The 57671-nt window shown below is 47.1% G+C and carries 48 protein-coding genes and 3 tRNA genes (2 of these 51 only partly in view); 23 read left to right on the top strand and 28 right to left on the bottom strand.

From position 1 onward, the window contains the following. Together HYN48_RS11745 and HYN48_RS11740 are read left to right on the top strand one after the other, a co-directional pair. Positions 1 to 1242, top strand: partial view of a lipopolysaccharide biosynthesis protein gene (locus HYN48_RS11745; protein ID WP_108371943.1) — the 3' portion only. It extends 222 nt beyond the left edge of the window; 1242 of the gene's 1464 nt are visible here — the last part of the coding sequence; the start codon falls outside the window, past its left edge; the stop codon is at positions 1240 to 1242. A 130-nt stretch (positions 1243 to 1372) separates the two neighbouring features. After that, a complete protein-coding gene (locus tag HYN48_RS11740) occupies positions 1373 to 1852 on the top strand; it encodes a low affinity iron permease family protein (RefSeq protein WP_108371941.1) in 480 nt (159 codons plus the stop codon). Here HYN48_RS11740 and uvrA read toward each other — a convergent pair. Further along, positions 1849 to 4635 carry an excinuclease ABC subunit UvrA gene (uvrA, locus tag HYN48_RS11735; protein ID WP_108373605.1) on the bottom strand — a complete coding sequence of 929 codons (2787 nt, stop codon included), beginning with the start codon at positions 4633 to 4635 and terminating at the stop codon, positions 1849 to 1851. The two genes, HYN48_RS11740 and uvrA, sit on opposite strands and share 4 nt — an antisense overlap. Positions 4636 to 4959: 324 nt before the next feature. On the opposite strand from uvrA, the gene HYN48_RS11730 reads away from it, so the two are divergent. Then, complete coding sequence (locus tag HYN48_RS11730; RefSeq protein WP_108371939.1) at positions 4960 to 5544, top strand: sigma-70 family RNA polymerase sigma factor; 585 nt, start codon at positions 4960 to 4962, stop codon at positions 5542 to 5544. 425 nt (positions 5545 to 5969) lie between these two features. Here the strand turns inward: HYN48_RS11730 and HYN48_RS11725 are convergent, their stop codons facing one another. Further along, entirely contained in the window at positions 5970 to 6632 is a 663-nt protein-coding gene (locus tag HYN48_RS11725; RefSeq protein ID WP_108371937.1) for an endonuclease III domain-containing protein, read from the bottom strand. 127 nt (positions 6633 to 6759) lie between these two features. Here HYN48_RS11725 and bcp point away from each other — a divergent pair, with 127 nt between their 5' ends. After that, a complete protein-coding gene (gene bcp, locus HYN48_RS11720; protein WP_108371935.1) occupies positions 6760 to 7212 on the top strand; it encodes a thioredoxin-dependent thiol peroxidase in 453 nt (150 codons plus the stop codon). 101 nt (positions 7213 to 7313) lie between these two features. Here the strand turns inward: bcp and HYN48_RS11715 are convergent, their stop codons facing one another. After that, entirely contained in the window at positions 7314 to 8774 is a 1461-nt protein-coding gene (locus tag HYN48_RS11715; protein ID WP_108371933.1) for a nicotinate-nucleotide adenylyltransferase, read from the bottom strand. A gap of 88 nt (positions 8775 to 8862) precedes the next feature. Here HYN48_RS11715 and HYN48_RS11710 point away from each other — a divergent pair, with 88 nt between their 5' ends. Both HYN48_RS11710 and HYN48_RS11705 read left to right on the top strand, forming a co-directional pair. Then, entirely contained in the window at positions 8863 to 9624 is a 762-nt protein-coding gene (locus HYN48_RS11710; protein ID WP_108371931.1) for an MBL fold metallo-hydrolase, read from the top strand. 1 nt (position 9625) lies between these two features. After that, entirely contained in the window at positions 9626 to 10129 is a 504-nt protein-coding gene (locus HYN48_RS11705) for a hypothetical protein (RefSeq protein ID WP_108371929.1), read from the top strand. 26 nt (positions 10130 to 10155) lie between these two features. On the opposite strand, the gene HYN48_RS11700 is transcribed toward HYN48_RS11705, so the two are convergent. The 4 genes from HYN48_RS11700 to HYN48_RS11685 are packed head-to-tail and all read right to left on the bottom strand — an operon-like array spanning position 10156 to position 14307. Then, complete coding sequence (locus HYN48_RS11700) at positions 10156 to 10800, bottom strand: alpha/beta hydrolase (RefSeq protein ID WP_108371927.1); 645 nt, start codon at positions 10798 to 10800, stop codon at positions 10156 to 10158. Beyond that, entirely contained in the window at positions 10797 to 11129 is a 333-nt protein-coding gene (locus HYN48_RS11695) for a hypothetical protein (RefSeq protein ID WP_108371925.1), read from the bottom strand. The genes HYN48_RS11700 and HYN48_RS11695 overlap by 4 nt, the downstream gene beginning before the upstream one ends. Beyond that, the gene (locus tag HYN48_RS11690) at positions 11126 to 12373 is read right to left on the bottom strand and encodes a dihydroorotase (RefSeq protein ID WP_108371924.1); all 1248 of its coding nucleotides are present in this window, start codon (positions 12371 to 12373) and stop codon (positions 11126 to 11128) included. Before HYN48_RS11690 ends, HYN48_RS11695 begins: the two co-directional genes overlap by 4 nt. After that, the gene (locus HYN48_RS11685; RefSeq protein WP_108371922.1) at positions 12370 to 14307 is read right to left on the bottom strand and encodes a vWA domain-containing protein; all 1938 of its coding nucleotides are present in this window, start codon (positions 14305 to 14307) and stop codon (positions 12370 to 12372) included. Before HYN48_RS11685 ends, HYN48_RS11690 begins: the two co-directional genes overlap by 4 nt. Positions 14308 to 14465: 158 nt before the next feature. On the opposite strand from HYN48_RS11685, the gene HYN48_RS11680 reads away from it, so the two are divergent. Both HYN48_RS11680 and HYN48_RS11675 read left to right on the top strand, forming a co-directional pair. Beyond that, complete coding sequence (locus HYN48_RS11680) at positions 14466 to 15572, top strand: lactonase family protein (protein WP_342747845.1); 1107 nt, start codon at positions 14466 to 14468, stop codon at positions 15570 to 15572. Between the two features lie 32 nt (positions 15573 to 15604). After that, complete coding sequence (locus HYN48_RS11675) at positions 15605 to 16012, top strand: hypothetical protein (RefSeq protein WP_146171773.1); 408 nt, start codon at positions 15605 to 15607, stop codon at positions 16010 to 16012. 64 nt (positions 16013 to 16076) lie between these two features. On the opposite strand, the gene prfB is transcribed toward HYN48_RS11675, so the two are convergent. Then, positions 16077 to 17178, bottom strand: a protein-coding gene (gene prfB, locus HYN48_RS11670) for a peptide chain release factor 2 (RefSeq protein WP_146171772.1) whose coding sequence is annotated in 2 segments (ribosomal slippage) — positions 16077 to 17114 and positions 17116 to 17178 — 1101 coding nt in all. Because the reading frame shifts where the segments join, the coding sequence is not laid out codon by codon here. A gap of 47 nt (positions 17179 to 17225) precedes the next feature. On the opposite strand from prfB, the gene HYN48_RS11665 reads away from it, so the two are divergent. Then, the gene (locus tag HYN48_RS11665) at positions 17226 to 18254 is read left to right on the top strand and encodes a threonine aldolase family protein (RefSeq protein ID WP_108371916.1); all 1029 of its coding nucleotides are present in this window, start codon (positions 17226 to 17228) and stop codon (positions 18252 to 18254) included. A gap of 53 nt (positions 18255 to 18307) precedes the next feature. Here the strand turns inward: HYN48_RS11665 and HYN48_RS11660 are convergent, their stop codons facing one another. Further along, positions 18308 to 18622, bottom strand: coding sequence for a YbaB/EbfC family nucleoid-associated protein (locus HYN48_RS11660; RefSeq protein ID WP_108371914.1), 315 nt, complete (start codon positions 18620 to 18622; stop codon positions 18308 to 18310). Positions 18623 to 18688: 66 nt separating this feature from the next. On the opposite strand from HYN48_RS11660, the gene HYN48_RS11655 reads away from it, so the two are divergent. Together HYN48_RS11655 and capA are read left to right on the top strand one after the other, a co-directional pair. Continuing rightward, positions 18689 to 20824, top strand: a complete 2136-nt coding sequence (locus tag HYN48_RS11655; RefSeq protein ID WP_425433093.1) for a S9 family peptidase — start codon at positions 18689 to 18691, stop codon at positions 20822 to 20824. 76 nt (positions 20825 to 20900) lie between these two features. After that, complete coding sequence (capA, locus tag HYN48_RS11650) at positions 20901 to 21941, top strand: cysteate synthase (protein WP_108371909.1); 1041 nt, start codon at positions 20901 to 20903, stop codon at positions 21939 to 21941. Between the two features lie 140 nt (positions 21942 to 22081). Here capA and HYN48_RS11645 read toward each other — a convergent pair whose 3' ends face one another. The 8 genes from HYN48_RS11645 to gcvT form a co-directional block, all read right to left on the bottom strand. Continuing rightward, the gene (locus tag HYN48_RS11645; RefSeq protein ID WP_108371907.1) at positions 22082 to 22750 is read right to left on the bottom strand and encodes a head GIN domain-containing protein; all 669 of its coding nucleotides are present in this window, start codon (positions 22748 to 22750) and stop codon (positions 22082 to 22084) included. Positions 22751 to 22790: 40 nt separating this feature from the next. Beyond that, the gene (locus HYN48_RS11640) at positions 22791 to 23837 is read right to left on the bottom strand and encodes a hypothetical protein (protein ID WP_108371905.1); all 1047 of its coding nucleotides are present in this window, start codon (positions 23835 to 23837) and stop codon (positions 22791 to 22793) included. Continuing rightward, the gene (locus HYN48_RS11635; RefSeq protein WP_146171771.1) at positions 23834 to 24358 is read right to left on the bottom strand and encodes a DUF4179 domain-containing protein; all 525 of its coding nucleotides are present in this window, start codon (positions 24356 to 24358) and stop codon (positions 23834 to 23836) included. The genes HYN48_RS11640 and HYN48_RS11635 overlap by 4 nt, the downstream gene beginning before the upstream one ends. Next, positions 24355 to 24906, bottom strand: a complete 552-nt coding sequence (locus HYN48_RS11630; RefSeq protein ID WP_108371901.1) for an RNA polymerase sigma factor — start codon at positions 24904 to 24906, stop codon at positions 24355 to 24357. Before HYN48_RS11630 ends, HYN48_RS11635 begins: the two co-directional genes overlap by 4 nt. A 226-nt stretch (positions 24907 to 25132) precedes the next feature. Continuing rightward, positions 25133 to 25843: a YebC/PmpR family DNA-binding transcriptional regulator gene (locus HYN48_RS11625; RefSeq protein ID WP_108371900.1), complete on the bottom strand. Its 711-nt coding sequence runs from the start codon at positions 25841 to 25843 to the stop codon at positions 25133 to 25135. Positions 25844 to 25904: 61 nt separating this feature from the next. Next, complete coding sequence (locus tag HYN48_RS11620) at positions 25905 to 26939, bottom strand: LIC11966 family surface protein (RefSeq protein WP_108371898.1); 1035 nt, start codon at positions 26937 to 26939, stop codon at positions 25905 to 25907. Between the two features lie 16 nt (positions 26940 to 26955). Next, positions 26956 to 29004: a S41 family peptidase gene (locus tag HYN48_RS11615; RefSeq protein WP_108371896.1), complete on the bottom strand. Its 2049-nt coding sequence runs from the start codon at positions 29002 to 29004 to the stop codon at positions 26956 to 26958. 4 nt (positions 29005 to 29008) lie between these two features. Next, positions 29009 to 30091, bottom strand: a complete 1083-nt coding sequence (gene gcvT / locus HYN48_RS11610) for a glycine cleavage system aminomethyltransferase GcvT (RefSeq protein ID WP_108371894.1) — start codon at positions 30089 to 30091, stop codon at positions 29009 to 29011. 184 nt (positions 30092 to 30275) lie between these two features. Between gcvT and HYN48_RS11605 the strand changes: the two genes are divergently transcribed. Both HYN48_RS11605 and HYN48_RS11600 read left to right on the top strand, forming a co-directional pair. Then, complete coding sequence (locus tag HYN48_RS11605) at positions 30276 to 31121, top strand: NAD(P)H-hydrate dehydratase (protein ID WP_108371892.1); 846 nt, start codon at positions 30276 to 30278, stop codon at positions 31119 to 31121. A 241-nt stretch (positions 31122 to 31362) separates the two neighbouring features. After that, complete coding sequence (locus HYN48_RS11600; RefSeq protein WP_146171770.1) at positions 31363 to 31809, top strand: hypothetical protein; 447 nt, start codon at positions 31363 to 31365, stop codon at positions 31807 to 31809. Here the strand turns inward: HYN48_RS11600 and HYN48_RS11595 are convergent. The 3 genes from HYN48_RS11595 to HYN48_RS11585 all read right to left on the bottom strand — a co-directional run bounded on the left by HYN48_RS11595 (position 31806) and on the right by HYN48_RS11585 (position 36359). Beyond that, positions 31806 to 32321, bottom strand: a complete 516-nt coding sequence (locus HYN48_RS11595) for a DUF421 domain-containing protein (protein ID WP_108371888.1) — start codon at positions 32319 to 32321, stop codon at positions 31806 to 31808. The genes HYN48_RS11600 and HYN48_RS11595 overlap by 4 nt on opposite strands. Next, positions 32305 to 33711, bottom strand: a complete 1407-nt coding sequence (gene rimK, locus HYN48_RS11590; protein WP_108371886.1) for a 30S ribosomal protein S6--L-glutamate ligase — start codon at positions 33709 to 33711, stop codon at positions 32305 to 32307. Before rimK ends, HYN48_RS11595 begins: the two co-directional genes overlap by 17 nt. Before the next feature lie 101 nt (positions 33712 to 33812). Then, the gene (locus tag HYN48_RS11585) at positions 33813 to 36359 is read right to left on the bottom strand and encodes an ATP-dependent Clp protease ATP-binding subunit (RefSeq protein WP_108371884.1); all 2547 of its coding nucleotides are present in this window, start codon (positions 36357 to 36359) and stop codon (positions 33813 to 33815) included. A gap of 259 nt (positions 36360 to 36618) precedes the next feature. Here HYN48_RS11585 and gyrA point away from each other — a divergent pair, with 259 nt between their 5' ends. Continuing rightward, positions 36619 to 39198: a DNA gyrase subunit A gene (gyrA, locus tag HYN48_RS11580; protein ID WP_108371882.1), complete on the top strand. Its 2580-nt coding sequence runs from the start codon at positions 36619 to 36621 to the stop codon at positions 39196 to 39198. 18 nt (positions 39199 to 39216) lie between these two features. Beyond that, positions 39217 to 40488 carry a hypothetical protein gene (locus tag HYN48_RS11575; RefSeq protein WP_146171769.1) on the top strand — a complete coding sequence of 424 codons (1272 nt, stop codon included), beginning with the start codon at positions 39217 to 39219 and terminating at the stop codon, positions 40486 to 40488. A gap of 47 nt (positions 40489 to 40535) precedes the next feature. On the opposite strand, the gene HYN48_RS11570 is transcribed toward HYN48_RS11575, so the two are convergent. Both HYN48_RS11570 and HYN48_RS11565 read right to left on the bottom strand, forming a co-directional pair. Then, on the bottom strand, positions 40536 to 41297 hold the full coding sequence (locus HYN48_RS11570; protein ID WP_108373601.1) for a C40 family peptidase: 762 nt from the start codon (positions 41295 to 41297) through the stop codon (positions 40536 to 40538). Positions 41298 to 41512: 215 nt separating this feature from the next. Continuing rightward, positions 41513 to 42691, bottom strand: coding sequence for an acetyl-CoA C-acyltransferase (locus HYN48_RS11565; RefSeq protein ID WP_108371877.1), 1179 nt, complete (start codon positions 42689 to 42691; stop codon positions 41513 to 41515). 326 nt (positions 42692 to 43017) lie between these two features. Here HYN48_RS11565 and HYN48_RS11560 point away from each other — a divergent pair. The 4 genes from HYN48_RS11560 (at position 43018) to HYN48_RS11545 (ending at position 44148) form a co-directional block, all read left to right on the top strand. Continuing rightward, positions 43018 to 43101: transfer RNA gene (locus tag HYN48_RS11560), tRNA-Ser, on the top strand. 11 nt (positions 43102 to 43112) lie between these two features. Further along, positions 43113 to 43190, top strand: a tRNA-Pro gene (locus HYN48_RS11555). 228 nt (positions 43191 to 43418) lie between these two features. Further along, positions 43419 to 43492: transfer RNA gene (locus tag HYN48_RS11550), tRNA-Arg, on the top strand. Positions 43493 to 43536: 44 nt separating this feature from the next. Continuing rightward, positions 43537 to 44148 (top strand): M15 family metallopeptidase, encoded by a 612-nt coding sequence (locus HYN48_RS11545; protein ID WP_108371875.1) that lies wholly within the window; start codon positions 43537 to 43539, stop codon positions 44146 to 44148. Here the strand turns inward: HYN48_RS11545 and HYN48_RS11540 are convergent. Genes HYN48_RS11540 through tsaD form a run of 6 tightly spaced genes read right to left on the bottom strand, consistent with a single transcriptional unit; the run spans position 44145 to position 49366 of the window. Then, positions 44145 to 44714, bottom strand: a complete 570-nt coding sequence (locus HYN48_RS11540; RefSeq protein WP_108371872.1) for a hypothetical protein — start codon at positions 44712 to 44714, stop codon at positions 44145 to 44147. The two genes, HYN48_RS11545 and HYN48_RS11540, sit on opposite strands and share 4 nt — an antisense overlap. Then, positions 44711 to 45895 (bottom strand): THUMP-like domain-containing protein, encoded by a 1185-nt coding sequence (locus tag HYN48_RS11535; RefSeq protein WP_108371870.1) that lies wholly within the window; start codon positions 45893 to 45895, stop codon positions 44711 to 44713. Before HYN48_RS11535 ends, HYN48_RS11540 begins: the two co-directional genes overlap by 4 nt. 2 nt (positions 45896 to 45897) lie before the next feature. After that, positions 45898 to 46989, bottom strand: a complete 1092-nt coding sequence (locus tag HYN48_RS11530) for an AI-2E family transporter (RefSeq protein ID WP_108371868.1) — start codon at positions 46987 to 46989, stop codon at positions 45898 to 45900. 1 nt (position 46990) lies between these two features. Beyond that, positions 46991 to 47629 carry a DUF4159 domain-containing protein gene (locus tag HYN48_RS11525; protein WP_108373598.1) on the bottom strand — a complete coding sequence of 213 codons (639 nt, stop codon included), beginning with the start codon at positions 47627 to 47629 and terminating at the stop codon, positions 46991 to 46993. 4 nt (positions 47630 to 47633) lie between these two features. After that, positions 47634 to 48341 carry a 16S rRNA (uracil(1498)-N(3))-methyltransferase gene (locus tag HYN48_RS11520; RefSeq protein WP_108371866.1) on the bottom strand — a complete coding sequence of 236 codons (708 nt, stop codon included), beginning with the start codon at positions 48339 to 48341 and terminating at the stop codon, positions 47634 to 47636. A gap of 2 nt (positions 48342 to 48343) precedes the next feature. Next, on the bottom strand, positions 48344 to 49366 hold the full coding sequence (tsaD, locus tag HYN48_RS11515) for a tRNA (adenosine(37)-N6)-threonylcarbamoyltransferase complex transferase subunit TsaD (RefSeq protein ID WP_108371863.1): 1023 nt from the start codon (positions 49364 to 49366) through the stop codon (positions 48344 to 48346). A gap of 227 nt (positions 49367 to 49593) precedes the next feature. Between tsaD and HYN48_RS11510 the strand changes: the two genes are divergently transcribed. From HYN48_RS11510 to HYN48_RS11495, 4 genes are all read left to right on the top strand, one after another. Continuing rightward, positions 49594 to 54762, top strand: coding sequence for a translocation/assembly module TamB domain-containing protein (locus HYN48_RS11510; protein ID WP_245945952.1), 5169 nt, complete (start codon positions 49594 to 49596; stop codon positions 54760 to 54762). Between the two features lie 177 nt (positions 54763 to 54939). After that, the gene (gene pfkA, locus HYN48_RS11505; protein ID WP_108371861.1) at positions 54940 to 55926 is read left to right on the top strand and encodes a 6-phosphofructokinase; all 987 of its coding nucleotides are present in this window, start codon (positions 54940 to 54942) and stop codon (positions 55924 to 55926) included. A gap of 87 nt (positions 55927 to 56013) precedes the next feature. Further along, entirely contained in the window at positions 56014 to 57018 is a 1005-nt protein-coding gene (gap, locus tag HYN48_RS11500; protein ID WP_108371859.1) for a type I glyceraldehyde-3-phosphate dehydrogenase, read from the top strand. Between the two features lie 217 nt (positions 57019 to 57235). Continuing rightward, a protein-coding gene (locus HYN48_RS11495; protein WP_108371857.1) for a BadF/BadG/BcrA/BcrD ATPase family protein crosses the window boundary here: on the top strand, positions 57236 to 57671 show its 5' portion. It continues 416 nt past the right edge of the window; only the first 436 of its 852 coding nucleotides appear in the window; the start codon lies at positions 57236 to 57238; its stop codon lies off the right edge, out of view.

Below are 57671 nucleotides of genomic sequence, written 5' to 3'. Positions count from 1 at the left end.
GAGCAGCGCGAACGCTTCATGAGTTTTATGCTGTGGCTTCCGCTGTTGCTTATCATCCCGATTTGCTGCGTGGGCTATGTATTTTACGATGAGATTGCCTCCCTGCTGGCCAAAAAGCCCGAAGCGAGGCACTACATGTGGCTCATTGCCGTAATCGGCTTTTGTATGGCTTACTTTGAGATATTTTACGCCTGGGTGAAAGTGCACATGAAATCTGTTTTCGGGAATTTAATCAGTGAGGTTCTTGTCAGGATATTGGTCACGCTGATGCTTATCGCCGTGCATCTGGGTGTCATGCGGCAGGAAATGTTCATTTATTGCCTTGCTGCCGCTTATGCGCTCCAACTGCTCGCGATGATGGCCTATGCCTTTAAGATCCGTATGCCGAAGCTCACGTTGCTGTTGCCCGACAATGCGAAAGAGGTGCTCACGTACTCCATGTTTATCATCGTCTCAGGCAGCGTAGCGACCTTATTGCTGGATTTCGATAAGGTGATGATCCCGTTTTACACCAAATGGGACGACAACGCCGTATACTCGCTTGCGATTTTCATTGCGACCGTCATAGCGGTGCCCAGTCGCGCCATGTTGCAGATCATTTACCCGATTACCGCCCGACTGATGAGCGAGCAGAAGATGGATGAAGTCGATGATTTGTATAAGAAAAGTGCCATTACGCTCCAGGTATTCGGCGGATTGATCATGCTTGGGATTTTCCTGAACATCCACCAGATGTACCTTATCATTCCGGGCAATTACGCCGGAGGTACAATGGCGGTGTTCCTGATCGGGCTGTCAAAATTTTATGATGTGATTCTTGGCAACAACAACGCCATCATACTGAATACCAAATACTACCGTTGGGCATTGTTTTTAGGGGTACTGACCGTTTTTGTGATGATCGGACTGAATATGCTGCTGATACCTTTATATTACATTAACGGGTCGGCATTGGCGACGCTGATTACGGTTTTTATGTACAATTCGGTCAAACTGTATTTTGTGGTGAGAAAACTCGGACTGTATCCGTTTACAATCAATACGCTGAAGTCTTTTGGCATCATTTCCGTGACATTCCTTGCGTTTTATTTCTGGGAATTCCCGTTCCATCCCATATTGAACATTGCGCTAAAGTCAATATTGATTACGGTAGTCTATGTCTTCGCCAATTACAAGTTCTCCATTTCGTCGGAAATCAACGCGGTCATTGACCAGTCACTGTCAAAGCTCAAATTGAGATAAGATTTCATTGCAATTGGAATGACGTCATAATTTGAAATTGGTTGGCATTAGCGCGTCCTGCACTGATCCATGACTCCGAATTTTTGTACTTTAGGCAAAACTTGAAAACCTCCTTTTAAAAGCAATCCCCATGAAAAAAAAAGAAAATAAAAAGTTGTCCGTTTTTGAAAAATTTGCCTCCAAAGTCACTAAAGCCACCGGAAGCACACCCGCTTTCCTGGGCGCCTTTGCCATCGTATTGATCTGGGCAGTATTGGGACCTTTTTTTAATTATTCGGAAACCTGGCAATTGGTCATCAATACCGGGACCACAATCATAACGTTCCTGATGGTGTTCCTGATCCAGAAGGCGCAGAATAAGGATTCCATGGCGATACAATTAAAGCTTAACGAATTGGTCGCTTCACACGAGTTCGCCAGCAACCGACTTGTCGATGTGGAAGACCTGTCTGAAGCCGAAATGAAAGTGCTGCAGCGGTATTACGTGCTGCTCGCTGAATTGTCAAAGAAAGAGGACAGCCTGCAACATTCGCACTCTATCGATGAAGCAAAGGAAACACATCAAATCAAGACCGCCATCAAAAAGAAAAAACGGAAGTCGCAGGGTTAGAGTTTTTCTTTAAGGTATTTCCCGGTTATGGAATTTTTGTTTTTTACGATGTCTTCCGGCGTACCTTCGGCAAGTAAATGACCGCCGTTCTCACCGCCTTCAGGTCCGAGGTCGATTACCCAGTCGGCACATTTGATCAGGTCGAGGTTGTGCTCAATTACGATAATTGAATGCCCCTTGTCAATCAGTGCATCAAACGATGCCATGAGTTTGTTGATGTCATGAAAATGCAGTCCGGTAGTGGGCTCATCGAATACGAATAATGCTTTTTCCTTTGTGGCGCCTTTTACCAGGAAGGAGGCCAGCTTTATGCGCTGCGCCTCACCACCGGAAAGGGTAGAGGAGGACTGCCCCAATTGAACATAGCCCAATCCCACATCCTGCAATGGTTGCAGTTTCTGGATGATTTTCGTTTGTTTTGCGCTGGTGAAAAAGTCAATGGAATCGTCAATGGTCATCGTCAGGATGTCGTCGATGTTCTTTCCTTCAAAATTAACCTCTAGTATTTCTTTCTTGAAACGCTTGCCGCCACAGGTGTCACATGGCAGTTGCACATCGGCCATGAATACCATTTCCACATTGATCGAACCTTCGCCTTTGCAGGTTTCACAACGACCGCCGTCTACGTTAAACGAGAAGTGCTTGGCTTGGTAGCCGCGGATTTTGGACAGCTTTTCTTTGGCATACAGATCGCGGATGTCGTCATACGCCTTAATGTAGGTCACTGGATTCGAACGTGAACTCCTTCCAATGGGATTTTGGTCGACATATTCGATATGCTGTATCTTATGGTAATAGCCGCGCATTTCGGTAAATTGGCCGGCTTTTTCACCGACGCCTTCCAGTTTTTTCTGCATGGCCGGGAATAAGATCTTTTTGACGAGTGTACTTTTACCGCTCCCGGAAACTCCTGTAATGACGGTAAGCATTTCCAACGGAAATTTGACATCTACGTCTTTAAGGTTGTTTTCCCTGGCACCCAGAATCTCGATATACGTCCCGGATTTGCGGCGTGTGCGCGGCACCTTGATTTCCAGGTCACCATTCAGGTATTTTGCAGTCAGGGACTGTGATTTTAAGATCGTATCGTAATCGCCCTGCGCAACGAGCTGACCGCCGTGGGTTCCTGCCTCGGGGCCGATATCAATAATGACATCTGCTGCGCGCATAATGTCTTCATCATGCTCCACAACGATGACGGTATTCCCCAGATCCCTGAGCGAAAGCAGGACTTTAATCAATCTTTCGGTATCTTTAGGATGCAGTCCGATGCTGGGTTCGTCAAGGATATACATCGATCCCACAAGACTTGAGCCCAGCGAAGTCGCGAGGTTGATCCGCTGTGATTCCCCGCCTGACAGTGATGCGGAATTCCGGTTCAGTGTAAGGTAATCAAGACCCACTTCACTCAGGAAACCAAGCCGGTTGTTGATTTCGGTCAGTAACCGACGGGCTACCTTCTGGTCAAATTCAGAAATCTGCAAACCTTTAAAGTATGCCGTTAGATTCTTGATGGGCATATCTACCAAGTCAGAAATCGTCTTGCCATCAATCTTGATGTTCGATGCTTCCGGCCGTAAGCGTTTGCCCTTACAGGCATAGCATTTGGTTTTTCCGCGGTAGCGTGAGAGCATCACACGGTTTTGTATCTTATAATTTTTTTCCTCCAGTTCCTTAAAGAAATCGTGTAATCCGGTGAAATGTTTGTTGCCGTTCCAAAGCAGTTCCTTCTGTGTTTCTGACAATTGGTAATACGGCTTGTGGATGGGGAAGTCAAACAGATAGGCGCTGTTTACCAATACGTCCCGGTACCAACCCATGCTTTCACCGCGCCAGGCGTACACCGCATTTTCATAAATCGATAAGGCCGTGTTCGGAATCACAAGATCTTCGTCTATCCCGATGATATTTCCATAGCCTTCGCAAACCGGGCAGGCACCGTAAGGATTGTTAAAGCTGAACAGGTGTACATTCGGCTCAGGAAATGAGATTCCGTCGAGCTCAAAATTATTGCTGTAATCGATCCGCTTTCCCGAATCGGCGTCTTGGAGCGCACATTTGCCTTTTCCTTCATAAAAAGCGGTTTGTACGGCATCAGAAAGTCGGTTAAAAAATTCCTCGTCTTCCTTGACGACAATCCGATCTACGACAAGCATGATCTCTTTCCCCGCGAGCGACACGCCTTTAAGATCATCAAGACGCAACTGCTCCCGATCCACCGAAATCCTTGCGAAACCTTGTTGCAGCAACACGCCAAGCTTTTCTTCAATCGTCCGGTCTTTCTCCGGGAACACCGGAGCCAGTAGCAACCAACGGCTGTCTACCGGGAACGATTTCACTTCATTGATGACGTCGGTTACGGTATCCTTCCTGACTTCGCGTCCCGATACGGGAGAAAACGTTTTACCAACGCGCGCAAAAAGCAATTTGAGGTAATCGTATATTTCAGTGGATGTGCCGACGGTGGAACGCGCATTGGTCGTATTGACCTTCTGTTCGATGGCGATGGCCGGAGCGATGCCTTTGATGTATTCCACTTTGGGTTTGTCAAGCCTTCCAAGGAACTGGCGCGCGTAGGAAGAGAGGCTTTCCACATAACGGCGTTGTCCCTCGGCGTATAGCGTATCGAATGCGAGACTGGATTTTCCTGATCCGGACAATCCGGTAATTACCACGAGTTTATTCCGCGGAATGGCGACATCGAGGTTCTTGAGATTGTGCACCTGGGCACCTTTTATGATGATATTTTTCTTGGGTTCTGCGGAAGCGATATCAGATTTCATGGGGTAAAAAGCAATTTTTACAAAGGTAATCATAATGGCACGAACTACTGCAAAACCTTGATTTCAAATTATAACCGCCGCACGGCTTTATGATGTTTAAGATTACAATTTTCCGATTAAACTGACATTTCTTAAGCAATATGAAAGCACTTTTTATTATTTGGCAGGAAAAGTGTTAAATTTTGATGTAGTGTTTGGAATTTAATTTTTTTTTACGCAACATTTGGATTGTAATCAAATCTCTTAAACAAAAAGGCCTATACAGAAAATTACTTTTTAGAACACCACTTTCAATTTTCAATCAAAAACTAAAAAGTTAATTTTATGGCTAATGTTCAAACCCCGGACGCTTTATTATTAAAGAGCTATGTAGCAGGTGACGAAAATGCTTTGGCTACATTAATTAAGAGACACCAATCAAAAATCTACGGATTTATCTATTCCAAAGTTTCTGACAGGGATATCGCCGATGATATTTTCCAGGACACTTTTATTAAGGTTATCAAGACTTTAAAATCCAATGCATATAACGAAGAAGGTAAATTCCTGCCCTGGGTGATGCGTATCGCGCACAACCTCATTGTGGACCATTTCAGGAGGAATAAAAAAATGCCGATGTCGAGGGACACTGAGGAATATTCTGTCTTCTCTTACATGTCAGACAACGAGCCGAATATCGAGGCCAGGATGATTACAAACCAGATTGAAAAAGATTTGCAGAAACTCATCATGGAATTGCCTGACGACCAGCGCGAAGTGTTGCTGATGCGGATTTATCAGGATATGAGCTTTAAGGAAATAGCGGACCTGACCGGCGTGAGCATCAACACGGCCTTGGGTCGCATGAGGTATGCGCTGATGAACCTTCGTAAGATTATTGACAAAAATAAAATAATTTTAACGAACTAATACTAAGGGTAAAATTGCTGCGTTGTTATGGAAACAAAACAATTCCATTATGGCGAAAATTTACTCTAAGAAAACACTAGCAACTCCTAAAATGCAACCTAAAAAAGAAACAGTTTCCTTTTTATTGAATTATTCGAAAGCGTTAAGCTATATCAAAGTAGGTAAATTAAAGATCGAGAATATTGCTAATTGATCAGGAATCCCGCCCCGTCTCTGACCGGGCGGGATTTTTACATTAACCAAATTCAGGGCTGTCAGAAAATCATTCTTCCTATTTTTTGCATGTTTGTTTTTGTCATGGTCTCCGCAGGCTGCGGCCGACCTTGAAGGGAATTATCCCCGGAAAGTAAATAAGTTATATTACGATATTAACCAGGGTGTCATAGGTTTCGACGACATCGATGGTAAAGAGTGGCGGACTTAAACTAAATCTTTTTTGGTTTTTCAGTCAGCATTTTCAGCATTTTCCTGCTTCCGATCGTGTTTGTGATCACATCTTTTTCAAGATGCCATCCACGCGCAGGCGAATATTCCCTCCCATACCATATCATCTGCAGGTGAAGCCTGTTCCAGGCGCTTTCCGGAAATAGTTTCTTCGCATCTTTTTCTGTCTGTACCACATTTTTTCCGTCCGACAGACCCCACCGGTACATCAATCGGTGGATGTGCGTGTCAACCGGAAAAGCCGGAACGTCAAAGGCCTGAGACATCACGACGCTGGCGGTTTTATGACCTACTGCGGGCAACGATTCCAGGGCCTCAAAGCTTTGCGGCACCTGCCCGTCATATTTTTCAATCAGGATTTCCGATAGGCCGTGAATGCCTTTGGATTTCATGGGTGACAATCCGCAGGGACGGATAATTTCCTTAATCTCATCCACCGACATTTTCACCATATCATAGGGATTGTCTGCTTTCGCAAACAATATCGGTGTGATCTGGTTGACACGGACATCGGTACATTGCGCTGAAAGCAATACTGCAATCAACAACGTATAGGCGTCTTTATGATCAAGCGGAATCGGAATGTTCGGATAAAGCTCATCGAGTTTCTCCATAACGAACCGGGCTTTTTGGGCTTGTGTCATTGCAGGATTAAAGTTTAGGGTTTAAAGTTACGGGTTTCCAGTAAAGTGTCACTAACTTTAGGGCGTCAAACTTAACCAAAGTGCCGCAAAATGAAAAAGACGACGCGGAGTAAAACAAAAAATAAACATGACAACTTTACAAAAAGGCCAGAAGGCGCCGGATTTTTCAGGAATCGACCAGGATGGCAACACGCGTTCCCTGTCAGATTATAAGGGAAAGAAGCTTGTAATTTTCTTTTATCCTGCAGCGGACACGCCGACGTGTACCAAAGAAGCGTGTAATCTTCGCGACAACTACCAGATGTTTTTGGCGAAAGGCTACGAGGTAATCGGTGTGAGTCCCGACTCGGTGAAAAAGCAATCGAAATTCAGGACCAAATACGACCTGCCTTACGCATTGATTGCCGATGAAGACAAATCGATGATTAACGCGTTCGGCGTTTGGGGACCAAAGAAATTTATGGGGCGCCTGTTCGACGGGCTGCATCGCACGACATTTGTTATTGATGAAAACGGGATGATTGACGAAGTGATCACCGATGTGAAAAGTAAGGAGCATGCCGGGCAGATTTTGAAATAGCCGACGGCAAATCCGTTAGCGGTGTATAGTAAATATAAAAGCCGGAGTGTGATTCTCCGGCTTTGTTTTCTGGCGATACCCCATAACGGGTTTATTTCGCATTATTTACTTTCTTCAAGCACTTTGTTTGGGTCATACCCGAAAAGCTGGTGCTGCTTGATCAACTCGGCAATACCGCTCGGGAGCATACCTTCCCAGCCTCTTTTCCCGTTCACAATCATTTTAAGCACTTCGCGTGAAAACACTTCAAGGGTATGGGGATCGAAGTCGTCGATGTCAACCACTTTTCCGTTGAATTTAAAGAATTTATACAATTCCTTCATCCTTGGGTGTACTTTGAGGTTTTCCGAATTGATGATTTCTCCGCCATCACCAAGCATCGGGTATAAGAACACCTTGAGGTCACGATAGAATAATTTCCCGAATGCTTCGAGAATACCGCCACTGAGGTGTCGGTAGTATTTCTCATCAAAGATATCGACCAGGTTGTTCACGCCCATTGCCAGTCCCATACGGGCTTTGGTATAATTTGAGAAATATTCGACCACTTTATAATACTCCTGAAAATTGGATATCATCACAGTCTGGCCCAATGAACACAACAGTTCAGCACGATCCATGAAATCCCTTTCGTCGATTTCCCCGTCAGATCGCAGGTTCGAAAGCGTGATTTCAAACACCACCAACGTATTTTCTTTCTCCACCTTATTCTCCTCAAGAAACATTTTATATGATTTCTCATACATGTCCATGTTTACTTTGGTGACGGGCCTGAAACTGCCACGCAGCGCAAGGATATTTTTCTTGTATAGGATGGCCGCGGGAAGGATGTTGTTTCCATCGGGATCGAACATCACAGCGTCGGTCATACCGTTCTTGACGAGTTGGAGGCTCATCAGGCGGTTGTCGATATTGGCAAAACGCGGTCCGGAAAAATTGATTGTGTCGATTTCCAATTGGTCCTTGTCAAGGTGGTCGTACAAATACCGCAGTAATCTCTTCGGGTCGTTGTATTTGTAAAACGCCCCATAAATCAGGTTCACACCGAGGATTCCCAGCGTCTCCTGCTGCAGTCGGGCGTCGGTTTCCTTAAAACGGATGTGGATGATGATTTCATTGTAGTCTTCATCAGGTTCGATCTGGTAGCGGATCCCAACCCAGCCGTGCCCCTTGAATTGCTTGGCAAAGTCAATAGTCGCGACAGTATTGGCATAACTAAAAAACAATTTGTTTGGATGTTTTTCCCGGCTCAGGCGCTTTTCAATCAGGCTTACCTCATGGGAAAGCATCTTCTTCAGCCTGCTTTCGGTTACGTAACGCCCATCGTCCTCTACGCCGTAAATGGCATCGCTGAAATCCTTGTCGTAAGCTGACATGGCTTTGGCAATCGTTCCTGAAGAACCGCCGGATCTGAAAAAGTGACGCACCGTTTCCTGTCCGGCACCGATTTCCGCAAATGTCCCGTAAATGTTTTCATTCAGGTTGATGCGCAGTGCTTTGTCTTTTGTAGAAGGAATTTGTTCGATGACACGGTCACCCTTCAATTTTATTTCAATATCCATTTTTCAATCACTATAATACTTTACAAAGTTAACAAAACGGGGCTTTTACAAAAGATAATTGTTTTATTTTTGTGAAAATTTAACTCGGTTGAAAGTATATTTTTTAGGCACAGGCACCTCGCAGGGCATCCCCGTGATCGGGAGCAGCCACCCTGTATGCCATAGTGTTGATCCTAAGGACAAACGCCTTCGTGTGTCGGTTTGGATTTCCTGGGAAGATACTTCGCTCGTAATCGACTGCGGCCCGGATTTTCGTCAGCAGATGCTGCATTCAGGCTGCTCACGCGTGGATGCCATTTTCTTTACGCATGAACATGCTGACCATACTGCGGGACTCGACGACATCCGGCCTTTTAACTTCAGGCAGGGCCCCATTCCGCTGTACGCGCACGTCCGGGTGCTCGAGAACCTGAAGAAAAGGTATGATTATATTTTTGAGACGGAGAACAAATATCCGGGCGCGCCGTCAGTTGACGTGCATGAGGTGACCGATGCGCCGTTTATTTTCGGAAAAAAGCAGATTGTCCCGATTAACGCGCACCATGGCACGCTGCAGGTTTTTGGCTACCGCATCGATGATTTTGCCTACCTGACCGACGTCAAGACCATTGCGCCCGAAGAACTTGCGAAACTTTCCGGGCTGCGCGTTTTAGTTATCAATGCGCTGCGGATTGAACCACACGATACACATTTTAATTTGCAGGAGGCGCTTGACTTTATCCGGGCGATTAATCCGGGTAAAACCTACCTGACGCACATCAGCCACGTTTTTGGTTTTCATGAAGCGGTGCAGCAGACTTTGCCTAAGAACGTTTTTCTAGCATACGACAATTTAGAAATCAATATTTAACATGAAAAAATCCTTGTTCCTTTACCTTTTTATCCTGGCACTTTTAGTCAATATTTTCACTTACATGTACTACAGCAAGGAAAATAGCTTTCAAAGGGAAGAATTGGCCAAAACAACGAAAGTACTTTCTGACAGCGTATCAATGCTCAAAAATAAATTGTCGGAAGCCGAGTACTTTTCATACGAAACCAACCAGCAGGCACAGGACTACTTTGAGAAAACGGCGGGCGGGGAGTTTGTGGATTACCAGAAACTGATTCCATACGTAAAAGAGAAGCTGGTGGGGTACAACGACGACCCGAAAGGCAATAAGTACGTGGGTTTTGATATGATTGATGGCAAGAAATTCATCATCAACCATGTCAAGGTGATCAACCACCGCTGGATCATAGCCGATTTCAACAATACCGATATCTGGGGTGAGGTGATCCTAAAATACTTTATCAATGATGACAGGTCGGTTGATTTTGAGACGGCGGAGACTTTGATTTATCCGAAACAATAAGCTTACGAATCAAACGGAGACGCTACTCAGGTCGACGTCAGCCAATCCCGTAAATCGTAAAAATTCTTAGGCGACACGCCGTGGCCAATCGGGTATTCATGGTATACGTTTCTCACGCCGAGTTCAGTCAGGATGACGGGTGCCTTCCTGGCCCATTCGACCGGTATCACCTGGTCGGCGGTGCCGTGTGAGATAAACATGCTGAGTCCGGTGAAATCATTTCGACTGTAATCATCAGCCAGCATTTCCGTACTCAGGTAACCGCTTAATGCCCCCACGCGTTTGATTTTTTCGGGATAGGACAACGCCACGGCATAGCTCAAAATGGAGCCCTGGCTAAAGCCGATCAGCGTAACTTCGTTTTCATCTATCGGGTATTCCGATTTTACTTTGTCAATAAATGCGACCAGTAAATCCCTGGACTGCCTTGCCTGCGCATAATCAGAAAATTTGTTCTGGTCCGCATCAAAGTTAATCGCATACCAAGCGTAACTGCCATACATCAAATCATAAGGCGCGCGCACCGAAATGACATAATAGGATTCGGGAAGCTCCGCCGCAAATGAAAACAAATCTTCTTCGTTGCTCCCGTAACCGTGGATCAGCAGCAGCAGCGGATTTTTTTCTTTTACCGTTTTGGGTTCGCGTACGACGTAGTGCAATGAATTCATGAAATGGTTTTGAATGCGTTTTGGAAAAATTGCCCGAGTAGCGGCACGGGCCTCATATCACCCCGGATGGCGCTGAAAATGGAGTACACCCAGAGGATGGAAATGAAAACCCACATCGACATGGCAATCATCATATTGTCGAAGTTGCTGATGATGAGTCCGAGCGAAATGAATGTCAGCGACAATCCCAAAGCCTGGCGGATGTGGAACGACGCAAACCTGTTTTTATCCTCCGCGTTCATTGACATCGCGATCACGACGCCGATAATCATGATATAACTGGTGATGGCGGCTGTTTTGCCCTTATCGATGGTTTCCTGATCAATCATATTACTAATTTTCCGTTGTTGATGGCTCCGTATACCCTGCCTTTCATGGGCATCCCCAGAAAGGCGCTGTTCCTTGATTTGGACAAGATATATTCTTTGCTGAACGTCCAATTGCCTTCGGGATTGAACAGCGTGATATTGGGCGCAATGCCTTCCGTGATGGGTTCGGCCGCTTTCCCGAAGAATTGCCGTCCTGAAGTGAGTTTTCTTACCACCGCTTCCATGGGCAGCACCGTCATCAATGCCCCGAAAATACTTTCCAACCCGATGGTGCCGTTTTTGGCAAGGTCAAATTCCATTTTTTTATGCTCGATATCGATTGGATTATGATCTGAAGTTATCATGTCGATTGTGTTATCCAAAACACCTTCAATCAATGCTTTAAGGTGCTCTTCATTTCTGAGAGGCGGGGATACTTTAAATCGTGTATCGAACCCGTCCAGCTTTTCATCGGTCATCGTCAGATGGTGTGCCGCCACGCTGCAACTCACCTGTAGCCCTTTCGCTTTCGCTTCGCGGATCAATGCCACAGACCCTGCTGTGGAAATCGTCGGGAAGTGCACTTTTCCGCCTGTATATTCTAGTACATAAAGGTTTCGTGCGACATGCAGTTCCTCGGCTAATGCAGGAATCCCTTTCAGTCCCAATCTTGTCGATACGATGCCTTCGTGTGCGACACCGTTCCCTTTGAGGCTGCTGTCCTGATTGAATACTATCGGAAGGGCATTAAAATCCTGCGCATACTGTAGCGCGATCTTGAGCAGGTTAGGGTTGTCAAGGCTTTTACCATAATCCCCGAATGCGGTTGCTCCTGCATTCGTCATGTCAAAAAGCTCTGCAAGGTCTTTGCCTTCGCTGTTCTTGGTCAGTGCGCCAATCGGGAAAATATCGGTGGCGGCGCCGGTTGCTTTCGACAGAACAAAACTGATTTGCGCCTGGTTGTCAACCACCGGACTGGTGTTGGGTTGCAGCGCTATGCCGGTGAATCCGCTTTTGCCGGCGACGTGCAGGCCGTTTGCGATGGTTTCCCGCTCCTCGAACCCCGGTTCGCCAAAACACACGCTGCTGTCAAACCAGCCGCGGGAAATGTGCAGGTTTTCCAGGATCAGCTCTTCGGCGTCGATGGCGTCGATTTCGTGCGCGATGGCGCTGATCATACCTTGTTTGATCTGAATGTCCACCGTTTGTTTATGAAAAGGACTTTCAGGATCGATAATCGTGGCTTTTCGGATGATCAGGTTCATTTTACGAATTTTTGAATGAAAAGTTCAACAGTCAGGAAGAGCAGCGTCAGTACTGCAAACCATTTCCAGATTTCATTGTCGGTCCGGTCAGTCTGCAAGGTGTCGAAAACCGTTTCCACGTCTGAAATAACCTTAAAGCCGGATAGCATTTCTTCATCTGCGGCAGCGAGATTGCCTTCAGTACGGTCGTAATTGAAACTGATGTCCTGCAGCAGTTCGTCCTGCCTGAAAATACCGTAATTGCCTGCTGACTGAGGATAATCGTTGAACGTAAGTTTTACCTTATCGTTGAGTGCCTGTTGTATCGGAATGAATTTTTCACCGTTTTGTTGTATATTCCTAAGTTCGACAATATCGTCCTTATCCAATTTCGCGTCGACGAGGTACGGTTGATTTTTTCCGATTGTCAGGGCAACGGCGCCCGTTTTGCGTATGCTTTGCGCCATATTGTAGAACGTGGGCACGATCAAAGGCGAGTTCTGGAAGTTGGAGTTGACCTTGTTGATTGGCGCGCTGAAAATGTACACAGAGGAAAGCGGATTCTGCAGCGAGGTCAGGAAGGTGCTCTTATCCTGGTAGTTCAAAATGCCGGGACTGGCTGTGGTGACTGAAAAGGAGGCTTTTGTCTGCGGAAACTGAAAATTGTCCGCTTTTTTCTCAAAAACACCGCTGTACAGTGGATGTCCGAAAGAAATCTGGGTGATGAGTTTTTCGGTGTTTTGCAGCGCGCCAAATTTAATCGAACCGAAATTGGCCAGAAACGCATTGAGATTCGCGGCCGTACTTTCCGCGGCAGGGATCAGCACGATGTTGCCGCCTTTTTCCGAAAATGACCTGAGCGTAGCCTGTAAAGCCTGTGGTATGTCCTTAAGTTCGTTCAGCACGATAGCATCCTGCTTCTGCAACAGGTTGTAATCGAGCGCCGCTATAGGGAAATTGGCGTAATTGAACTCGGTTTCGGTAAAAATCTTCCCCAGAAACGCCGACTTGTCTGCTTCGCCTATGCTGATGACGTTTACTTTCTTCGGGTCCGATATCGTGAAATACAAGGTGTTGTCGTAGCTGATCCCGCTGTCTTCGATCGAAACATACCCGTTAAATTGGGCTTTCGGGATGGAGAAATTCATCGTCTTTTGTGCCCCGTCCATGCGGATAAGCGTTTTGGCAATAAGCTTACCATTGTTGTAAATTGCGATCGGCGTTTCTTTTTCCTGCTCACCATAGGCTGATAGTTTCACCCCAATCTCGTAAAACTTATCCAAAGTCTGGTTGATGAAAACACTGTCGACGGCCATGTTGTTTTTCTGCTCGGCTTTCGGGACAATAAAATAGGTATTGAAATCCTTATCGACGCTTTTCAGGTCTTTTTCCCTGATGCCCGCGGCGTCACTGATAATGACGATGTCTTTGTTGAAATTGGATTTCCGGGATTTGACCTTGGCCATCAGCTGGTCCAGTTGAAACGGTGCTGCGCTGTATTTGAGATTCTGTAAATCTTTCTGAATTGATTTGATGTCGGTATTCCAGAAAGTTTCCGAGTTTGTCAGTAACGAAAAGGTTTGGTTTTCGGGCACATGCTCCAATAAATCCTCAACGGCGCGTTTCAGCAGTTCGCCCTTTTGCCCTTTTACCTGCATGCTGAAGGAATTGTCCAGCAGGACATACATTTCGTTTGTCACCTGGTTGCTGTCTTTCGCTTTGAAAAAAGGCTGTGCGAATGCTATTATGATGGCAGCAAGGATCAGTAACCGCGTGGCCAGCAACAGCCATTTTTTTAATTTGGAACTTTTGCGTGTCTGGATCGAGAGTTCCTTAAGGAAGCGGACATTGGTGAAGTATTCTTTCTTAAACCGCCTGAGCTGGAATAAATGTACCAGGATTGGAACAATCAGTAAGAAAAGGAAATAAAGAATTTCAGGGTGTTTGAACTGCATTCCGTTACACGGGATTTAATTTGCCCAAAAGTAATGTTTTTTGGTTGAGTTGCAAGTGACCTGCCGGCAAACTTTTAAAGGGGTACAGTGATTTTGCCAGGATATTATAGTGGAACCGTAAAGCCAAAAGCGTTACTTTTGATCTGCTAAACCAGTTGATGATGAAAAGTATTTTCCTGTCCTTATTATTGGCCTTCACTTTTGCCAAGGCCCAGAATTTTAAACTGATTGTAGGGACTTACACGAACTCCTGTGAAAGCAATGGGATTTATGTTTTCGACTTCGACTCACGCGATGCCCAGCTAAAATTACTATCGAGTTCAGATAAAACAATCAATCCAAGTTACGTGTCGTTATCTGATGACAATCAGTTTCTCTACAGCGTCAATGAAAATGGAAAAGACAGCAAAGTCAGTGCTTTCTATTTTAATAAAGGAAACGGCGGCATAGATTTCATGGGTACGCAGGATGCCGGCGGAGCAGACCCCTGCTACATTATCAATGACGACCGTCATGTGATCGTCGCCAATTATTCAGGCGGCAGTATTTCGGTATTCAGGAAAAATAAATTCGGTGCGCTCAACGAGGCGATACAGGTCATAAAAATCGACGGCAAAGGGCCTGACGCACAACGACAGGAAAGTGCCCACTTGCATATGGTGCAGTTTTCACCCGATAGGAAATATGTACTGGCCAGCGACCTCGGCAGCGATAAAGTGTATGTCTATCGCTACAACCCGGATTCGGACGACGGCATCCTGGTCCTGAAAAATACTGTGTCAGTGAAAGCGGGAAGCGGACCAAGGCACCTTACATTCAGCAATGACGGAAGATTCGTGTATTTGCTGCAGGAGCTCGATGGCACGCTTACAGTTTTCGCTTATGCTGATGGAAACCTGCAACCAATCGAAGAAACGTCGGTCGTAGCCGATGGCTTTAGGGGAAAAACCGGCGCTGCCGACATCCACATATCTCCAGACGGGAGGTTCGTCTATGCAACCAACCGGGGCGATGCAAATGACATTTCCGTTTTCGCAGTACAAGCAGATGCCAGGCTCCGGTTTACGCAGCGGTTGAAGACGATGGGGCAGGGGCCGCGGAATTTTGCCATTGATCCTACGGGAAAATATCTGCTTGTTGCGCATCAGTATACAAACAATATCGTCATTTTTGACATCGACAAGACCAACGGGAAATTGACGTTTTCCGGAAAAATGATCCCGCTGTGTGCTCCGGTTTGTCTGGTTTTTGCCTCGCAAAATTAAAGAAATGCTTATATTAGCATAAAACTGTTACCATGAAGACACGAATCTTAGCCGTATTATCAGGCGTAGTGGCCGGGGCCGTATTATTTTCCCTCTCACATACTTTGACTGGGTATTTTTATCCGTTTCCTGATAATGTAAGCGCAGACGATCCCGAAGCAATGCGTATTTATATGGAGTCTATCCCCGCAATGGCCGCGGTGCTTTTGCTGGCGGGTTATGCCGTCGGCGCTTTTTTTGGGGGATTGGTGGCATCGGCGATTTCAAAACGCGCAAGGCAGGCTGTGATCGTGGGCATCGTGCTGACCGTTGCAAATATTGCCAATGTTGTAACGATCCCGCATCCGCTTTGGCTTTCGGTTGTTTCAACGATTGTATTCCTGCCGTTTGCGTGGCTGGGTGGGAAAGCCGCGAAGCGCAACACGGCAACCATTTATTAGATCACTTTTATCATTTGATATCATTAAAAACGCCCGGTATTGCCGGGCGTTTCATCTAATGTATTCAATTGTCGTCTTCTTTCTGCCCCATCATCATGAGGTAGGCTTTGAGGAATTCATCAATCTCACCGTTGAGTACGCCTTCCGTGTCGCTCGTTTCGTAAGCGGTGCGTACATCTTTCACCAGTTTGTACGGGTGCAATACGTAGTTTCGGATTTGCGAACCCCATTCAATCTTCATTTTCTTGGCTTCTATTTCGTCGCGCAGCGCCTGCTTTTTCTTCAGTTCGATTTCATACAACTGCGATTTCAGGAGCTGCATGGCCTTGGTCTTGTTGTCGAGTTGTGAACGCGTTTCAGAATTCTCGATAATAATGCCGGTCGGGTGGTGGCGCAGGCGCACCGCAGTTTCCACCTTGTTTACATTCTGACCACCGGCACCGCTGGAACGCATCGTTTCCCAGGAAATGTCCGAAGGATTAATTTCAATCTCAATCGTATCATCGGCCAGAGGATAAACGTACACCGATACAAACGAAGTGTGTCGCTTGGCGTTGCTATCGAAAGGGGAAATACGCACCAGCCTGTGCACGCCATTTTCGCCTTTCAAATACCCGAAAGAATAATCGCCTTCAAACTCGAGCGTAACGGTCTTGATCCCGGCCACATCCCCGCCCTGAAAGTTAAGTTCCTTGATTTTGTATCCATTGCGTTCGCCCCACATCATGTACATCCGCATGAGCATTTCGGCCCAATCGCAACTTTCTGTCCCGCCGGCACCGGCAGTGATCTGCAATACGGCACTCAGTGCATCGCCTTCATCAGAGAGCATGTTTCGGAACTCGATATTCTCAATATGGGAATTGGCATGGTGATACGCGTCATCGAGTTCTTCCTCGGACAGTTCACCTTCCTTAAAGAATTCATAGGCCAGTTGTACTTCGTCAGCCAATTGTTCGGCCTTTTCGTAGTCCTCGACCCATTTCTTTTTGGCTCTCAGCACTTTAATATACGCTTCTGCTTCCTTGGCGTTGTTCCAAAAATCGGGGGCGAGGGTTTTTTCCTCTTCATTGGCAATTTCTATAAGCTTGGCATCAACGTCAAAGGTACCTCCTCAACGCACCAAGGCGCTCCACAATACCTTTTATTTGTTCGGTATTTGTCATAAATAGTTTAATTTTGTTTCCGCAAAAATAAGACACCTTTCGGGAATATGGAAATAAATTTGGTCAGCGATACCGTTACGAAGCCTACTCCGGATATGCTCCGGTCGATGTTCCAGGCAGCAGTAGGGGATGACGTATACAAACAGGATCCGACCGTCAACGCGCTTGAAGCTAAGGTAGCGGCCCTGTTCGGGATGGAAGCTGCAATGTTTTTCCCGTCGGGGACAATGGCCAACCAGACTGCGATCAAACTGCATACCCAACCCGGCGAGCAGCTTATTGCCGACAAGTGGGCGCATGTATTTCATTATGAAGGCGGCGGCGTATCGTTCAACAGTGGGGTGTCCTGCTGCCTGCTAGATGGCGATCGTGGCATGATTACCGCAGAACAGGTGGCCGCAGCGATCAATCCGCCGGACTTTTACCACAATCCGCTGACAAGCCTCGTTTGCGTTGAAAATACGACCAACAAGGGCGGCGGTGCCTGCTATGACATCAATGAACTGGCGAAGATCAGGAAAGTGTGTACTGAAAACAACCTCAAATTCCACCTTGATGGCGCGCGTCTGTGGAACGCCTTGGTAGTGACCCGCGAAAACCCTAAAATCTACGGGCAAATGTTTGATACGATATCAGTTTGTCTGTCAAAAGGTCTGGGCGCCCCGATCGGTTCATTGTTGGTTTCCGATCAAAAGACAATCCAGCGTGCGTTGCGGATCCGCAAAATCCTTGGTGGCGGAATGCGGCAGGTAGGTTACCTTGCAGCTGCAGGGATTTATGCGTTAGACCACCATGTAGCGCGGCTTGCCGATGACCACCGCAGGGCAAAAGAACTTGGAACATTATTGGAATCACTGCCATGGGTGGAGAAAGTCGAACCCGTCGAAACCAACATCCTGATTTTTAACCTCAGAAAAGGCCTTGATGAAAACCAGCTGATTCAGGCGCTAAAAGAAAGGAATATCCTGATCAGCTCGATGGGGCACGGGAAGCTGCGTATCGTCACACATCTGGACTACAAAGAAGTGATGCATGATTATGTAAGGGAAACGCTGCAAAGAATCGGTATCAGGTAACCTGGATTTATGGCCCATGTCACATCGTTATTTTCTAAACCGCTCCGATTGTATTAGAACAACCCGGGGATGTCAGGCATGCCATCTTTTGCGGCAGCGGCCAATTCAGCTTCGCTTATTTTTGTGGCTTTACCGATGGCATTGTTGAGCACCATCACGAGGTAGTCTTCCAATTGTTCTTTGTCTTTTAACAATTCATCGTCTATGGTGACCGAACGTATCTTATTGTTTGCACTCACGCTGACCCTGAGCAAACCGTCGTAGCTTTGCTCCTCTATCGAAACGGTCTCGAGGCGTTTTTTGGTTTCCTCCACTTTTTTCTGGGCTTCCTGCAGTTTGCCCATCATTCCCATCAGGTCTCCGAACATGTTGATTATTTTAAGAAGTTATACCTGCAAATTTATTAAATTGCGGGTTACAACTATTGATTTTTTATGAAAAAACCAGTCGCGACGGCTTTGCGTTACCTTACTTTTGCAGCTTCGTGTACTAATAAATGCAATTCACAAATGGCCCAGAATGTACCCGCCCCGGTAGCGAAGAAAATTCCAAAAAAGCTAGAGAAGTTCGGAGATGTACGCATCGACAATTATTACTGGCTCAATGATCGCGACAACCCCGATGTCATCAGTTACCTAGAAGAGGAAAATGCATACTACGAGCAAATGACGGCGCATACCAAGCCGCTGCAGCAGGAATTATTTGATGAAATGAAAGCCCGTATCAAGGAAGATGACAGTTCGGTGCCGTACTTCTACAACGGTTATTATTATATTACCCGTTATGAAACCGGCAAGGATTATCCGATTTATGCGCGCCATAACGGAAGTCTTTCCGCAGCAGAGGAAATTTTGTTCGACTGTAATGAATTGGCGGCGGGACATCCGTATTTTCATATGGGAGGCCTGAGCATCAGTCCTGACAATATGCAGGTGGCATTCGGGGTGGATGTTGTAGGGCGGCGTATTTATACCATCCGAATGAAGAATCTTGTCACAGGCGCGGTTTTGCCCGACGAGATTGAGAATACGACAGGAAACTCAGTCTGGGCAAACGACAACCGGACCATTTTCTACACACGCCAGGATAAAGTCACCCTGCGCTCGGATAAGGTGTACAGGCACAAATCGGGATCGGATCCGATAAACGATGTATTGGTTTACCATGAAAAGGATGACACTTTCGCTGTGGAAGTCAGTAAGACCAAATCCCGCAAATACATCATGATTGAGTCAGGAAGCACACTGACGACCGAATACCGGTTTCTGGAAGCCGACCATCCGGAAGCGGATTTCAATGTGTTTCAGGAACGGATCCGGGGACTCGAATATACGGTGTCTCATTACGGGAACCATTTTTACATCCGTACCAATGCCGACAAAGCTGAAAATTTTAAGTTGATGCAAACTCCTGAAAACAAGACGGGAAAAGCCCATTGGACTGAACTGATTCCGCATCGTGAAAACGTTTTGCTTGAAGATATTGAGATTTTCAGGGATTATCTCGTTGTTGAGGAGCGATCTGACGGACTTACAAAAATCCAGATCCGCCCGTGGAATGGGGAAGGGGTATACTACCTGCCTTTTGAAAGTGAGACCTATACGGCCTACACGACAACAAACGTTGATTTCAATACGGATGTGCTGCGTTACAGCTACCAGTCGATGGCCACGCCCTCCTCGGTGATTGATTTTAATATGAAAACCAGGCACAAGGAAATCCTGAAAGAGCAACAGGTTTTGGGCGGAAACTTCGATAAGCAAAATTATTGCGAAGAACGGCTTTGGGCAACCGCTGCAGATGGGACAAAAATCCCGATTTCCGTTGTTTATAAAAAGGGATTGGAGAAAAACGGGCAAAACCCTACGCTGCTCTACGCCTATGGGTCGTATGGCGCTTCGATGGACCCGTATTTTTCCTCAACGCGGCTGTCGCTGCTCGACAGGGGTTTTGTCTATGCGATTGCGCATATTCGCGGCGGTGAGGAGCTGGGACGCCATTGGTACGAAAATGGAAAGCTGCTTCAAAAAAAGAACACTTTCACCGATTTCATCGACTGCTCAAAGTTCCTGATCAATGAAAAATACACGTCAGCAGCCCATTTGTATGCCGAAGGCGGTTCGGCCGGCGGCCTGCTCATGGGGGCTGTAGTTAACATGGCGCCCGAATTATACCACGGCGTTATCGCACAGGTGCCGTTCGTGGATGTTGTCACCACCATGCTGGACGATTCGATCCCACTGACCACCGGGGAATATGATGAATGGGGCAACCCGAATGAAAAAGCGTATTATGATTATATGAAGTCGTATTCGCCCTACGACAACGTTGCGGCGAAGAACTATCCGAATATGTATGTTTCCACGGGTTTACACGATTCACAGGTGCAATACTGGGAGCCTGCAAAGTGGGTGGCCAAGCTCAGGGCGTTTAAAACCGACAAGAATTTATTGTTCCTGGACACGAATATGGATGCCGGACATGGTGGTGCTTCAGGCCGGTTTGAAGCCCTGAAGGAGTTGGCCAGGGAATTCAGTTTTTTGTTAGATTTAGAGGGAATAGAAAGATAGTTTAAAATATTTTATTAAATTTGCAATGTTTTGAAGTCTGCGAAAGACCGCCAAACTGCCTTGACTAATTTATTTTATGAAAGAAGATATAAAAGCTTACGATAATGTTTTAGGTTTAATAGGGAATACACCTCTTATAAAGCTGAACAAAATCACTGAATCTTTACCGGGAAATTTTTACGCAAAAGTAGAAGCCTTCAACCCGGGACACTCTACCAAAGACAGGATTGCCCTTTACATTATCGAAGAAGCTGAAAAACAAGGTATTCTTTCTCCAGGTGATACCATCATCGAAACAACATCAGGAAATACGGGATTCAGCCTGGCTATGGTCAGCATCATCAAAGGATACAACTGCATCCTTGCCGTAAGTTCCAAATCATCAAAAGACAAAATTGACATGTTGCGCAGCCTTGGGGCTAAAGTCTACGTTTGCCCTGCGCATGTTTCCGCGGATGACGACCGTTCCTACTACAGTGTAGCCAAGCGTTTGCACGAGGAAACCAAAGGTTCCGTATACATCAACCAGTATTTCAACCAATTGAATATCGACGCCCACTATAAGTCTACCGGACCGGAAATCTGGGAACAGACCAATGGCAAAATCACGCACCTTATTGCGTGCAGCGGTACAGGCGGTACCATTTCAGGGGCGGCGAAATACCTGAAGGAAATGAATCCCGAGATCCGGATCCTCGGTGTTGATGCTTTTGGATCGGTGCTTAAAAAATACCATGAGACCAAGGAGTTCGATGCCGATGAGATTTACCCTTACCGTATTGAAGGATTGGGGAAAAACCTGATCCCGACGGCTACTGATTTTGATGTCATCGACCATTTCATGAAAGTCACAGATGAGGAAAGCGCACATACCACAAGGGAAATCGCTAAAAAAGAAGGTCTGTTTGTGGGTTATACTTCGGGTGCGGTGATGCAGGCCATCAAGCAATATGCCGAAGAGGGCGAATTCAATGAAGACAGCAACGTCATCGCTATTTTCCCTGACCATGGTTCGCGGTACATGAGCAAGGTGTTCAGTGACGACTGGATGAACGAGCAGGGTTTCTTCGACAGCGTCAATGCTGAAGAAGCACAGAAAATAGAGTTCATTAAGTAACTAGTAAATATATTAACTCCGGTCTGTTGGCCGGAGTTTTTTTTAGCGAACCACTTCAAAGTTTTTGATAAAAAACCCCGGACTCTCATCCAGGGCTTTCCGTTCTGTGTCAAACTACTAACTTTAACCGTATCAATACATTATTTTTTGTCGATACTTCCAGAACCTGAAACTTTCGTGTCTTCCGTAGCCGGATTTCCGTAATAGGAAATGTCTCCTGAGCCTTCTACACGGGCCCTGATTGCTTCCGATGCAAATACGGTGCAATCACCCGAACCTACAACGGCAGCCTGGACATTCCCGGATTTCAGCCTACCTGCCAGCAGGTTGCCGGAACCGGTTACTCCCGCACTGAGATTGGTCGCTTTGCCTTGCAGCGTGATGTCGCCTGATCCGTCAAGGCTGGCTTTTACATTCCTGGCTTCGACGGTGAGCGCAATGTCACCTGACCCGATAAGCTGTACTTTAAGGTCTTCTGTGTTGATGGTTCCTTCTGTGGTGATGTCACCCGACCCATTTAAAATAATCTGTGCTAATGTTTCATACGAAACCTCGATTTTGACGTTGCCCTTAATGCGGTGCGTGCCTTCCACAAATAAGGCCAATACGCCGTTACTCACTTCGGTTTTGATGTGTTCCAGTGCTGACTTATCCGCATAAATCGCAACGCCTTCCTTGCCTTTGCTCAGCACAACATTGAAGGAACCCCTTACATCAATTCCCGTGAAGTGCCCCGGATTCCTTTTTTCCTGGGCATGGGCAAGCATGGAGCACATTGCAATACATAAGACCCTGACTGCATTTTTCATTTTTGATTAATTTTTTTGATTAGTATGATGATTAAAACCCTTAGATTCTGGTTAGTTTGAGATCGCCGTATTCAAGAGAGATGCTCAGTTTGTTTTTTCCGGCGGTTTTATAAAATCCCTTGTACGCGGCAGAGGAAACGGATTCTTTCCTGCTTTGGAAGGTAAGGCCACTTGATTTCAATTCTGTGTATTTCAGTACAATATCAAAATCAAAATTGTAATCGGTGTCGTATTTTATTTCGAAATTCGAATAAGAGCCGTTTATCGCAATATTGTTCGCTTTCGCTGCGACACCGATGCTCATGTTACTGTAATCGGTATTGGAAACGAGATTTTTATTCAGTTTCCCGATCTTAATGCCGATATAGTCTCCCTTAATAGTAATATCATCCACCTCGCCGAGCAGCAATTCGCCGTAATCTGACTTGTAGATGACGTTTCCGGCATCCTGGCAGTTCAGGTTGGAATAGTCGCCATTGAAAATGATGTTTCCCACTTTTTTAAGAATGGTGTTGGAGTACTGGCTGTCGAGCATCATCGTTTTGGCGTAGCCTATGGTCACCTTATCACAGTATTTCAAACGGATGTTGTTGTTGTCGTCCTGCAGCTCACCCACAGTCAGGTTGCCGTAATGGCAGTCGATATCGCTTGCTCCGGCAATTCTATCCACGATGATGTTTCCATACCGATTGTCGAGGTCGATACGGCCATTTTTAGGGATTCTTACGGTGTAATTGACTTCCATGTTGGTGTTGTTTACGCCGTCACTCCCGAAAATGGTTTTCGCCGAAATTTTTGCCTTCAATGCTTCAAACGACACGTCGATGGCGTTAAGCCGCTTGTCGACTTTTTTTTCATCCCTGCCTTCCACTGTAATCACCACATCAATCTGGATCTTGTTTTCGTCCCAGGTTGCTACGTACACATTGCCGTATTTATTCTGTATGTCCGCAATCGCATCGGCATTGACATTATAAGCCTTGCTGATTTTCTTGTCTTTCTTTATCAGCGCGTCGCCGGCACTTGCAAAGCATCCGCTCAGCATGAATACTGTTACGGCGATAGATCTGAAACTTTTTGTTCTCATGATGATTTACTTTTAAATTGTTTGATTCTGTCAATTTGCGTCTCCACCCGTTCCAGGAATGAAATCCGCGTCTGCAGGTTGGTGATCATCGCATGGATGATTTGTTTGCTTTCGCCTTTTTCTGAAAGTTCTTTCATTAATTTGTTGTAGTCGTGATCCAGTGATTCAAGCTGCCTGAACGCATCGTCTAGGATCGGTTTTGCTTCCGGGCTGCTTTCCTTCCTGAGCGACGCCAGTTCCATCCGGATTACATTGGAGAAATACTCCTGGGTTTCCCTGTTTTCGGCTGACAGTTTTGCCATCGGCTTTTCGTTTGAGACGGGCTGGAAATTCATCCACAGTCCTAAAAAGATGACTATCGATGCGGCAACCGCCATCACCATGCGGTAAGGAAATCGCTTTTTGCTTTTCAGATTACCGTCCAATCGGTCCAGGAACCGCTGGTGGTGACCCATAGGTGGTTCTTCGATATCAAAATCGGGCATGTTGAATCCGTTCTTGTTGTGGTATTCCATATTCATAAATTGTCTAATTTCTGGCGCAGGCTTTCTTTGGCCCTGCTGATGAGCGTCCTGCAATTTCCCGCATTGATATTCATAATCTCGCTGATTTCTTCCTGGTCGTAGCCTTCTACGAAAAGCAGGGTAAGCGCCAGCCTGTAATTGTCTTTGAGTGATTTGATGGTGTCCAGGATTTGCTGCGCCTTCATTCCTGTAAAATCAAATCCTTCGGGTTCCTGCCCATGGTCACCAACTTTGTAAAGCACGTCTTCAATCGGGGACAACGCCTGTTTGTTCAGTTTTTTATAGTTGTCGATGCTGTGATTAATTACAATCCGTTTGAGCCACGACCCGAAAGTCACTTCGCCTTTAAACGAATCGAGCTTCGTGAAGGCTTTGAGGAACGACTCCTGCATGACATCTTCGGCCCAATGTATGTCCTTCACGATACGCAGCGCCGTATTGTACATCGCCTTGTAATAGAGATTGTACAGTTCGAACTGCGCGGAACGGCTGTTGTCTCTGCACAACCGTATCAGGTTATCGATATGCGACTGGTTTTGGTCCAATGATGCTGTCAGTAGTTTAGTTGAATGACTGTTGCTATTTTTTGTTGTTACAGTTTCGGTAAATTTTTTTACAAAAGTAGGAAGTTATAAAGTCGGGTGGGCGTTGCCTGCCAACGATGCCCCGGCAAGACTACGGATTTCGCTACTGAAAAAACAAAAACTCCGAAGTTTCCCCCGGAGTTTACATTTTATTTAAACGATGGCTTTTCGATGGAAAGCTGTCATATTATTCCTGCATCGTATGGTATACGTTCATGACGTCATCATCTTCTTCTATTTTTTCGATGAGCTTCTCCACGTCGGCAACCTGGGCTTCGGTAAGCTCTTTGGTGATTTGCGGAATCCTCTCAAAACCTGAAGACAGGATTTCGATGCCGCGGCTCTCGAGTTCTTTCTGTATTGCGCCGAAGCTCTCAAATGGTGCGTAAATCAGGATGCCGTCTTCATCGGCGAAAATTTCCTCTGCGCCAAAATCAATGAATTCCAGTTCGAGTTCCTCTACATCAATTCCATCGGACGGGATCCGGAAGTTACAGGTATGGTCAAACATAAATTCCACCGAGCCCTGCGTGCCTAACGTGCCGTTGCACTTATTGAAATAGCTTCGGATATTGGCTACAGTGCGGTTGTTATTGTCTGTGGCGGTCTCGATCAGCAAGGCGATACCATGCGGCGCATAGCCTTCAAACAACACTTCCTTATAGTTTGCCGTATCTTTGTCGGTGGCTTTCTTGATCGCACGCTCGACATTTTCTTTTGGCATATTGGCTGCTTTGGCATTCTGCATTACCGCACGCAGCCTGGAATTGGCTTCCGGATTCGGGCCGCCCTCTTTGACTGCCATCACGATGTCTTTCCCGATTCGTGTAAACGCTTTGGCCATCGCCGACCAACGCTTCATTTTCCTGCCTTTCCTGAACTCAAACGCTCTTCCCATAATAATGTGTGTTTCTTAACGCAGGCAAAAATAATGTTTCTGCTTGTTTTTACAAATGATTTTATCCCGCAGGCACATGTTTTGCTACAAAATTGTCTGCAGTAATCTCCCAATTCTGTATGTTGGTGCTTCGGTCGGTGTTGTACTTGCTGTTCACCTTGTTATATTCATTGATTCCTTTGTTGAATTCATCGACGAGTTTGTTGAATTGCGCGATGTCTTCCTTCGTACGCTGGCTGTCGCTTTTTGCGTCGAATAGTTTTTTGCTGTCCTCGAACTTTTGGTTCAACATCATGAAAGCAGCCACCTTCGGGACATACTCCGAGGATTCTTTTTGCGCAAACTCAAAATATTTCTTACTCGCGTTAACCAGCATCGGGTCGTTTTTATAGGGCTTGAATATTTTGAGACTTTCCAGTCCTTCCGCAGCGTACTGCGCCATCGCATTCGCATTTTGTTGTACGGCGGTCAAATCCTTCGCCTCGAGCGCTTTCATCATTGATGATTCGGTAAAGTTTACCTTGAAAAACAGCAGGTAGAGTTTACTCCTGTTGTCGAAAACTTCGTTGGAAAGCTTGATTTTCTTGCCAAGTTCACTGGTTTCACCCGACATTTGTATTTGGTATTTCAATCCGAATGCATCCTGCGCCGCATTGATTTTTCCAATTTCGACGCTGAATTTCTCGTTGATCTTTTCCTGTAAAAGGATGTACGCTTCCATATAATCATAGGATTGTTCGGCCACTTCCTGCATATCAATCACCCTGCCATATTCCTCCTGAATCATATTTTCGGAGAAGGACAGGTAGGCAAGCACCTGGTCACGGTATTCGACATCGCCTTTGTAGCCGTCTTTCAAACCCCGAATTTTTGTGGCGGCCGCCTGAATGGTTTTGACTAACGCCTCCCGCGTATTATTGATTTTTCGTGCTCTTTTGCTGTGCGCGACGGCATCCATGTATTTCCAGGTTGATTTCGAAATGTTCGCCGATTCCTTACCGATGTAATTCAAGTATTCGACAGGGGTATTGAACGTCTGGCTGTGAGCGGATAACGAGGCTGCCAACAGTAGCAGCAGGATGCATTTTGCTTTCATTTGTTTTGGTTCTTGTTTAGTTCATTTTCAGGAAGTCCTTGTAATCCCGGATGATATTGATGGCCTCCTCAAGGTACGGGCTGGTTTTGACGTCCTTAATTTTATACGCATTGATTTCTTTTTCGAACGCATCTGAACCCATTTTCGTCGTTTCGTAAGTGGTGTTGATTACGGCCATTCCGGCAGGCCTTTCCGTGATTTCCCTGACCTTGTCCCAAAGCGGATCAATTTCATGTACATCTTTGAAGACATCGGTCAGCGTAAGCCTGATCGGGCCCCGCTGCTTTTCATACATCCGGTCGATCTCCTCGTTGTAATGGCGAAGTTCAGTCAATCTGGGGTCATGCTGGACGCGCGCTTTGCTGAGGCTCAAAACACGCTCTTTATTTGGAATAAGCAATCGCCGAAAACGCGCATTTGTCGTAATCGAATCGTGTACCAAAGCGGTTTTAAAGCCATCTTCCCGTTTGATCACGCCATCAAAGAGCATCGGCAACTCGATGTCAGGGATGACACCCCTGATTTGCCCGCTTTCCCCTGTAATGCGGTAAAACTTTTCAACCGTAAGCTTGACAAAGTCCTCATTTTTATTGTCCAACGGCATGATGGTCTGCATTGTCGCCTTGCCTAGAGTAGGCGCGCCAATCACAAAAGCGCGGTTGTAATCCTGCATAGCCGCTGAGAAGAATTCACTCGCCGACGCTGAAAACCCATTCACCAGGATCACGACGGGCCCAGTGTACGCCATGCCGCGGTTGGTGTCTTTAAGGATTTCCTGCCTCCCCTTATTATTCGTGAGTATGGAAACCGGGCCGACATCAATAAACATCCCGACAAGCCTGATTGCTTCCTCCATAGATCCGCCGCCGTTATCAAGTAGGTCGATTACGATACCGTCGACCTTGTCATCCTGCAGCTTGATGATTTCTTTAACCACATCATCGGCGCAACCGTATGGACTGTTGTTTTCAAAATCAGAGTAGAAATTGGGAATGTTGATGTAGCCCACGCGCGTGCCATTTTTTTCAGCAATGTAGCTGTACACGCTGTTTTCACGAGCCTTCATAATTTCTTTCTGCAATCGGACCTCTGCGGTATTGCCGTTTTTTTTGCGCAGCGTGATGGTCAGCTCACGGCTCGTATCGGCAAATATCATTTCGCCTATGGTTTCCAGTGAGGTGCATGAAACCCAATACGCTTCGCCTTTTGCGTTGGCAACTTTGATGATGTTGTCTCCTTTTTCAAATTTTTCACTACGCGCTGCGGGTCCGCCGGGGATGACGTCGCCTACAATAATTTCCTCTTTTTCGTTTAAGGCGATGTCAAGGCCGAGCGAGAGGTTGCTCGTCGAGAGCCCCGAAAGGAAACTCGATCTGGCGTCGAGTGAAAAATAATTCGAATGCGGATCGAAGTAATTACAGAAGGCGTCCAGGAAAAATCCCTGCAACTGGTACTCAAGGCCTTTTTTGTTTTCGAGGATGCTGCTGACTTTACACAGGTTGGTATCAAAAACTTTCGCCTTGGATGCCTTCTCCAGTGCAGTAAAATGCTGCTTCAGCGAATCGAGATCTTTACTGGTTTTTGAAATATCATCGAGGATTTCAAATCGCAGCCTTTTTTGCCAGACCCGTCCAAAATCATTTTCAGCAAGGTCAAAATCGAAATTCTTTTTGCTGAACTTGACGCTGTCTTTTGACTGATAATCGAAAGCCACGCTGCGCAGTGCTTCAATGGTCTGCTGCTTTCGCATAAGGGCCGATTTCCATGTTTCAGCAAACTCATCCAGGAATCCGCAACGGCCGTCTGTAAGGTAATCGTCAATCTTATACCGGTGAACCGCTAGTTTGTCGTAGTCCTTTTTGCTGAAAATATTGCGACCGATATCCAGGCGGTCCATCATGTCATCAAAAACATAAGCCGAAAGACTGTCGTCGATCGGCTTTGGCTTATAATGCTCCCGCTGTACCAGCGTATTTATTTTTGAAACCAACTCACAGGCCCTGCTGCTGTCCTGCGCATACAGCGATAATTGGCAAAGCAGTAACACGGGTAGTAGTCTCTTCATGCATTTATTTTTTGTAAAACGGCAGTTTCACCACTTTGGCAGGTACGTCATTTTTCCGGATCCGGATAAAAATTTCGCTGTCAGGGGCACTGTGCGCTGTCGTCACATACCCAAGTCCGATGCCTTTATTCAATGATGGCGCCATTGTACCGGAAGTTACAATCCCGATGGCATTCCCGTCTTTGTCTACGATGTCATAGTCATGTCTCGGCACGCCCCGTTCCGATAACTCAAAACCAACGAGCTTGCGTTTCACACCTTCTTCCTTTTGTTTCTTCAGGTGTTCAGAATTCGTAAAATCCTTGCTGAACTTGGTAATCCAGCCCAAACCGGCCTCAAGCGGCGATGTGGTATCGTTGATGTCATTTCCGTAAAGGCAGAATCCCATCTCTAGCCTTAGCGTATCGCGCGCAGCCAAACCGATCGGCTTGATGCCATAAGCGGCACCGGCTTCAAAAACCTTGTTCCACACAGTTTCGGCCTGGTCATTCTTGCAATAAATCTCGAATCCGCCCGAGCCGGTATACCCTGTTGCCGAAATAATGACGTCATCAAAACCCGCAAAATCGCCAACGGCAAAATGGTAGTACGGAATCTGCGACAGGTCCAGTGACGACAAAGCCTGCATGGCTTCCACCGCCTTAGGGCCCTGAACAGCGAGCAGCGAATAATCGTCAGAACGGTTTTCCATTGTTACGCCCAAATCGTTGTGCGCTGAAATCCACTCCCAGTCCTTTTCAATGTTCGAGGCGTTAACGACCAGCAGGTATTCCTCATCTGCCATCCGGTATACGATCAGGTCATCCACGATGCCACCCTGATCATTTGGCAAACAGGAATATTGCGCCTTCCCGATAGTCAAAACGGAAGCATCGTTTGAAGTCACTTTCTGTATCAGCGCCAGCGCATTCGGTCCGGACAGGAAAAATTCGCCCATGTGCGATACATCGAAAACACCAACTCCGGTGCGCACAGTTTCGTGTTCGGCATTTACGCCCTCATAAGTAATCGGCATATTGTACCCTGCAAACGGCAGCATTTTCGCCCCAAGGCTTTCGTGGACGTGTGTCAACGCGGTATTTTTCATTCTTGTATTGATAAAAGTTTGTCCCGCTAAAATATCATTTTTTATTAATTTATTGATTATTTTCCGGGCAGCTTTTCCCGCTGTCCGCTAAATCTTTTCCCCGCTACAGAAGCGGGAAAAAGGATACCGCTGCCATCGGGGCTGCAGACCGACACAAAATGACGATTATTCGTATATTTAGGATATGAAAACCATCACCGTCACCTCCGAAATTATAAGGAAGATATACCGTCCCGCAGGCTCCACCGATCATAAAGGGACGCGCGGCGATGCATTGATTATCGGTGGAAGCTACGGTAAGATCGGGGCTGTTTCGCTTTCGGCAAAAGCAGCGCTAAAGTCAGGCTGCGGACTCGTCACTGCGTATGTTCCGAAATGCGGCTACGATAGCCTGCAGGCTTCAATCCCGGAGGTCATGGTAGTCACCGACATAAACCGGCTTACCATCACCAATATACAGCTACCCATTAAACCGCAGGCCATCGGTATCGGACCCGGAATGGGGCAGGAAGCCAAAACAAAAACCGCATTTTATAAATTTCTGAAAACAAACGAAATACCCTTGGTAATTGATGCTGATGGTTTAAATATGTTATCGTCACTTCCAAAATCCCGGGCTTTTTTAACGCCCGGCACCATACTTACGCCGCACCCTAAGGAACTGGAACGCCTGCTCGGCAAGCGCGACACCCGGGAACTACTAGTGGAGGAGGCAATAGCATTTTCAAAACGCTATGAGGTTGTTATGGTGTTGAAGGGTGCACCGACACGAATCGTTGACGGCGATACGGTTTACGAAAATACCACAGGGAACGCAGCGCTGGCTACGGCTGGAAGCGGCGATGTCCTTACGGGCATCATCACCTCACTGCGGGCGCAGGGATATCTGCCTGTTGATGCGGCCGTATTGGGCGTCTACCTCCACGGGCTTACCGCCGACATCGCACTGCCCGAAACCGGCACAGAATCCTTTATCGCTTCAGATATCATTTCCACGCTTGGCAAAGCGTTCCTAAGTATCGCGACCTGAGTACATTAAATGTTAAAAAAAGAATAAATTAAGGCGGCGGTCCTTCCCGGCAGTTATTTTTTTGTATTTTTATCTCGTAGCGAACTGATGATAAGGACATTACAGGTAACGGATATCTCCACTCCCGTAATGTGCTGAAGGCAAAGTACTGTCAACGTTAACAGCCGATTGCATTGAAAGCTACGATAGAGAGGCCTTTTCCGCAAAGTGCCTCTCTTTTATTTTGGGAAAAAATGTACTTTTGGGAAAAACCAAAGACATGAAAAAAGCGTTGCCATTCCTTGCCATTCTCATTGTATTTGCCTGCACTGAATCAAAATATGCCAAACAGGAACAGGCAGTCCGGGAACAGATGAAAAAGCTCGATGGGGCTGCGGCGTATGCCGACAAAGCACAGATTGCCATTACAGAGACCAATCCGCAACAGGTTTATGGTATATTGTACCGCAAAGCCGATCGCATGATCAGCAACATTACGCCCTGCGTATCTGCAGACTGTCAGTATGAACTGCACCGTTACACCGAGAAAAAGAAAACGTACCAGGCGTTGATGGCAGCCGGCACGAAGAAGGTTTTTTATCAGGCGCACGTATTTGTTCTTGAAGGGAAAGATACGCTGGTCAGCAGTTACATGTTTTTTGACGATGCGGATAATTTCATTGATTTTACGCCAAAACTGAATCCCTAGGACATCCGGGTAAGGCTTTTTCGGTTTTTCCTGCGTTTATAATGCGTCTGGCTCAGCTTGCTGTCGCCCGAAATGATGCTGATATTGCCATCCATTTCCAGGATGGCCCATTTTACGTCTTTGAGATTTTCAATGCCATGTTCGTGTATGGCTTCCATCAATTCGTCATGCGAAATGTTTTCGTGGGAAAGCATCCTGTAATCGGGTTTGCCATTGTGGACAAGGATTTGAGGCTTTTCCTGTAAAAGGGCGCTAACCGACTTATACCGGAAAATCAGTTTCTTAAGCAGGAAATTCAGGAAGAACAGGATGAATGCGGCACAGAGTCCGCCCCACAGTGTACTGTCGGTACCCACCATCGCATTTTGCACAGAGTTGCTGATCAGTAAAATAAGGACCACATCGGCGGTGTTGAGCTGAGACAATTCCTTCTTTCCGAAAATACGCAGGGCCACCACCATAAAAACATATACGGTCGCGCTGCGCAATGCAATGTCAAGATAAGGGTTCATGGACGGTTTTCTTTTTCAAAGGTTTGTTCTTGAAATGGGCTTCGATTGCCAGGATCATTTCGCCGGCGATGTCCTTATTGGTAGCCCCTTCTATGCCTTCGAGACCGGGCGACGAGTTTACCTCTAACAGCAACGGTCCTTTGGAGGAGCGTATGATGTCGACACCGGCCACCTTGAGATCCATGGCTTTGGCGGCCTTGATGGCGATGCGTTTCTCCTCAGCGGTAATTTTGATTACTGAGGCGGTGCCGCCCAAATGGATGTTGGCGCGGAATTCCCCCGGCAGTGCTTCGCGCTGGATTGCCGCAACGACTTTGCCATCGATAACGAAACAACGGATGTCCTTTCCATTGGCTTCCTTGATGAATTCCTGTACGAGGATATTGGCATTGAGGCTTTTGAAGGCATTGATGACACTTTCTGCAGCTTTTTTTGTTTCTGCCAAAACGACACCTTTTCCCTGCGTGCCTTCCAGCAGCTTCACAATAATTGGCGGCCCGCCCACCATCTTAATCAGGTCGGTCGTATCCAATGGCGAATTCGCAAATCCCGTTGTGGGGATGTCAACGCCATGATTTAAGAGCAATTGCAACGAAAACAGTTTGTCCCTTGATTGGGTGATTGCTGCGGCAGAATTCAGGCAATAGACTTTCAGCGCTTCAAATTGTCGTGTGAGCGCACAACCGTAGAAAGTGATGCTGGGCCTGATTCTTGGGATGATGGCATCGAAATCGTCGAGCACCCTTCCGCCGCGATAATGGATTTCGGGAGTGGTGGCGTCGAGCCTCATGTAGCATTCCTTGATATTCAGGAAATGCATTTCGTGCCCGCGCATTTCGCCGGCCTCCATAATCCGTTTGTTGCTGTATAGTTCGGGGTTGCTGGCAAGAACACCGATACGGAGTCCGCCCTGCCGTGTCACTGCCGCCTTGTAAATTTCCCTCAGGCTGTCTGATGTGGGTTCGCCCAAAAGATATTTTTCCTCAGGATCGACCAAAATCCTGCCGCTCATGGCCTCCCGACCGAGAAGCATTCGGAAACCCATGGAATCCCGGTTGGTTAATGTGATTTCAATTTGCCAGCGTTTGCCGCCGATTTCAAGTTCCGATCCGATGACATACCGCTGTTCACGGAATCCGCTCGAGCTTTTCACCACCCGCTTGTCGATGAGCTTTGACTCACAATGGATGACGGTTTTGACATTATTCTGTATCGGATTGATATCAAATCGTACCCAGTTTTCACCTTCTTTCAGGAATGGCGCGATGTTGATCGCGTGCAGCGCCGACGTTTTTGCGCCCGAGTCAACACGGGCCTTGATGGTTGGAATTCCTAGGGCAGGGAAGGAGCACCATTCCTCGCTTCCGACAATGACTTTTTCTGGTTGCATTTGCGGGCAATTATTTTATTCAAATGTATGCTGAATCGATAATTATAAAAAGAAAAACCCCTGAAATTTATCCAGGGGTTTGAAAATTATAACACATTATTTTAGTTTGTAGGCTCTTCGGCTTTCTGAACCTTAACAGTGAGTTCCTGAGCGGTATCGTCTTCAAGATCCATGTAAATCTCGTCACCGTTTCCAATTTTTGACGTAATGATCTCTTCCGCCAAAGCGTCTTCGACATACTTCTGAATGGCTCTTTTCAAAGGCCTCGCACCGAATTGCTTGTCAAAACCTTTATCTGCAATGAATGCTTTGGCCCTGTCCGACAGGTTCAGTTTGTAACCCAGATCGGCAATCCTGGCATACAGTTTCCTGAGCTCGATTTCAATAATCTGGTCGATATCGTGTTTTTCAAGCGGGTTGAAGACAATCACATCATCAATCCGGTTAAGGAACTCGGGCGCAAATGATTTTTTCAAAGCGTTTTCAATTACGCTTTTCGAATGTTCATCAGCCTGCGAAATCTTCGCTGAAGTGCCAAAACCAACGCCCTGACCGAAGTCTTTCAATTGTCTGGCTCCGATGTTCGAAGTCATTATGATAATCGTATTCTTGAAATCAATTTTGCGACCAAGGCTGTCCGTTAAATAACCGTCATCCAGAACCTGGAGCATCATATTGAACACATCGGGGTGTGCCTTTTCAATCTCGTCCAAGAGCACAACGCAATACGGTTTACGTCTCACCTTTTCAGTAAGCTGACCGCCTTCTTCGTATCCAACATACCCCGGAGGCGCACCAACCAACCTGGAGATGGCGAATTTCTCCATGTATTCACTCATGTCGATGCGAACCAACGCATCTTCTGAATCGAATAATTCTTTAGCCAGGACTTTCGCCAACTGCGTCTTACCAACACCGGTTTGCCCCAGGAAAATGAATGACCCGATAGGACGATTAGGATCCTTCAATCCGGCGCGGTTTCTTTGGATCGATCGCGCGATTTTAAGCACCGCGTCATTCTGTCCAATCACTTTATTTGTAATGAGTTCCGGAAGCTTGGCTAATTTATTACTTTCAGTCTGTGCGATCCGGTTCACGGGGATTCCGGTCATCATCGAAACCACGTCGGCAACGTTGTCCTCAGTCACCTGGATGCGGTTGCTTTTGGACTCCTCTTCCCATTGCTCCTGTGCGATGGCAAGGTCTTTTTCGATTCGCTTCTCATCATCGCGCAGCTTGGCGGCCTCTTCATATTTCTGTTTTTTGACGACGTTGTTCTTCAGCTCACGCACTTCCTCCAATTGGCGCTCGAGGTCCAGAATTTGTTTAGGGACATCGATATTGGTGATGTGCACGCGCGAACCGGCTTCATCCATTGCGTCGATGGCTTTGTCCGGAAGGAAACGCTCAGACATGTACCTGTTGGTCAATTTTACGCATGCTTCAATAGCTTCCGGCGTATAAGTGACATTATGGTGGTCCTCATACTTGTTCTTGACGTTGTTCAGGATCGTAATAGTCTCCTCAACAGAGGTCGGTTCTACGATGACCTTCTGGAATCGCCTTTCGAGCGCACCATCTTTTTCAATGTATTGACGGTACTCGTCAAGCGTCGTGGCACCGATACATTGAATTTCGCCTCTCGCCAGCGCAGGCTTGAACATGTTCGAAGCATCCAGTGAACCTGTTGCGCCGCCGGCGCCCACGATGGTGTGGATCTCATCAATGAATAAGATAATGTCGTCATTCTTTTCGAGTTCGTTCATCACGGCTTTCATCCGTTCCTCAAACTGCCCGCGGTATTTTGTACCCGCAACCAGGCTGGCCAAATCAAGCGTCACCACACGCTTGTTGAAAAGGATGCGGGACACTTTTTTCTGGATAATGCGCAAAGCGAGCCCTTCAGCGATGGCCGATTTACCCACGCCGGGTTCGCCGATCAGCAGCGGGTTGTTTTTCTTGCGACGGCTCAGGATTTGGGAAACCCTTTCGATTTCCTTCTCGCGTCCTACAACAGGATCTAGCTTGCCTTCTTCGGCCATTTCCGTTAAATCCCTTCCGAAATTGTCCAACACGGGCGTTTTCGATTTCTTGTTGGACTTATTGGCGGGATTGTTGAAACTGCCTTCTTTTAGGCTGTCATCTTGTCCTGAATCGTCATTGTAGGATTCGTTCTTTGGCAAATTGTCTAAAAATTCTTCTTCGTTTGGCGTCATATTTAAATATTGTTCTTTGGCTGTATCATAATCGATTTTCATCTTGTTCAACAGCTTGGTTGTAGGGTCATTTTCGTTTCGCAGTATGCATAATAAAAGATGTGCGGTACTGATGGAAGAACTCTGGAAAACTTTTGCCTCAAGGAACGTCGTCTTTAAAGCGCGCTCCGCCTGACGCGTCAGGTGCAGGTTTTTCTTTTCGTTACTGACTTCAACTGCCGGACTCGCAGGGCTCAGGATTTCGACTTTGCGTCGCAAATGCTCAAGATCGACAGACAGGTTGTTGAGTATATTGATCGCTTTTCCGTTTCCGTCACGCAGGATGCCAAGCATCAGGTGCTCGGTCCCGATAAAATCGTGACCCAGGCGCAGTGCTTCCTCCTTACTGTAAGTAATGACATCTTTTACTCTTGGTGAAAAATTATCATCCATAATAAATAAGATTGTTATTGTAAATTTAATGAATATCTGCTGCAATTACAAAAACCATACCGCAACGGACGCTGTCAGCTAAGTGACAAAAAAATATCGGAAAATAAAAGTTAAACCCCAATCAACTTATCAACCGATACCGTTGCGCTGTTTGTTAATAAATCAGCCAAATTTCTGTATTGATATATACGGGGAATAACCCGAAAAGGTTATATTAGCGGGATTTTTTAATTATATAATTTTAAACCAAAATAATAGTATGTCTGACGGAGAAAGGTTAATTCCGATTAACATTGAAGACGAAATGAAGTCAGCTTACATCGATTATTCGATGTCGGTTATTGTATCAAGGGCGCTGCCTGATGTAAGGGATGGTTTGAAGCCCGTACACCGCCGCGTGCTTTTCGGAATGTACGAACTGGGTGTTTTATCAAACCGTGCCCACAAAAAATCCGCGAGGATCGTGGGAGAAGTTCTGGGTAAGTACCACCCGCACGGTGATACCTCTGTGTACGATGCAATGGTGCGTATGGCCCAGGAATGGAGCCTGCGTTACCTGCTCGTCGACGGACAGGGTAACTTCGGTTCAGTCGATGGAGACAGCCCTGCAGCGATGCGTTACACCGAGGCCAGGATGAAAAAGATTTCGGAGGAAATCATGGCCGATATCGACAAGGAAACGGTCGATTTCCAGCTAAACTTTGACGATACGCTTTATGAGCCAAAAGTAATGCCGACCAAAGTGCCGAACCTTCTGGTAAATGGTGCTTCCGGAATTGCGGTTGGAATGGCCACAAATATGCCGCCCCACAACCTGACGGAGGTGATTGACGGTACGTTGGCTTATATTGACAACAATGACATTGAAGTTGACGAGTTGATGCATCACATCAAGGCGCCTGACTTCCCGACTGGCGGTGTGATTTATGGTTATGAAGGCGTACGGGAGGCGTTCAAGACCGGACGTGGCAGGATTGTGATGCGCGCCAAAGTGAATTTTGAGGAAGTCGAAGGCCGTGAATCGATTATCGTTACGGAAATTCCTTACCAGGTCAACAAGGCCGAAATGATCAAGAAAACAGCCGATCTGGTCAACGAGAAAAAAATTGACGGCATTGCCAACATCCGTGACGAATCAGACCGGAACGGGATGCGCATCGTGTACATCCTGAAGCGTGACGCGGTACCGAATGTCGTCCTGAATACTTTATATAAATACACGCAGCTTCAATCTTCTTTCAGCGTAAACAATATCGCGCTGGTCAGCGGAAGACCTCAGATGCTGAATTTGAAAGACCTGATCCACTATTTCGTAGAGCACCGCCATGATGTGGTGGTCCGCCGTACGCAGTTTGACTTGCGCAAAGCGGAAGAACGGGCACACATCCTCGAAGGGCTGATCATCGCTTCGGACAATATAGACGAAGTGATTGCGATTATACGAGGCTCCGCCAATACCGATCAGGCACGGGAAAGGTTGATGGAACGTTTCAGCCTGTCTGACATACAGTCGAAAGCGATAGTCGAAATGCGTCTGCGCCAGCTGACCGGACTCGAGCAGGACAAATTGCGTGCAGAGTACGAGGAAATCATGAAGCTGATCGAACGCTTGAAAGCATTATTGGCCAGCAAAGAGCTTCGTATGGAGCTCATCAAGGAAGAACTGGCCGAAATCCGCGATAAATATGGTGATGAGCGCCGCTCCCAAATCGAATATTCCGGTGGTGACGTAAGTATCGAAGACCTGATTGCCGATGAAAATGTCGTGATTACGATTTCGCATGCGGGCTACATCAAACGTACGCCGCTTTCCGAATACAAAACACAGAACCGCGGTGGTGTAGGGCAGAAGAGTGCCGGCACACGCGACCAGGATTTTCTCGAACACATGTATGTGGCGACCAACCACCAGTACATGCTGTTCTTCACGCAAAAAGGGAAATGCTTCTGGATGCGTGTATACGAAATTCCGGAAGGCAGCAAAACCAGTAAAGGGCGTGCAATACAGAATCTGATCAATATTGAGAATGACGACAAAGTCAAGGCTTTTATCTGTACGCAGGACCTCAAAGACCAGAATTACATCAACAACCATTACCTGATTATGGTCACTAAGCAGGGTCAGGTGAAAAAAACGTCGCTCGAGCAATATTCGAGGCCAAGGGTAAACGGTGTCGCGGCGATCACCATTCGTGAGGACGACGAATTGCTCGAAGCCAAACTGACCAATGGCGAAAGCCAGGTACTGGTAGCTGTCAAGTCCGGGAAACTCGTGAGGTTTGAGGAAAGCAAGACCCGTCCGATGGGAAGGACTGCGTCGGGTGTACGTGGTATTACACTGCAGGATGAAAACGATGAAGTGATCGGTATGGTAACCGTAAACGATATGAACAGCGAAATCCTTGTGGTGGCTGAAAACGGTTACGGAAAACGCTCCAGCCTTGAAGAGTACCGCGTGACAAACCGCGGCGGAAAAGGGGTAAAAACCCTGAACATTACAGAAAAAACCGGCAAATTGGTATCCATCAACAGCGTTACCGATGCCGATGACCTGATGATCATCAACAAATCCGGCCTGACCATCAGGATGGCCGTTGAGGACCTGAGGGTGATGGGACGTGCCACTCAGGGTGTGAGGCTGATTAACATCAAAGGAAACGATTCCATCGCCGCAGTTACCAAAGTCATGAAAGAAGATGAGGAAGAAGCCCTTGAAGGTGCTGTGGAAGAGGCGGCAGCAGAAGGCAGGCCATTGGAAACCACGGACTCCACTTCTGAAATCAGTGACGAGGATAATGCCGGTCCGGTTTCGGATGTAGAAATCGATACTGAAGAATAATAATTAAAATGAATTTATATGAAAACTAAATTTGTAATAATGGCGTCCGCGTTGCTGTTTTCAGCCGGATCTTTTGCACAGAAGGACCAGTTGAAGGCTGCAGAAAAGGCAGTCAAGAGTGGTGACATGGCAGGCGCCCAGAACAACCTGGCTCAGGCAGAAGCCTTACTGGCCAATGATGATGACCGCGCGCAGTTTTTCTATATTAAAGGAAACGTTTACGCCGAATTGGCCAAGAGGGGCGTTGAATCATCAAAAAATTACGCAGAAGCGCTTAAAAGCTACCAATCACTCAACGAGGTGGAGAAAAAAAGCGGGAAATCAAAGTACAGCAAGCAGGCAGAAGCCGCGCAACTTGTGATTACCAATGCGATGAAAAATGACGCGTATAAAGATTACGCCGCGGGAAAATACAAGGAATCTTCCCAAAAGTATTACCAACTTTACCAATTGGACAAGACCCAGACAGACTATCTGTTTAACGCGTCGAGCGCGGCCCTGAATTCCAACGACAATGATCTCGCACTGCCGTTGCTGATGGAACTCAGACAAATTAATTATACAGGTGAAGGAACCAGTTACATTGCGGTGTCAAAGCTTACCGGGAAGGAAGAAGGATTCATCAACAAAGAATCCCGTGACAATGCCGTAAAAGGGGGTACGTATGAAAAACCGACCGATGAGAAAAACCTGTCCAAAAGGCCGGGCATCCTCAGGAGCATCGCCATCATCCAGATGAAGAAAGGCGTGCTGAATGACGAGGTCAAGGCCATTATCGCTGAAGCGGAAGCGGCAAACCCGACGGACACTTCGATTATGTTAGATGAGGCGGCGCTATACTACACCAACAAGGATGAGGAAACCTATAAAAAAATCATTTCTAAAATCCTTGAGAAAGACCCGAGCAATGCACAATTGATTTTCAACATGGGTGTTGTAAGCTACAAAAACAAGGATTTTGTAAGTGCTGAGAAATTCTATAACAGGGTTATGGAACTCAAGCCGGATTTTCCCTCAGTTAACTTCAATATGGCAGCACTTAAGTTGGATGTGTCTGACAAGTTGCTTAATCAAATGAACCAATTAGGGAATTCTGCGGCTGACAATAAAAAGTATGATGAGCTGAAGAAGCAACGCGACGCAGTCTTGGCCGAATCAGTTGCTTACCTTGAAAAACACCTGAAGCAAGACCCTAACGACAACGAGGCCAAAAGATCCCTTGTCAGCGTCTACAATGCGCTTGACATGCTCGATAAGGCAAAGGCACTTAAAGCCACGATAAAAGAATAACGGCGTGCAAACGCAATAAAAAAGCCTGCTATCAAAGCAGGCTTTTTTTATATCACTTTCTTGATGACCCGGAGCTTATGCGTGTGCCTGTTGGTTTCTGCATTGTAAATCCCGAGATGGTCAAGCCGGTCAATACGGACTTTTCCGCTGGCATGTATGATGTAGTTGTCTTTCATGATGATGCCCACATGGATGATGTTGCCCTCCTCATTGTCAAAAAAGGCGAGGTCACCCGGTTCGCTTTCCTCGATGAAACTCAGCGCATCACCCTGCGTCGCCTGTTGCGAGGCATCCCGCAGCAACTTGTAGCCATTGAGCTTGTATACCATTTGGGTGAATCCTGAGCAATCAATGCCAAAAGGCGTCTTGCCGCCCCACAGGTACGGCGCATGCAGGTAAAGGAAAGCGGTGTTCACCAGTTCAGATTTGGGCTTCAGGCCGCTGGTCCGCAAGCCCTCAAAAACAAATTCCGGCGTATTGATTCCGGTATGGTTCAGGAATGACAATGACGCACCCAACGGCACCGGCATCAGCAGGTTATCCCCTGAGGTGACATATTCGATCAGGTCAGCGTTCATCACCAGCGCATCTTCACAAAGCTGGGCATAATCCCCGGCCAGTACGGGTTGGTACTGTTTTACATCAATCCATCCTTCGTAACCGTCAAAATGGAGCCTGACTTTCGCCCATTGCTTTTGAACTTCCAGCACTTCGAAATGCTCGCCAAACAATACCTGCGACACAATTTCGCTGCGGTCGCTCGCCTCAGCACGTAATGGAATGATGGCCAGATTGCAGATTCCGTACATTAAGTAATCAATTTTGGTGTTGGCTTCCAAATGTCCGAAAATCATTCGGCATTTTAAAACTTCCGTTCAATATTTGGATATTTTTCTGGAGCTTTATCCCGCTGTCCGCTGTATCTTTTGTTTTTTTTCAAAAAACAAAAGGATGCCGCTTCCATCGGGGCTAAACACAGCGTCCCGAGAATTTCGGGACGCCTGTAGCAGATCATTCGCGTTGCTTAATTTCTTTCAATCACAATCGCCGATGCGCCGCCGCCGCCGTTACAAATGGCTGCCGCCCCAAGGCGTGCATTGTGCTGTTCCAGGACATTGATCAGTGTGATTATGATGCGCACGCCCGAGGCACCCAGCGGATGCCCAAGCGATACCGCGCCACCATTGACATTGACCTTATCGTTATCCAAACCAAGGATTTTGGCGTTTGCAAGTCCCACCACTGAAAACGCTTCGTTGAATTCAAAGAAATCGACGTCAGCGAGCGCGATGCCAGCCTTGTCCAACGCTTTCGGCAACGCTTTAGCAGGAGCCGTGGTAAACCATTTGGGTTCCTGGGCCGCGTCGGCATAGCCTTTGATATACGCCAAGGGCTTTAGTCCTAACGACATGGCTTTTTCCTCACTCATCAGAATCACGGCACCTGCACCGTCGTTGATGGTTGACGCGTTTGCAGCCGTCACCGTACCCTCTTTGGTAAATGCAGGGTTCAACGATGGGATCTTATCGAGTTTAACATTGGTATACTCTTCGTCTTTTGTGACCATGACCGGTTCACCGCGGCGTTGCGGCACGGCAACAGGAATAACCTCATTATCAAATTTACCCGCGTCCCAGGCTTTCGCCGAGCGCTCGTAAGATTGGATGGCGAACGCATCCTGGTCCTCCCTTGAAAAGCCGTACTCCGTCGCGCACAAATCAGCGCAGACGCCCATCGCGTTATTGTCATATGCATCCGTCAGGCCGTCTTTCTGCATGCCGTCGATCATGGTTGCAGGGCCGAACTTCACGCCGCTCCGCAAATGCATATAGTGCGGAATCATACTCATGTTTTCCATACCGCCGGCGACCACAACCTCGGCATCGCCAGCCATAATGGCCTGTGCGCCCTGCATCACGGCTTTCATACCCGAAGCGCAAACCTTATTGACCGTCGTGGCGATGACACTGTTCGGCAACCCTGCGTACAGTGCCGCCTGGCGCGCCGGAGCCTGCCCTGTGCCGGCTTGCACGACATGACCCATGATCACCTCGTCAACGAGGGTCGGATCCAGTTTGATCTTATCCAAAGCGCCCCTGATCGCCGCGGCGCCCAAATGTGGTGCGGATACAGTCGATAAGGCGCCCATAAAACTTCCGATTGGGGTCCTTGCAGCAGCAACAATTACAACTTTTTTATTCATGATATGGAATTTTTTTATTTACGTTGCGAATTTAATAAATTATCATAAACAAAACCTCCCTGTTTTAAGGATATTGAATCCGGGAGCCTGATATTGTGACGAGGCTGCCGGATCTAAAGTGCAAGCCAAGATGGTCGGTTTGGCGGTAAATGCCGCTGTATTAAACGCTGCAAAAATGAATTGGAAATCTTTATATGTTTGATTACTAAATGCTTCAATACCGGAGCGAAAAAAAATGCAAAAAAACTCCGCATTTCCTTGTAAAATAAATAACGAAGGCTTAGATTTGCAACCGCTTTGAACAAAAAGCGCGTTCTTAAAAAACAGGAGAGGTGCCGGAGTGGTAACGGAGCAGATTGCTAATCTGTCGACGTGCAAACGTCGCCAGGGTTCGAGTCCCTGTCTCTCCGCTTGTTTTTTTCGGGGTGTAGCGTAGCCCGGTTATCGCGCCTGCTTTGGGAGCAGGAGGCCGCAGGTTCGAATCCTGCCACCCCGACCATCAAAAAGCTGAACCCGCAAGGTTCAGCTTTTTTTATTCCCACTATCGGACGTGACCGTAAATTCAGCGTCGGGATGCGTGAGGGACAGCAGCGGCAGCCCGCAGCCTGCAAGGCGAGGACTATAGCGGATAGCCCGACCCAGGAGGGGCACGCCCATGCATAAAAAGAAATAAAATTACGGCTTGTACTTTCAATTTATAATCTTATATTTGCACGCTTTTAAGCAGGGTCGCATAGCTCAGCTGGATAGAGCACCTGCCTTCTAAGCAGGCGGTCGAAGGTTCGAATCCTTCTGCGATCACGAAAAACCACTGGAGACAGTGGTTTTTTTGTTATATTTCAGGCATGAAAAAATTGTTTGCCTTACTGCTGTTTTGCTGCCTGAAACTGACCGCACAGGAGAGCCCGTCGGACACCACCTTTGTCAATATCAGGGACTACAGCAGTGATTTTGTACTGGATATGAAATATGCAACTGAGGACAACTTCCTGAAGTCGGCAGTGTACGACTGTCCCGAATGCTACCTGCGCCTCAAGACCGTGAGGTCGTTGCTCAAAGCCAACAGGAAATTCCTGAAAATGGGCTATAAGATCAAACTTTTCGATTGTTACAGGCCGTTGTCGGTGCAAAGGAAAATGTGGAAAATCGTGAGCAATCCTGAGTACGTTGCGGATCCCGCCAAAGGCTCTATACACAATCGCGGCGGCGCCGTAGACATTACCCTGGTCGATCAAAACGGGATTGAGCTCGATATGGGAACGCCTTTCGACTTTTTCGGGAGGGAGGCAGCGCACGACTATCAGGATCTTTCAGACGCTGTGCTCAAAAACCGCAAAAAGCTTAAGAAAGTCATGCTCAAATGCGGTTTCAAGGCGTTTGCATCAGAGTGGTGGCATTACAATCTGGGGGGTTCGTCCGGGGACCCTTTGTCCGATTTTACATGGGATTGTCCTTAATCCTCGATGCATTTGAGGAAATTCATAAAATAGGCGGAGGGTTGGTAGGTTTTGCCCGTCAGTTCAGAGACGAGCTCTTTCCTGATGACAAAATCGCTCATTTCAGTCGCTGATTTTACGCGGAGCAGCGAAATGGGTGCGCTCTTGAGGTCTTCCATGCTGCCCTTCACAAAAAGAAAATTTCCGGAGAGGAAACGCGAATACTTATTTTCCTCCTCAATACGTACCATCGTGCCGCAGCTCTCATCGGTATCGTGGATGAGTGTAACGATTTTTCCATTTTCCAGTTGGAGGTACAGTTTTGAGTTGCTGTCAAAACAGGTCGCCTTGATGAAGTCGGCACTTTTTTGTATCGCCTGAAAGTTCAGGATCGGTGTGCCACTGCTGTTGATGAGCTTGAAAAAGATATAACTGGATTTGCCGGCAAAGTTTTTCTCGCTGATTACGTAATCTTTCGTCGTTTTATAGGTACCAAGGCTGTCGGTGAATTTTTCGGCGTAATCACAATCCTGTGCAGAAAGTTTGATGCTCAGCGCACAAAGTACGAGCAGAAGGGCGTATTTCATGGTGGGGTAATTTTGGCGCAAATTAAAACTATTTTGCGATTATCCGCGTTCGTTGTAAAAACACAATAGGTTTCACCGCCGTCTTTTATTTTCCATTTTTTGCGGATGACTTCGGCAGTTTCAGGAAAATTACGCACTGAAATATTGCATTGTCGGTTTTCAATCAGTTTTCGCATCGCCTGCTTCTCGTAAGGAATCACTCCGGTGACTTCAAACACGCGGCCGGGAAATGGCAGGATTTCATCCGCCGTGTACAGATGGGAATGCAGATGCAGTTTTGTCAGTTTAAATTTTTCGGCAATGGCATTAAATCCGCCCGATTTCATTATCGCGCTATTGGGCTCGTAGAGGTATCGTTTTGGCAATCCGATGACTGCATGGTATGCTGCGTCGGGTTTGAAACTGAAATACTGCTCGTCTGATTTGGTGAGGTTCACGGTATCTATTTCAATCTCGCCGCTATAACCCGCGGAAAGTTCCCAAAGCAGTTCGCGGACCTCATTATTGAGCGCGACAATATGGATTTTACGGACATGCCGCAATTCTGCCATCCCGGCAGACAGATCGAGCAACGGCGCGGTCTTAATCAGGATGTGGTCCGATTTTGTGAAATACAGGTCCAATAGTCGGGGTACGTCCGGACTGCAGTCCTTGAGCATAAAGACTTTGCCCTTTGTCTCATTCCGCCTCGAAGGATCAATGTAAATCCAGTCGTATTTTTGATCCGATGCCGCTAGAACACCCGCGCTGTCACCCTGCAGGCAGACAATGTTCTGCACTTGCAGCGTGGAAAGATTGTGCTTTACGATTTCGGACAGTTCGGCGTCGATCTCACAATGTACAACCGTGCCAACCTTTTTCGAGAAATAAAAATCATCAACGCCGAAACCGCCGGTAAGATCAATGAGGCTGTGGCCCGAAACCAGTCGTGCCTTGTATTCCGCGGTTCTTTCGGAGGAGGTTTGCTCAACTGAAAGCTTCGAAGGATAGATAATATTGCTCGTTTTAAACCATGTGGGAAGTTTCGCCTGCGCTTTTGTTTTTGCCGAAATCTGGTCGAGGATGTCAATCCATCGCACGTCGGGGAATGGGTTTTTAAGCAGCGCCAAAGCTTTGACATCTGAACCGACTTTTGCGTCGATGAACTCCTGGATCTCCGGGCGTAATATCGGGTGGTCCAACACTAAATATTTTTAGTCAATAGCCTGATAATTTGGTTTTCAGGCATAAATTCCTTGCCAATCACTTTAAGCATGGTATAAACCGGAACCGCTACTATCATGCCCAGTACCCCAAACAGGAAGCCGCCGATCAGGATCGCCAGAAAAATCTCGAGCGGATGCGAATTGGTACTTTTGGAAAAAATAATCGGCTGGGAGAAATTGTTATCGATGAACTGTACGACGGCAAAACCGATAACCACGTAAATGGTTTTTGGCAGGATCTCCGTCTGAAAATCCAGTCCTAAATTACTGATCATCGTCAGGATGGCCGCCAGTACCGATCCGATCAGTGGCCCGATATACGGGATGATATTGAGTACTGCGCAAAGGAACGCAATCACAAATCCGTTTTCTATGCCAAAAATCAGCAGTACAATCCAGTACATTACAAACACAATGAACAACTGCAGCAGCAGCCCGATAAAATAACGGCTCAGCAAATCGTTGATTTTGTTGAGAGAATTCAGGATTTTCTCCTCATGATTGTCAGGCAGTATTTTTTTTATTCCGATAATGAAGCTGATTTTGTCTTTCAGGAAAAAGAACGTGATGAACAGGACGGACGCGAGACCCATCCCGAAACTGCTCAACGTGCCCAAAACCGAATTCAGGAACGCAGGAATGAAGTTAAAATCCAGTTTCGACGTGATTTTTGAAATGTTGATGGTGTTTTTGCTGTCGATGCCATGAGAAATCAGGAAATGGTTGATTTTGGAAAGCAACGCGCTCACATTGGCCTCGATTTCCCTGGTGTCCAGTACCGAGAGGTTTTCGCTTTGTGAGAGCACAAGCGGGACAAACATCATAATCAACCCAACGATTATCAGCAGGAAGATAAACAGTGTCGCGGCGGTGGCCATAGTCACCGAAAATTTGAGTTTCCGCCGAAAAAAAAGCTGTATAGGATTGCCGATCAGTGTCAGGATCAGCGCTGCAATCAGGTAATAAATGACCGTCTGTATCTGCCAGATAAAGTATATGGCCGCAACGACCAACGCCAGTGTAGCAATGGCCTTGAGGATGCCGTTTGAGATTGTCCCTGACGTAATCATATTAATTGTTGAAAACGTAATTGAGGATGTTGGCGCCCATCTTCAATGCTTTCTCGCGCACTTCCTTCGGGTCGTTGTGTACTTCAGGATCCTCCCAGCCGTCGCCGAGGTCGCATTCAAAAGTATACAGGAACACGAGACGGTTTTCAATAAAAATGCCGAATGCCTGAGGACGTTTCCCATCATGTTCATGGATTTTAGGCAGGCCGGAAGGAAATGGGAAGGGTTTCTGGAAAATGGGATGGGACGCCGGTATTTCGACCAACTCCTGGTCAGGGAAGACCTTCCTTATTTCCTTACGCAGGTACTGGTCCATGCCGTAATTGTCGTCAAAATGCACAAATCCGCCCGAAAGCATGTATTTACGCAGGTTGATCACTTCCGCATCACTGAAAACGACATTACCGTGGCCGGTAGCATGTACGAAAGGATAGGAAAACAGATCCGGGCTGGACAGCTCTACTGTTGCGGGTTTGGCCTTGATCCTGGTTCGGATGTTTTGGTTGCAGAATTTAATCAGGTTCGGCAATGAGGTTGGGTTCGCATACCAATCACCGCCGCCATTGTATTTGATCAGCGCAATTTCCTGTGCAGGAACGAACAGCGGTAGCAGGAATAGAAGGCAGAAGAGTTTTTTCATAATGTTATTTTTCATTGAAGAACACGATGCTGTGGCAGGCAACGATAGCAGCAGTTTCCGTACGCAGCCTGGTCTCGCCTAACGTTACAGGCATGAAGTTTTGTTCAACCGCTAAGGTAATCTCTTTTTCCGAAAAATCACCTTCTGGTCCGATCAATAGTGTACAGTCCGTGTCAGGCTGGAGCTGGCTCTTAAGGCTTTTTCTATCGGTTTCTGCACAATGCGCAATAAATTTAAGTCCGTCATATTGTTTCGATACAAACGCCCTGAACGCTATCGGTTCATTGAGTCTGGGCAAGAAATATTGGTTTGACTGCTTCATCGCTGACAGCAGGATTTTCTCCATGCGCTCGGTCTTAATGATTTTGCGTTCAGAATGGTCGCAAAGGATCGGGGTGATTTCCGCGATGCCGATCTCAGTGGCTTTCTCAAGAAACCACTCGTAACGCTCGTTCATCTTTGTTGGTGCCACGGCAAGATGCAGGTGTGGTTTAGGGCGTTCGAACCTTTCAAATGAAACAATCCTTACCTGGCATTTGTTTTCAGACGCCAGCGCAATTTCTGTCTTGAATAAAAACCCCAACCCGTTGGTAACATGTAAAATATCACCGTTATTCTTGCGCAACACTTTAACAATATGCCTGCTTTCTTCCCTGTCGAATGCGAAGGTAGCTGCGTTTTGATCGATGTCGGGATTGTAAAAAAGCTGCATGGTTAAAATGCAATCCGCGCTTTAGAGACCACCGCGTGATCATTGAACTTTTCGTGAAGGAACTTCTGGTAGCCGACTATCCCGATCATGGCGGCGTTGTCCGTCGTGTATTCAAATTTCGGGATAAAAGTTTTCCAGCCATATTTTGATTCAGCCTCTTTCAGGGTACTCCGTATTCCTGAGTTTGCGGATACGCCGCCGCCGATGGCCACCTGGTTTATCCCGGTTTCAAGAACGGCCAGTTTTAGCTTATCCATCAGGATGTTGATGATCGTATGCTGGATAGAGGCGCAGATATCGGCAGTATTTTCGGTAATGAAATCCGGATTCTGTGCGACATTTTTCTGAATGAAATACAGGATTTGCGTTTTCAGTCCCGAGAAGCTGAAATCAAGTCCGGGCACTTTAGGCTTTGTAAATTCAAATGCTTTCGGGTTGCCGCTTTGCGCGTATTTATCAACCAAAGGCCCACCGGGGTACGGCAGTCCGAGTATCTTCGCGGTTTTGTCGAATGCTTCTCCGACCGCATCATCAGTAGTCTCACCGATAATTTCGAGGTCAAAAAAACCATTGACTTTCACGATTTGAGTGTGGCCGCCCGAAATCGTCAATGCCAGGAAAGGGAATTCCGGTTTGTCGAATCCATCTTCGTCAATGAAATGCGCCAGGATGTGCGCGTGCATGTGGTTTACGGCAATCAGCGGGATGCCAAGCGCCAGTGACAATGATTTGGCAAACGACGTCCCGACAAGCAGTGAACCCATCAATCCCGGGCCCTGCGTAAAAGCAATCGCGCTCAGCTGTTCTTTGGTGACGCCTGCTTTCTGTAGTGCCGCATCGACCACGGGAACGATGTTCTGCTGGTGTGCCCTCGAGGCCAGTTCAGGAACGACCCCGCCATATTGCTGGTGTATCAGCTGGTTTGCTACAACATTCGACAGTACTTTGTCGTTATGCATTACGGCTGCCGCAGTATCATCGCAGGAACTTTCAATGGACAGTATAAAAACTGCTTCAGGTTGCATAAACAGAGGATTTTTGAATTATATTTGACAAGCCAAAAGTAACTATTTTTTGCCAAAGGCCGTTGCTGCTTTTTTAAAATAAAATTCAGGAAAATTAGACATTCAGGTTTCAGTAAAGATAGTATTTCAGTTTCGTCGCTCCGCTCAGGACGCGCACTGACGTTGGTATTCCATTCAGCGTCTCTTACTGATGTTGGCATTGCCGGAAGCATTAAACTGATGATTTCATGGCAGTAGACCCTCAAAACATACCCACCCGCAATGCCTCAGCACAAAAGCCGGCATTCTCTTCCGCAGGCATTTTACTGACACTGCTTCATCTCGCGATTACCGCCGTGTTCTCCTGGCCGATGGGAGGGATTACCTTCGTCGCCCCGATGGCATTACCCGCGCTGATGGCATTGCTTGCCGCCACGCTGGCCGTGTCGGTGAGTATGGGCGCCTGGCGGGTGCGTGTGCGCGCAACCGAATCGGGTGATGATTCGACCTTAGCCGCGCTTTATGGCAGCCAGGCCGTGGCACTGTTGCTGGCTGTGGCTTCGGTGGTTGTGGCTGGAATGCTGGCCCTGAGCGGTGGTGCCGGCAATGATTTTTTCTTCCCTATACTGTTTTCACTGCCTTTCCTGGCATGGTTCATCGGCGGAAACCACGTGCTCCAGGCGGCCGGCAAGGCAAAGTCCGCGTTCGTCGTCATGTCTGCCATATCGTTATTCCATGTTGCGATAGCAGTGGCCATTCCTCAAAAAACCATAAGCCTGGCTTGGGCTTTCCTGAGTTGTTGGGTCATTGGATGTCTGGTCTTATGGATTTATTTCAATTCCTTAAACCGGTCAGCGCCGGGATTGTACCGGCTGCAATCGAAGGCTGCCGTAATCCGGGCTATTGTAAGGGAGGCGCTTTTTGTGTTCAAGAGGCAATTTCTCCGGACACTGCTGGGTGTCGTGCTGCTTTTCCTGGGCATCGCGATCGTGTTGTCGCTTCCGGTCGTACAAACTGCAATCGGGCAATATGTAACCGAAAGGATCAACGCCGACTACAAGACGAACATCCGTGTGGAGCAGGTCGCCGTTTCGGTTTTTGGGGGCGTGAAGTTAAAAAAGGTGATGATCCGCGACCACCATAACGACACGCTGATTTATGCCAACCGCATCAAGACAAACATACTGAGTTTCAGCGAAGCCTATAACGGTGACCTGTTCTTTGGCGACATCAGGCTTGATAAAATGGTGTTTAAGCTCAAAACCTACAAAGGCGAAACGCAATCCAACATCAATACATTCATTTCGCTTTTTGATGATGGCAAAAAACCTTCTGGGCGCAAATTCCTGCTTAAGGCACAAAACGTTTATTTTACCGACAGCCGTTTCCTGGTTTTCGACGAGAACAGGGCAAATCCGAAGGACGCTGATTTCAGTAAGCTTGATGCTTCGATCAGCAACTTCAAGATTTACGGCCCGGAGGTATCGGCCAAAATAAACAAAATGGCTTTCCGGGACTACCGTGGCGTACGCGTGAAAAATCTGACTGCGAAGTTCCTGTATGACAAAACGCACATCAGCCTGGACCAACTCGACCTCGAAACCAGATATTCGCATTTCAAGGGCGATGTCAGCCTGAAATACCGACAGGGCGGCATGGCCGATTTCAACAACCAGGTCTGGATTACGGCGAAAAAAATGGAAGCGTCCGTTTCGAGCAACGACATCAGGTATTTTTATAAAGGCATTAGCGGCGACAAGATTTTTGACATGAAATCAGACGTTTCCGGGACGCTGAATAACCTGTTTTTCCGTAACCTGCATTTGGTCGACAACCGCAATTCGCGGATCAACGGCGATGTGGTGTTCAAGAATCTTTTCGGGAAAGAAGGAGATGCATTCTATATGCAGGCAGCGTTCAGCAAGCTCAACTCCACCTACGACGACCTTGCTGCCATCATGCCCGATGTGTTGGGTAAAAAGTTGCCGACCTCATTGCAGAAACTCGGACGATTTAACCTCAATGGCAACGTGGAGCTCACTCCGGAAACGCTGGTGACCGATTTTTACCTTTCGACGCAAATCGGGAATATCAAGGCCGATCTTAACATGTCAAACATCGATGATATCGACGATGCGGTGTATCAGGGCCATATTATCGCTGACCGGTTTAACATCGGGAAATTTATCGAGCGCAGCGACCTGGGCATTGTCAGCTTCGATATTGATGCTGACGGAAGCGGTTTTACAACCAAAAACCTCGCGACTAAAGTCAGCGGCAAAGTCTCCAAATTGTATTACAACCGTTATATTTACACCAACATCGAGATTGACGGCAATCTCAAAAGCCCATTTTACAAAGGACGGGCCATCATCAACGATCCGAACCTGTTTATGGACTTTGACGGACTGCTGGATCTGAGCGGAAAGGAGAAACGCTATGATTTCCATACGCAGATCGATTATGCTGACCTGCACAAACTGCATTTCATTAAAGATACGATTTCGATTTTTAAAGGTGATATCCGAATGGACATCTCCGGGACGACGGTCGACAACATGCGCGGAAAGGTCAATATCGCACAGGCATCGTACCAAAACAGGAAAGACAACTACATTTTTGATGATTTTACGCTGGAATCCTCTTTTGACAACCAGGGTGTGAGGACGATTTCGATCAACTCACCCGACGTTGTGGATGGCAAGGTGACCGGTAAGTTCCGGTTTGCGGAATTGGGGAAAATCCTGCAGAACTCTGCCGGCAGTCTTTACACCAATTACAAGCCAAACAGGGTTACGAAAGGGCAATTCCTAAAATTCAACCTCAGTATATACAACAAGATTGTCGAGATTTTTTATCCAGGGATAGAAGTTGGGTCGAACACCTTTGTGCGCGGCAGCATCAATTCCGATGAAAGCGACTTTAAGATGAATTTCAGTTCGCCCGACATCAAGGCGTTCGACAACGAGTTCCAAAAGGTAAGTCTCAATATTGACAACAAGAACCCGCTGTTCAATGCGTTCATCGAAATGGACAGCATCAAGACCAAATATTACAAAGTGTCCGATTTCAGTGCAATCAACGTGACGATGAAGGACACCATGTTTGTGCGATCGGAATTCAAGGGCGGTACAAAAGGCAGCGATTTCTTCAACCTCAATTTGTACCATACCATCGATAAGAATAAGAATAACGTGGTGGGCATTAAGAAATCGGAACTTAAATTCAAAGACTACCTTTGGTTTCTGAATGAAAATTCCGACGACGGCAATAAGATTGTTTTCGACAAGAAACTGCAGCATTTCGCCATCGATACCATCATGATGTCACATGAAAACCAAAAGATGGAACTCATGGGCCAGCTCAGGGATTCTACATACAAAGACCTGAGCCTCAATTTTGAAAAAGTGGATTTGTCCAAAGTACTGCCCACGGTCGACAGCCTCAGGGTGACGGGCAGGCTCGATGGTAAAATCAATTTTAAACAGGACAAGAAGGTGTTTCAGCCCACCTCGTCGTTGCGTATTGACGGGTTGAATGTCAATGATATCGGGTTGGGGAACATGCGCCTGAACATTGAAGGCGATGAATCGTTCCGGAAATTCACGGTCAATTCGGTGCTTGAGAATGACAATGTGGAATCGTTTGTGGCCGAAGGTACCTTCGAGATTGCCAATAAGGAAACGCAGATGGACGTGGACATGCGCTTCAACCGCTTTAACATTGCGGCTTTGAGTCCGCTGGGGGGCTCGGTAATTTCGAACATACGGGGCTTTATTTCGGGGACATCCAACATTTCGGGAACGTTTAAGAAACCCGATATCAACGGCCGCCTGTTCCTGGAAGAGGCCGGATTGAAGATCCCATACCTCAATACGGATTATGCTTTCCGCGACAATTCGATCATTGACCTTTCTGAAAACCAGTTCATATTCCAGAACGCCACGCTGGTCGACACGAAGTACAACACTGAAGGCCGGGTGAACGGTACGATCAAGCATAAAAATTTCTCGGACTGGAACCTGGATCTTGCCATCAGCAGCGACCGGTTTTTGGCACTTGACACGAAGGACTCCGAGGATGCAGCTTATTATGGCACGGCCTTCATCGATGGTACAGCGACCATTTCAGGCCCTACCGGAGACCTGTTTATCGGCGTAGATGCCAAATCGGCTCCGGGCACGGCCATCAAGATCCCGATTAATGACACTGAAGCAACGAGCACCAGGAACTACATCCACTTCTACAGTCCAAAGGAAAAAGAGAACATCCGGAACGGCATCCTGTCCACAAACCCCGACAGCAACTACAAAGGCCTTTCGATGAAGTTCAACCTCGACGTAAACCAGAACGCCGATATCGAAGTGATCCTTGACCGCGAATCGGGTCATGGTATGAATGCGCGTGGTGTGGGGAACCTGCTTCTGGAAATCGACACGCGCGGAAAATTCCAGATGACGGGTGACTATGCCGTCTGGGAAGGTTCGTACAACTTCAGGTACCGTGGGCTGATCAACAAGACGCTGGCGGTTAAGAAAAACAGTTACATCACCTGGGACGGCGATCCGCTGCGCGCCAGGCTTAACCTGGAAGCCGTCTACAAAACCGATGCCAATCCCGCGATATTGCTTGACAACGCCTCGGTAAACCGCAAAGTGCCGGTAAATGTGGGGATTTTGGTTACCGGTATACTCAGCAACCCCGAGATCAATTTCGATATTAATTTCCCAACCATAAATGCCGTCCTGAAATCGGAAATCCAGACCAAACTTGACGATAAGGATATCCGCCAGACACAGGCGCTGACATTGCTGGCGACGGGCGGTTTCCTGAGCAACGAGGGGGTGACGCAAAGCGCTTTCACGAACAACCTGCTCGAAACCGGTATAGGGATTTTTGACAATATTTTCCAGAATGCCGATGATAAGGTCAACGTTGACCTGCTCGTGGTGTCTCCGGACCGGACGCCAACTATGGAAACGACGGGCCAGGTAGGCTTTAAGGTTTCGACCAAAGTAAATGACCGGGTTTCCGTAAATGGACAGGTGGGTGTGCCCGTCGGGGGTGTCAATGAATCGACCATTATCGGGAACGTCGAGGTGCAATACCGCATCAATGAGGACGGCACAGCCAACCTGCGGTTTTTCAATCGTGAAAATGACATCAATTACATAGGGGAGGGGATTGGCTATACACAGGGCGTGGGTATTACTTATGAAGTGGACTTTGACACGTTTCAGCAACTTGTCAATAAAATATTCAAGGCGAAAAAGGTGGAAACGCCGAGGAAAGATTCGGACGATTTGCCGCCAGACTCTGAGGTGCTGCCATCCTATATGCACATCAACGATAAAAAGAAACACGACGATCCTGCGCCAAAACCCAACACCGAAGGCGCTCCGCCAAAAGAAGATTAAGCAACGCCGGCTTTTCCCAAAATTCCCACTTTTTATCGGCATTTTGCCTTTACAGCCAGCTAAAATTAAAAACTTATTAACGAAAACGTTTGAAATCCACAGTTTTGTTAAATTAGTAAAAACTCGGGGTTTGAAGTGGCGTATCTTTGCTACATTAGCATTTCAAAAGTCGAAAAAATGTCAAAAGAGATAAAAAAGATCGGCGTGCTTACTTCCGGTGGTGACGCTCCCGGGATGAACGCAGCGATCCGCTCAGTCGTCAGGACGTGCGCTTATCATCATATAGAATGCATCGGAATTTACCGTGGATACCAGGGAATGATTGAGGGCGATTTTAAGGAAATGGGTCCGAGGAGTGTCAACAACATCGTCAACAAAGGAGGCACCATCCTGAAATCTGCCCGTTCCAAGGAATTTATGACGCCGGAAGGCCGGAAAAAAGCGTACGACAACCTGGTGAATGCCGGTGTAAACGCTTTGGTAGTGATTGGTGGTGACGGCAGTTTTACAGGCGCGGAAGTCTTCAACCACGAGTACGGTTTCCCGGTAATGGGCATCCCCGGCACGATTGACAATGATATTTTTGGCACAAGCCACACGCTGGGTTACGACACAGCGCTGAACACCGTGGTCGAAGTCATCGATAAGATACGCGACACCGCGAGTTCGCACAACCGGTTATTCTTTGTCGAGGTTATGGGCCGTGACGCCGGGCACATCGCCCTCAATGCCGGTATAGGAGCGGGAGCGGAAGAAATCCTGATTCCGGAAGAGGATCTGGGGCTCGACCGGTTGCTGGAATCACTCAAGAAAAGCAAAGCCTCAGGCAAATCATCGAGTATTGTGGTCATTGCCGAAGGGGATAAAATCGGGAAAAATGTGTTCGAGCTCAAGGATTATGTGGAAGAAAATCTCCCAGAATACGACGTGCGTGTCTCCGTGCTGGGGCACATGCAGCGCGGTGGGGCGCCTACCTGTTATGACCGTGTACTGGCCAGCCGGCTTGGAGTAAAAGCAGTTGAGTCGCTGCTGGACGGCAAATCCAATTTTATGGTCGGTGTGCTCGAAGACAAAATTGCGCTGACGCCGCTTGAACAGGCCATCAAAGGAAAAAGTGAAATCGATATGGAGCTGCTTCGCGTTTCCGATATCATGTCAACATAAAGAATTTTGTAGTGCAGGGGTTAAAAGTTATGTGAGCGACCTAAAGCCCCGGCAGTCAGATTTCATCATCAACTAAATAATAAAACAATGTCAAAAGTAAAATTAGGAATTAACGGTTTTGGTCGCATCGGAAGAATTGTTTTCCGGGAAACTTTCAACCGTGATAACGTGGAAGTGGTCGCTATCAATGACCTGCTCGATGTGGATCATCTGGCATATTTGCTTAAATATGATTCGGTTCACGGACGTTTCAATGGTAAAGTCGAAGTCAAAGAAGGCAAATTATATGTAAACGACCGTTACATCCGCGTCACTGCGGAGAAAGATCCCGCCACGCTGAAGTGGGATGAAGTCGGTGTGGACGTCGTTGCAGAATCCACCGGGATTTTCACGACCATCGAAACGGCGCAGGCCCACATCCGCGGCGGCGCTAAAAAAGTGGTTATCTCAGCCCCATCCGCTGATGCGCCTATGTTTGTAATGGGCGTGAACCACACGGAAGCCAAAGCAACGGACACGGTGGTATCGAATGCCTCATGCACTACGAACTGCCTCGCGCCGCTCGCAAAGGTGCTCCACGATCATTTCGGGATTGTGGAAGGCCTGATGACCACAGTACATGCCACGACATCAACCCAGATGGTGGCCGATGGTCCTTCCAAAAAAGACTGGAGGGGCGGACGTGCGGCCAGCGTAAACATCATCCCGTCATCGACGGGTGCTGCCAAAGCGGTGGGAAAAGTCATCCCGGCGTTGAACGGAAAACTTACCGGAATGTCGTTTCGGGTGCCAACCATTGATGTATCGGTAGTTGATTTAACCGTGAAACTCGAGAAAGAAACAACATACGAAGACATCATGGCAGTGCTCAGGAACGCATCGGAAACGGATTACAAAGGCATTATCGGCTTTACCGAAGACGATGTCGTTTCGCAGGATTTTGTCTCTGATACGCGTACTTCAATCATCGATGCGAAAGCCGGGATTGGCCTGAATACCACATTCTTCAAGATTGTTTCCTGGTATGATAACGAATACGGCTACTCCAGCAAACTGATTGATTTGTCAGTGCATGTTGCCGGCTTGAAATAATTGATATATTTACAGCTCCCTTCGATTTCACATCAGGGGAGTTGTTTTTTTATGAGCCATTCCCGCGGCCTGCAAAAGCGCAACGCGAACCGGCGAAGCAATCTTTGAGCTTTTAACGAAAAGTGAAGAAGTTGCTTTTGTCCTACGGGCAGGCGACGCACGGACGGAGAATGACCCGCTCAGTTCGTTTTAACAACAAAACTAACCACACCAAACTATGAAATTATTAGTAGACAGCGGATCCACCAAGGCAGACTGGATTTCAATTGATGAATCCGGAAAAGTATTGTTCACCACACAATCGCTGGGGCTGAATCCGGAAGTATTGTCTAAAGAAGAAGTCATTACCCGGCTGGAGGACAAATTCGACATCTCGCACAACCGAAACAATGTATCGCACCTGTATTTTTACGGCGCGGGCTGTGGCACCGACCGGATGAAAAATTTCCTTGCCGATGTGTTTAAGGAATATTTTCCCAATGCGGTGGTATCGGTGCATGAAGATACCTATGCGGCAGTCTACGCGACGACACCCAAAAACGAAAAAGCCGTCGTATGCATCCTGGGCACCGGATCCAATTGCAGTTATTTCGACGGTGTCGTGCTGCACCAGAAAGTACAGTCGTTGGGCTACATCGCTATGGATGATTGTT

The organism is Flavobacterium magnum (assembly GCF_003055625.1).
GTDB classification, from domain to species: Bacteria; Bacteroidota; Bacteroidia; order Flavobacteriales; family Flavobacteriaceae; genus Flavobacterium; species Flavobacterium magnum.
This window is presented reverse-complemented; position numbering and strand designations above follow the sequence as displayed.

Coding starts and splice junctions, on each gene's coding strand:
- HYN48_RS11685 (WP_108371922.1), bottom strand. CDS start 14,307: ATGCAGTTCAAACACCCTGAAATTCTTTATTTCCTTTTCTTACTGATT.
- HYN48_RS11655 (WP_425433093.1), top strand. CDS start 18,689: ATGAAAAAACCAGTCGCGACGGCTTTGCGTTACCTTACTTTTGCAGCT.
- uvrA (WP_108373605.1), bottom strand. CDS start 4,635: ATGAAATCTGATATCGCTTCCGCAGAACCCAAGAAAAATATCATCATA.
- HYN48_RS11565 (WP_108371877.1), bottom strand. CDS start 42,691: ATGAATAAAAAAGTTGTAATTGTTGCTGCTGCAAGGACCCCAATCGGA.
- HYN48_RS11525 (WP_108373598.1), bottom strand. CDS start 47,629: ATGAAAAAACTCTTCTGCCTTCTATTCCTGCTACCGCTGTTCGTTCCT.
- HYN48_RS11715 (WP_108371933.1), bottom strand. CDS start 8,774: ATGGATATTGAAATAAAATTGAAGGGTGACCGTGTCATCGAACAAATT.
- HYN48_RS11595 (WP_108371888.1), bottom strand. CDS start 32,321: ATGAACCCTTATCTTGACATTGCATTGCGCAGCGCGACCGTATATGTT.
- capA (WP_108371909.1), top strand. CDS start 20,901: ATGAAAGAAGATATAAAAGCTTACGATAATGTTTTAGGTTTAATAGGG.
- HYN48_RS11640 (WP_108371905.1), bottom strand. CDS start 23,837: ATGAGAACAAAAAGTTTCAGATCTATCGCCGTAACAGTATTCATGCTG.
- HYN48_RS11545 (WP_108371875.1), top strand. CDS start 43,537: ATGAAAAAATTGTTTGCCTTACTGCTGTTTTGCTGCCTGAAACTGACC.
- HYN48_RS11605 (WP_108371892.1), top strand. CDS start 30,276: ATGAAAACCATCACCGTCACCTCCGAAATTATAAGGAAGATATACCGT.
- HYN48_RS11665 (WP_108371916.1), top strand. CDS start 17,226: ATGGAAATAAATTTGGTCAGCGATACCGTTACGAAGCCTACTCCGGAT.
- HYN48_RS11725 (WP_108371937.1), bottom strand. CDS start 6,632: ATGACACAAGCCCAAAAAGCCCGGTTCGTTATGGAGAAACTCGATGAG.
- HYN48_RS11675 (WP_146171773.1), top strand. CDS start 15,605: ATGAAGACACGAATCTTAGCCGTATTATCAGGCGTAGTGGCCGGGGCC.
- HYN48_RS11645 (WP_108371907.1), bottom strand. CDS start 22,750: ATGAAAAATGCAGTCAGGGTCTTATGTATTGCAATGTGCTCCATGCTT.
- HYN48_RS11510 (WP_245945952.1), top strand. CDS start 49,594: ATGGCAGTAGACCCTCAAAACATACCCACCCGCAATGCCTCAGCACAA.
- HYN48_RS11700 (WP_108371927.1), bottom strand. CDS start 10,800: ATGAATTCATTGCACTACGTCGTACGCGAACCCAAAACGGTAAAAGAA.
- HYN48_RS11615 (WP_108371896.1), bottom strand. CDS start 29,004: ATGAAGAGACTACTACCCGTGTTACTGCTTTGCCAATTATCGCTGTAT.
- HYN48_RS11530 (WP_108371868.1), bottom strand. CDS start 46,989: ATGATTACGTCAGGGACAATCTCAAACGGCATCCTCAAGGCCATTGCT.
- HYN48_RS11660 (WP_108371914.1), bottom strand. CDS start 18,622: ATGTTCGGAGACCTGATGGGAATGATGGGCAAACTGCAGGAAGCCCAG.
- HYN48_RS11705 (WP_108371929.1), top strand. CDS start 9,626: ATGAAAAAATCCTTGTTCCTTTACCTTTTTATCCTGGCACTTTTAGTC.
- HYN48_RS11620 (WP_108371898.1), bottom strand. CDS start 26,939: ATGAAAGCAAAATGCATCCTGCTGCTACTGTTGGCAGCCTCGTTATCC.
- HYN48_RS11625 (WP_108371900.1), bottom strand. CDS start 25,843: ATGGGAAGAGCGTTTGAGTTCAGGAAAGGCAGGAAAATGAAGCGTTGG.
- HYN48_RS11575 (WP_146171769.1), top strand. CDS start 39,217: ATGAAAACTAAATTTGTAATAATGGCGTCCGCGTTGCTGTTTTCAGCC.
- HYN48_RS11540 (WP_108371872.1), bottom strand. CDS start 44,714: ATGAAATACGCCCTTCTGCTCGTACTTTGTGCGCTGAGCATCAAACTT.
- HYN48_RS11635 (WP_146171771.1), bottom strand. CDS start 24,358: ATGAATATGGAATACCACAACAAGAACGGATTCAACATGCCCGATTTT.
- rimK (WP_108371886.1), bottom strand. CDS start 33,711: ATGCAACCAGAAAAAGTCATTGTCGGAAGCGAGGAATGGTGCTCCTTC.
- HYN48_RS11585 (WP_108371884.1), bottom strand. CDS start 36,359: ATGGATGATAATTTTTCACCAAGAGTAAAAGATGTCATTACTTACAGT.
- HYN48_RS11520 (WP_108371866.1), bottom strand. CDS start 48,341: ATGCAGCTTTTTTACAATCCCGACATCGATCAAAACGCAGCTACCTTC.
- HYN48_RS11740 (WP_108371941.1), top strand. CDS start 1,373: ATGAAAAAAAAAGAAAATAAAAAGTTGTCCGTTTTTGAAAAATTTGCC.
- HYN48_RS11695 (WP_108371925.1), bottom strand. CDS start 11,129: ATGATTGATCAGGAAACCATCGATAAGGGCAAAACAGCCGCCATCACC.
- pfkA (WP_108371861.1), top strand. CDS start 54,940: ATGTCAAAAGAGATAAAAAAGATCGGCGTGCTTACTTCCGGTGGTGAC.
- gyrA (WP_108371882.1), top strand. CDS start 36,619: ATGTCTGACGGAGAAAGGTTAATTCCGATTAACATTGAAGACGAAATG.
- gap (WP_108371859.1), top strand. CDS start 56,014: ATGTCAAAAGTAAAATTAGGAATTAACGGTTTTGGTCGCATCGGAAGA.
- HYN48_RS11730 (WP_108371939.1), top strand. CDS start 4,960: ATGGCTAATGTTCAAACCCCGGACGCTTTATTATTAAAGAGCTATGTA.
- gcvT (WP_108371894.1), bottom strand. CDS start 30,091: ATGAAAAATACCGCGTTGACACACGTCCACGAAAGCCTTGGGGCGAAA.
- HYN48_RS11680 (WP_342747845.1), top strand. CDS start 14,466: ATGATGAAAAGTATTTTCCTGTCCTTATTATTGGCCTTCACTTTTGCC.
- tsaD (WP_108371863.1), bottom strand. CDS start 49,366: ATGCAACCTGAAGCAGTTTTTATACTGTCCATTGAAAGTTCCTGCGAT.
- HYN48_RS11690 (WP_108371924.1), bottom strand. CDS start 12,373: ATGAACCTGATCATCCGAAAAGCCACGATTATCGATCCTGAAAGTCCT.
- bcp (WP_108371935.1), top strand. CDS start 6,760: ATGACAACTTTACAAAAAGGCCAGAAGGCGCCGGATTTTTCAGGAATC.
- HYN48_RS11570 (WP_108373601.1), bottom strand. CDS start 41,297: ATGTACGGAATCTGCAATCTGGCCATCATTCCATTACGTGCTGAGGCG.